The sequence below is a fragment of the Seohaeicola nanhaiensis genome, from assembly GCF_042654245.1.
In the GTDB taxonomy this organism is placed as follows: Bacteria; Pseudomonadota; Alphaproteobacteria; order Rhodobacterales; family Rhodobacteraceae; genus Seohaeicola_A; species Seohaeicola_A nanhaiensis.
Window position 1 is genome coordinate 1 of sequence record NZ_JBHSGI010000028.1, and the last position, 55008, is coordinate 55008.

At 59.7% G+C, this 55008-nt stretch carries 62 protein-coding genes and 3 pseudogenes (1 of these 65 only partly in view); 24 read left to right on the forward strand and 41 right to left on the reverse strand.

The window, feature by feature from the left end; translation table 11 throughout:
* Positions 1–62 precede the first annotated feature (62 nt).
* From ACFO5X_RS18820 to ACFO5X_RS18875, 12 genes are all read right to left on the reverse strand, one after another.
* A complete protein-coding gene (locus ACFO5X_RS18820) occupies positions 63–302 on the reverse strand; it encodes a TniQ family protein (protein ID WP_380719860.1) in 240 nt (79 codons plus the stop codon).
* Complete coding sequence (locus tag ACFO5X_RS18825) at positions 299–1180, reverse strand: TniB family NTP-binding protein (protein ID WP_038147410.1); 882 nt, start codon at positions 1178–1180, stop codon at positions 299–301. Before ACFO5X_RS18825 ends, ACFO5X_RS18820 begins: the two co-directional genes overlap by 4 nt.
* Before the next feature lies 1 nt (position 1181).
* On the reverse strand, positions 1182–2816 hold the full coding sequence (locus ACFO5X_RS18830; protein ID WP_380719863.1) for a Mu transposase C-terminal domain-containing protein: 1635 nt from the start codon (positions 2814–2816) through the stop codon (positions 1182–1184).
* A 136-nt stretch (positions 2817–2952) separates the two neighbouring features.
* A complete protein-coding gene (locus ACFO5X_RS18835; protein ID WP_380719865.1) occupies positions 2953–3837 on the reverse strand; it encodes an exo-alpha-sialidase in 885 nt (294 codons plus the stop codon).
* Between the two features lie 95 nt (positions 3838–3932).
* The gene (locus tag ACFO5X_RS18840) at positions 3933–4391 is read right to left on the reverse strand and encodes a c-type cytochrome (RefSeq protein WP_380719868.1); all 459 of its coding nucleotides are present in this window, start codon (positions 4389–4391) and stop codon (positions 3933–3935) included.
* Complete coding sequence (locus tag ACFO5X_RS18845) at positions 4388–5692, reverse strand: ABC transporter transmembrane domain-containing protein (RefSeq protein ID WP_380719870.1); 1305 nt, start codon at positions 5690–5692, stop codon at positions 4388–4390. Before ACFO5X_RS18845 ends, ACFO5X_RS18840 begins: the two co-directional genes overlap by 4 nt.
* 8 nt (positions 5693–5700) lie before the next feature.
* Positions 5701–6234 (reverse strand): cupredoxin domain-containing protein, encoded by a 534-nt coding sequence (locus ACFO5X_RS18850; RefSeq protein ID WP_380719872.1) that lies wholly within the window; start codon positions 6232–6234, stop codon positions 5701–5703.
* Between the two features lie 106 nt (positions 6235–6340).
* Complete coding sequence (locus ACFO5X_RS18855; RefSeq protein ID WP_380719875.1) at positions 6341–7057, reverse strand: copper-binding protein; 717 nt, start codon at positions 7055–7057, stop codon at positions 6341–6343.
* Positions 7058–7103: 46 nt separating this feature from the next.
* Positions 7104–8462: a multicopper oxidase family protein gene (locus tag ACFO5X_RS18860; RefSeq protein ID WP_156875008.1), complete on the reverse strand. Its 1359-nt coding sequence runs from the start codon at positions 8460–8462 to the stop codon at positions 7104–7106.
* 11 nt (positions 8463–8473) lie between these two features.
* Positions 8474–9937 (reverse strand): TolC family protein, encoded by a 1464-nt coding sequence (locus ACFO5X_RS18865; protein ID WP_380719877.1) that lies wholly within the window; start codon positions 9935–9937, stop codon positions 8474–8476.
* Positions 9937–10158: a putative periplasmic lipoprotein gene (locus tag ACFO5X_RS18870; RefSeq protein ID WP_221227929.1), complete on the reverse strand. Its 222-nt coding sequence runs from the start codon at positions 10156–10158 to the stop codon at positions 9937–9939. The genes ACFO5X_RS18865 and ACFO5X_RS18870 overlap by 1 nt, the downstream gene beginning before the upstream one ends.
* Positions 10159–10852: 694 nt before the next feature.
* On the reverse strand, positions 10853–11053 hold the full coding sequence (locus ACFO5X_RS18875; RefSeq protein ID WP_380719879.1) for a heavy-metal-associated domain-containing protein: 201 nt from the start codon (positions 11051–11053) through the stop codon (positions 10853–10855).
* 139 nt (positions 11054–11192) lie between these two features.
* On the opposite strand from ACFO5X_RS18875, the gene ACFO5X_RS18880 reads away from it, so the two are divergent.
* The 4 genes from ACFO5X_RS18880 (at position 11193) to ACFO5X_RS18895 (ending at position 15930) form a co-directional block, all read left to right on the forward strand.
* The gene (locus tag ACFO5X_RS18880; protein WP_380719881.1) at positions 11193–13700 is read left to right on the forward strand and encodes a heavy metal translocating P-type ATPase; all 2508 of its coding nucleotides are present in this window, start codon (positions 11193–11195) and stop codon (positions 13698–13700) included.
* Between the two features lie 18 nt (positions 13701–13718).
* The gene (cueR, locus tag ACFO5X_RS18885) at positions 13719–14138 is read left to right on the forward strand and encodes a Cu(I)-responsive transcriptional regulator (RefSeq protein ID WP_111734050.1); all 420 of its coding nucleotides are present in this window, start codon (positions 13719–13721) and stop codon (positions 14136–14138) included.
* A 132-nt stretch (positions 14139–14270) separates the two neighbouring features.
* Positions 14271–15143: a DUF305 domain-containing protein gene (locus ACFO5X_RS18890; protein ID WP_380719883.1), complete on the forward strand. Its 873-nt coding sequence runs from the start codon at positions 14271–14273 to the stop codon at positions 15141–15143.
* Between the two features lie 22 nt (positions 15144–15165).
* A complete protein-coding gene (locus ACFO5X_RS18895; protein ID WP_380719885.1) occupies positions 15166–15930 on the forward strand; it encodes a MauE/DoxX family redox-associated membrane protein in 765 nt (254 codons plus the stop codon).
* Positions 15931–16033: 103 nt separating this feature from the next.
* Here the strand turns inward: ACFO5X_RS18895 and ACFO5X_RS18900 are convergent, their stop codons facing one another.
* From ACFO5X_RS18900 to ACFO5X_RS18985, 18 genes and pseudogenes are all read right to left on the reverse strand, one after another.
* On the reverse strand, positions 16034–16771 hold the full coding sequence (locus ACFO5X_RS18900) for a cytochrome c biogenesis CcdA family protein (RefSeq protein WP_380720120.1): 738 nt from the start codon (positions 16769–16771) through the stop codon (positions 16034–16036).
* The gene (locus tag ACFO5X_RS18905; protein WP_380719887.1) at positions 16771–17262 is read right to left on the reverse strand and encodes a hypothetical protein; all 492 of its coding nucleotides are present in this window, start codon (positions 17260–17262) and stop codon (positions 16771–16773) included. Before ACFO5X_RS18905 ends, ACFO5X_RS18900 begins: the two co-directional genes overlap by 1 nt.
* Complete coding sequence (locus ACFO5X_RS18910; RefSeq protein WP_203595585.1) at positions 17259–17954, reverse strand: SCO family protein; 696 nt, start codon at positions 17952–17954, stop codon at positions 17259–17261. The genes ACFO5X_RS18905 and ACFO5X_RS18910 overlap by 4 nt, the downstream gene beginning before the upstream one ends.
* A 60-nt stretch (positions 17955–18014) precedes the next feature.
* The gene (locus ACFO5X_RS18915; RefSeq protein WP_380719891.1) at positions 18015–18287 is read right to left on the reverse strand and encodes a hypothetical protein; all 273 of its coding nucleotides are present in this window, start codon (positions 18285–18287) and stop codon (positions 18015–18017) included.
* 40 nt (positions 18288–18327) lie between these two features.
* Positions 18328–18483, reverse strand: coding sequence for a hypothetical protein (locus ACFO5X_RS18920; protein ID WP_380719893.1), 156 nt, complete (start codon positions 18481–18483; stop codon positions 18328–18330).
* A 208-nt stretch (positions 18484–18691) separates the two neighbouring features.
* Entirely contained in the window at positions 18692–19204 is a 513-nt protein-coding gene (locus ACFO5X_RS18925) for a TlpA family protein disulfide reductase (RefSeq protein ID WP_380719895.1), read from the reverse strand.
* Positions 19201–19794 carry a DsbE family thiol:disulfide interchange protein gene (locus tag ACFO5X_RS18930; protein WP_380719897.1) on the reverse strand — a complete coding sequence of 198 codons (594 nt, stop codon included), beginning with the start codon at positions 19792–19794 and terminating at the stop codon, positions 19201–19203. The genes ACFO5X_RS18925 and ACFO5X_RS18930 overlap by 4 nt, the downstream gene beginning before the upstream one ends.
* The gene (locus ACFO5X_RS18935) at positions 19791–20216 is read right to left on the reverse strand and encodes a c-type cytochrome (RefSeq protein ID WP_380719899.1); all 426 of its coding nucleotides are present in this window, start codon (positions 20214–20216) and stop codon (positions 19791–19793) included. Before ACFO5X_RS18935 ends, ACFO5X_RS18930 begins: the two co-directional genes overlap by 4 nt.
* Positions 20217–20370: 154 nt before the next feature.
* Positions 20371–20505, reverse strand: coding sequence for a hypothetical protein (locus tag ACFO5X_RS18940; RefSeq protein WP_009503829.1), 135 nt, complete (start codon positions 20503–20505; stop codon positions 20371–20373).
* A 66-nt stretch (positions 20506–20571) separates the two neighbouring features.
* A complete protein-coding gene (locus ACFO5X_RS18945; protein WP_380719902.1) occupies positions 20572–21039 on the reverse strand; it encodes a DUF411 domain-containing protein in 468 nt (155 codons plus the stop codon).
* A 25-nt stretch (positions 21040–21064) separates the two neighbouring features.
* On the reverse strand, positions 21065–22411 hold the full coding sequence (locus ACFO5X_RS18950; protein WP_380719904.1) for a multicopper oxidase family protein: 1347 nt from the start codon (positions 22409–22411) through the stop codon (positions 21065–21067).
* A gap of 740 nt (positions 22412–23151) precedes the next feature.
* Positions 23152–24108 (reverse strand): annotated as a pseudogene (locus tag ACFO5X_RS18955) (cation diffusion facilitator family transporter).
* A complete protein-coding gene (locus tag ACFO5X_RS18960) occupies positions 24098–24853 on the reverse strand; it encodes a transglutaminase-like domain-containing protein (protein WP_100161091.1) in 756 nt (251 codons plus the stop codon). Before ACFO5X_RS18960 ends, ACFO5X_RS18955 begins: the two are co-directional and overlap by 11 nt.
* A gap of 51 nt (positions 24854–24904) precedes the next feature.
* Positions 24905–26455, reverse strand: a complete 1551-nt coding sequence (gene tnpC, locus ACFO5X_RS18965; protein ID WP_380720122.1) for an IS66 family transposase — start codon at positions 26453–26455, stop codon at positions 24905–24907.
* A 54-nt stretch (positions 26456–26509) separates the two neighbouring features.
* On the reverse strand, positions 26510–26863 hold the full coding sequence (tnpB, locus tag ACFO5X_RS18970) for an IS66 family insertion sequence element accessory protein TnpB (protein WP_271690354.1): 354 nt from the start codon (positions 26861–26863) through the stop codon (positions 26510–26512).
* 67 nt (positions 26864–26930) lie between these two features.
* Positions 26931–27278 (reverse strand): transposase, encoded by a 348-nt coding sequence (locus ACFO5X_RS18975; protein ID WP_271690353.1) that lies wholly within the window; start codon positions 27276–27278, stop codon positions 26931–26933.
* Between the two features lie 153 nt (positions 27279–27431).
* Positions 27432–28010: a cation efflux transmembrane domain-containing protein gene (locus ACFO5X_RS18980; protein ID WP_380719907.1), complete on the reverse strand. Its 579-nt coding sequence runs from the start codon at positions 28008–28010 to the stop codon at positions 27432–27434.
* Between the two features lie 103 nt (positions 28011–28113).
* Entirely contained in the window at positions 28114–28542 is a 429-nt protein-coding gene (locus tag ACFO5X_RS18985; RefSeq protein ID WP_013959865.1) for a MerR family transcriptional regulator, read from the reverse strand.
* A 207-nt stretch (positions 28543–28749) separates the two neighbouring features.
* On the opposite strand from ACFO5X_RS18985, the gene ACFO5X_RS18990 reads away from it, so the two are divergent.
* The 13 genes from ACFO5X_RS18990 to ACFO5X_RS19050 are packed head-to-tail and all read left to right on the forward strand — an operon-like array spanning position 28750 to position 39326.
* Entirely contained in the window at positions 28750–29316 is a 567-nt protein-coding gene (locus ACFO5X_RS18990; protein ID WP_380720124.1) for an SCO family protein, read from the forward strand.
* 5 nt (positions 29317–29321) lie between these two features.
* On the forward strand, positions 29322–29744 hold the full coding sequence (locus ACFO5X_RS18995; protein WP_380719910.1) for a disulfide bond formation protein B: 423 nt from the start codon (positions 29322–29324) through the stop codon (positions 29742–29744).
* On the forward strand, positions 29741–30394 hold the full coding sequence (locus ACFO5X_RS19000; RefSeq protein WP_088635911.1) for a DsbA family protein: 654 nt from the start codon (positions 29741–29743) through the stop codon (positions 30392–30394). The genes ACFO5X_RS18995 and ACFO5X_RS19000 overlap by 4 nt, the downstream gene beginning before the upstream one ends.
* Before the next feature lie 29 nt (positions 30395–30423).
* Positions 30424–30891, forward strand: coding sequence for a copper chaperone PCu(A)C (locus ACFO5X_RS19005; protein WP_088635912.1), 468 nt, complete (start codon positions 30424–30426; stop codon positions 30889–30891).
* Positions 30891–31517: an SCO family protein gene (locus tag ACFO5X_RS19010; RefSeq protein ID WP_088635913.1), complete on the forward strand. Its 627-nt coding sequence runs from the start codon at positions 30891–30893 to the stop codon at positions 31515–31517. Before ACFO5X_RS19005 ends, ACFO5X_RS19010 begins: the two co-directional genes overlap by 1 nt.
* On the forward strand, positions 31514–32887 hold the full coding sequence (locus ACFO5X_RS19015) for a M23 family metallopeptidase (protein WP_271690352.1): 1374 nt from the start codon (positions 31514–31516) through the stop codon (positions 32885–32887). The genes ACFO5X_RS19010 and ACFO5X_RS19015 overlap by 4 nt, the downstream gene beginning before the upstream one ends.
* Before the next feature lie 3 nt (positions 32888–32890).
* Positions 32891–33346 carry a DUF411 domain-containing protein gene (locus ACFO5X_RS19020; protein ID WP_043772538.1) on the forward strand — a complete coding sequence of 152 codons (456 nt, stop codon included), beginning with the start codon at positions 32891–32893 and terminating at the stop codon, positions 33344–33346.
* A gap of 12 nt (positions 33347–33358) precedes the next feature.
* Positions 33359–34141: a ZIP family metal transporter gene (locus ACFO5X_RS19025; protein WP_380719914.1), complete on the forward strand. Its 783-nt coding sequence runs from the start codon at positions 33359–33361 to the stop codon at positions 34139–34141.
* Positions 34142–34169: 28 nt separating this feature from the next.
* The gene (gene lspA, locus ACFO5X_RS19030; protein WP_088635915.1) at positions 34170–34628 is read left to right on the forward strand and encodes a signal peptidase II; all 459 of its coding nucleotides are present in this window, start codon (positions 34170–34172) and stop codon (positions 34626–34628) included.
* Positions 34595–36208 carry an apolipoprotein N-acyltransferase gene (gene lnt, locus ACFO5X_RS19035; RefSeq protein ID WP_088635916.1) on the forward strand — a complete coding sequence of 538 codons (1614 nt, stop codon included), beginning with the start codon at positions 34595–34597 and terminating at the stop codon, positions 36206–36208. The genes lspA and lnt overlap by 34 nt, the downstream gene beginning before the upstream one ends.
* A complete protein-coding gene (locus ACFO5X_RS19040; RefSeq protein WP_009815492.1) occupies positions 36199–36366 on the forward strand; it encodes a hypothetical protein in 168 nt (55 codons plus the stop codon). The genes lnt and ACFO5X_RS19040 overlap by 10 nt, the downstream gene beginning before the upstream one ends.
* Positions 36367–36390: 24 nt before the next feature.
* Positions 36391–38328 carry a penicillin acylase family protein gene (locus ACFO5X_RS19045; protein WP_088635917.1) on the forward strand — a complete coding sequence of 646 codons (1938 nt, stop codon included), beginning with the start codon at positions 36391–36393 and terminating at the stop codon, positions 38326–38328.
* The gene (locus ACFO5X_RS19050) at positions 38325–39326 is read left to right on the forward strand and encodes a cytochrome c oxidase assembly protein (RefSeq protein WP_088635918.1); all 1002 of its coding nucleotides are present in this window, start codon (positions 38325–38327) and stop codon (positions 39324–39326) included. Before ACFO5X_RS19045 ends, ACFO5X_RS19050 begins: the two co-directional genes overlap by 4 nt.
* Positions 39327–39545: 219 nt before the next feature.
* Here the strand turns inward: ACFO5X_RS19050 and ACFO5X_RS19055 are convergent, their stop codons facing one another.
* The 3 genes from ACFO5X_RS19055 to ACFO5X_RS19065 all read right to left on the reverse strand — a co-directional run bounded on the left by ACFO5X_RS19055 (position 39546) and on the right by ACFO5X_RS19065 (position 42917).
* The gene (locus ACFO5X_RS19055) at positions 39546–40058 is read right to left on the reverse strand and encodes a L,D-transpeptidase family protein (RefSeq protein ID WP_035367119.1); all 513 of its coding nucleotides are present in this window, start codon (positions 40056–40058) and stop codon (positions 39546–39548) included.
* 182 nt (positions 40059–40240) lie between these two features.
* Entirely contained in the window at positions 40241–40528 is a 288-nt protein-coding gene (locus ACFO5X_RS19060) for a TFIIB-type zinc ribbon-containing protein (RefSeq protein ID WP_071974146.1), read from the reverse strand.
* Between the two features lie 34 nt (positions 40529–40562).
* Complete coding sequence (locus ACFO5X_RS19065; RefSeq protein ID WP_271690351.1) at positions 40563–42917, reverse strand: heavy metal translocating P-type ATPase; 2355 nt, start codon at positions 42915–42917, stop codon at positions 40563–40565.
* 182 nt (positions 42918–43099) lie between these two features.
* Here ACFO5X_RS19065 and ACFO5X_RS19070 point away from each other — a divergent pair, with 182 nt between their 5' ends.
* The gene (locus tag ACFO5X_RS19070; RefSeq protein WP_088635920.1) at positions 43100–43384 is read left to right on the forward strand and encodes a hypothetical protein; all 285 of its coding nucleotides are present in this window, start codon (positions 43100–43102) and stop codon (positions 43382–43384) included.
* A 25-nt stretch (positions 43385–43409) separates the two neighbouring features.
* Here ACFO5X_RS19070 and ACFO5X_RS19075 read toward each other — a convergent pair whose 3' ends face one another.
* A complete protein-coding gene (locus ACFO5X_RS19075) occupies positions 43410–44075 on the reverse strand; it encodes a L,D-transpeptidase (RefSeq protein WP_088635921.1) in 666 nt (221 codons plus the stop codon).
* Positions 44076–44323: 248 nt separating this feature from the next.
* Here ACFO5X_RS19075 and ACFO5X_RS19080 point away from each other — a divergent pair.
* A pseudogene (locus ACFO5X_RS19080) lies at positions 44324–44719 on the forward strand (transposase); the annotation flags it as partial.
* Positions 44720–44841: 122 nt separating this feature from the next.
* On the opposite strand, the gene mntR reads toward ACFO5X_RS19080, so the two are convergent.
* The gene (mntR, locus tag ACFO5X_RS19085; RefSeq protein ID WP_009815500.1) at positions 44842–45294 is read right to left on the reverse strand and encodes a manganese-binding transcriptional regulator MntR; all 453 of its coding nucleotides are present in this window, start codon (positions 45292–45294) and stop codon (positions 44842–44844) included.
* Between the two features lie 269 nt (positions 45295–45563).
* Between mntR and ACFO5X_RS19090 the strand changes: the two genes are divergently transcribed.
* A complete protein-coding gene (locus tag ACFO5X_RS19090; RefSeq protein ID WP_465269468.1) occupies positions 45564–46619 on the forward strand; it encodes a multicopper oxidase domain-containing protein in 1056 nt (351 codons plus the stop codon).
* Here ACFO5X_RS19090 and ACFO5X_RS19095 read toward each other — a convergent pair.
* Positions 46523–47269, reverse strand: a complete 747-nt coding sequence (locus ACFO5X_RS19095) for a hypothetical protein (protein ID WP_380719920.1) — start codon at positions 47267–47269, stop codon at positions 46523–46525. The genes ACFO5X_RS19090 and ACFO5X_RS19095 overlap by 97 nt on opposite strands.
* Between ACFO5X_RS19095 and ACFO5X_RS19100 the strand changes: the two genes are divergently transcribed.
* Positions 47268–47798, forward strand: coding sequence for a ZIP family metal transporter (locus ACFO5X_RS19100; RefSeq protein ID WP_380719922.1), 531 nt, complete (start codon positions 47268–47270; stop codon positions 47796–47798). The two genes, ACFO5X_RS19095 and ACFO5X_RS19100, sit on opposite strands and share 2 nt — an antisense overlap.
* A 336-nt stretch (positions 47799–48134) precedes the next feature.
* Here ACFO5X_RS19100 and ACFO5X_RS19105 read toward each other — a convergent pair.
* Positions 48135–48413: pseudogene (locus ACFO5X_RS19105) on the reverse strand (hypothetical protein); the annotation flags it as partial.
* On the opposite strand from ACFO5X_RS19105, the gene ACFO5X_RS26300 reads away from it, so the two are divergent.
* The gene (locus ACFO5X_RS26300) at positions 48381–48800 is read left to right on the forward strand and encodes a hypothetical protein (RefSeq protein WP_465269470.1); all 420 of its coding nucleotides are present in this window, start codon (positions 48381–48383) and stop codon (positions 48798–48800) included. The pseudogene ACFO5X_RS19105 and the gene ACFO5X_RS26300 sit on opposite strands and share 33 nt — an antisense overlap.
* Before the next feature lie 128 nt (positions 48801–48928).
* Here the strand turns inward: ACFO5X_RS26300 and ACFO5X_RS19115 are convergent, their stop codons facing one another.
* From ACFO5X_RS19115 to ACFO5X_RS19130, 4 genes are all read right to left on the reverse strand, one after another.
* Entirely contained in the window at positions 48929–49663 is a 735-nt protein-coding gene (locus ACFO5X_RS19115; RefSeq protein ID WP_380719925.1) for a DsbA family protein, read from the reverse strand.
* Positions 49664–49675: 12 nt separating this feature from the next.
* Complete coding sequence (locus ACFO5X_RS19120; RefSeq protein WP_009815505.1) at positions 49676–50254, reverse strand: L,D-transpeptidase; 579 nt, start codon at positions 50252–50254, stop codon at positions 49676–49678.
* An 83-nt stretch (positions 50255–50337) separates the two neighbouring features.
* A complete protein-coding gene (locus tag ACFO5X_RS19125; protein WP_088635923.1) occupies positions 50338–50928 on the reverse strand; it encodes a L,D-transpeptidase in 591 nt (196 codons plus the stop codon).
* Positions 50929–51143: 215 nt separating this feature from the next.
* Entirely contained in the window at positions 51144–52211 is a 1068-nt protein-coding gene (locus ACFO5X_RS19130; RefSeq protein WP_088635931.1) for a hypothetical protein, read from the reverse strand.
* 301 nt (positions 52212–52512) lie between these two features.
* Between ACFO5X_RS19130 and ACFO5X_RS19135 the strand changes: the two genes are divergently transcribed.
* On the forward strand, positions 52513–52743 hold the full coding sequence (locus tag ACFO5X_RS19135; protein WP_380719928.1) for a hypothetical protein: 231 nt from the start codon (positions 52513–52515) through the stop codon (positions 52741–52743).
* A 1637-nt stretch (positions 52744–54380) separates the two neighbouring features.
* Positions 54381–55008, forward strand: the 5' portion of a protein-coding gene (repA, locus tag ACFO5X_RS19140) for a plasmid partitioning protein RepA (protein WP_380719929.1). It continues 584 nt past the right edge of the window; 628 of the gene's 1212 nt are visible here — the first part of the coding sequence; its start codon is at positions 54381–54383; the stop codon falls past the right edge of the window.

Consider the following 55008-nt stretch of genomic DNA (forward strand, 5'->3'; position numbering starts at 1 on the left):
GTCGGCGATCCAGACATCATCGCACGCGTCAAGGACATGCCACTGCGGTAACTATCGGGCGCTTACGGAAAGGTCAAAGATCGAACAACATCTGGGTTAACCCGTGCGGCGTTGGCAATCTTCGCCGCCGCAGCCGCGTCGACGTTGAAGTCCAAGGCGGTGCCATGCGCGGTATCGATTCTGAGATGAGCCAGTAGTTCCGCATCATCACAGTAGTTGGCCGCCGCCAGCCGAGACAACCAACCTGACAACAACTCGTCTGGCAGCGGCGCGACAGTCTTGGGCAGCGGGTGCGGCTTCACACCCGGGACTTCTGGAGCCGCCGATGGGGGTTCGCATGGCGCGACCAAACCGGCGTCCATTTTGCGATTGCGTCATCGGTGATGCATTCCTCGCCTGTGATAATGGCGTCGATGGAAAGATCCTTGACCAGAGCGAAGATGCGCGAGGTCACCCCACCGGTCAGTGCCAAGACCTGCTTGAGAGATTTGACCTTCAGGTTGGACTTCTTTTCCAGTGGCATGGCAGCAATAAGGGTCTGGATCATGTCCGAGAACTCGGCATCGTCGCGCCAGTTTGGCAGATGATGTTCGTCCAGCCGTCGGGCAAGCTGGATATCACCGCGAATAGCATCGACGGCCTCGCTGACCCCAAGGCAGACCAGCGACACCTCGAGTTCATTGCTGAGATACCGCAGGACATTGAGAAATCGGCGCTGTTCGCGGTGGGTCCCGGCCAAGAGATTGTGGACCTCGTCGATCATGATCATCCGCAGGCCAAGGTCGCGTAAGAGCGCGATGACACGGACTTCGAGGGAAGCCACATTTTGAGCGCGGGCGCTAAGAGCCGTCGCCGGGGCGCCGACGGCGGCCAGGATGTGCAGGTAAAACCGCCGTTCATCAGGTGCGGGCGGCGCTTGCAACAGCAGAAGCGGTGTGCGGGTGATGCCCGACGCCGGATCGTATTCTGGTGCGTACTTGCGCGACAGGTTTCGGGCAATCATCGTCTTTCCGATCCCGGAGGCGCCATGCACAAGAAGCCCAGGCATACGGGTTTGTCGTGGCGCTTCGATCATGCCCTGCAAGCGGTCCAACACCTGTTCCGCCCGAGGAAAGCCGATCCAGATATCCGATTGAATGAGGGCGATCCGGCCGTCTTCTTCAGTTGTCCCTGCCCTCAATTCACCATCTCTCCACCTTGAACAATGGGCGCGCTGTATCACCCGTATCGATCGGGCGCAGCCCTTCGGTTGTCGAGACGGCCGAGTTCGTGCCCTTCAATGTCCCTTTTCTTTCACGGGTTCTGCGTTCGGCCTTCGTCAGGCCCCGGCTTTCAGCTTCGATCTGGCGTTGCTGTCGGATCAGCTCAGCCAGCACCAGCTCATTAGACCCGGACTTGCCAAGGGCACGGGCCTTCCTCATCGCTTCGCGATATTCCCAGAGCGAGACGGGCGGAATTTCCAGGTTTCTGTACCGCGCCTCAACATACCGGCCATCGTCCAGTTCGACCCAGATCATTGAGATATCGCGAGGATCGTAGCGAACGACCACCTTTCCATCCCCGCGCCCAATGTGGCCTGCAAGGGCATCGGACCAGTACCTTATCTGGAACAGATGGATGCCGTCACGCCTGATCTTGCGCAGTTCACTCGGCAGGAAGCTCACCTGAAAGGCTTCCATCTCGAAGGGGAGGTCGCCTGTCATTTGCTCTGAGAGCGCCTCCCATTTGGCAACGGGCGTGCAGCCAAGACTTGAATGAATGCTGTTGTTGTAACGGCAGATTTCCAGAGCAAACCAGCGATCGAATTCGCTCAACGTCATCGTGGCCTTGCTTTCGGCGTCATAGTCGCCCTTTGCCGCGATCGAGGATTGCGTTGTTCCCGGCAACAGGTGAACGGCCCCCATCATGGTGCCGATCAACCGTTCGATGTGACCACCGAAGTGAGGACTTGCTGGCGGTCGATAGACCAGATCGATCCCCCAATCCGCACAGGCCGACCGAAAGGCGCGCGACCGGAAATCGCGACCGTTATCGACGTGGATGCTGTGCGGTTTGCCCTGTGCCGGCCAAGGAACATCGCACGCCAATTCCGCAAGAAGTTCCTCCTTGAGGGCCACCGCCTGTGTCAGGCAAAGCGCCACTGACAGACGCGAAGGTGCCTCGAGAGAGGTGTAATATCCGGTCACCATCCGCGTTGCGACGTCGATCGCCAGCGTGACCCAAGGCCGCCCAATTGGTTTGCGTTCCAAGCCGTCGACAAGAATGATGTCGGCCGGTGTATGATCAATTTGGACGATCTCCAGTGGCATACTGGCCTTGTTCTCACCTGTGACCGGCGCAAATTTCTGGCGGGCCGCCTTTGCGCCCTCTCGTGCCTTCGCAACTTCGCGCGCATCCATCGCATCCAGACGACGCTGAACCGTTCGCCGTGTCGGCGGTTGCAAGCCCTCCTGCCAGCAAGCGCTGCGGATTTCTGTCACGACGCGCGACAAGCTCGAACGCTCCCGGCGCAAGAAATAGCGGCGAAGGTGCCCCTCGATTACCGCTTCGACTTTGCTGGATATTAACATCGTCCCGGTCGGGCGGCCCCGTTTCCGCGGAGCCAGAGCGCTGGTGCGCCCACCCTCTTCCGCCAACCGTTTTATCCAACGCCAGACCGTCGCCCTGCTGACACCAAGCTCCCAAACGGCGTCATTGATGCCACGTTCCAGGCTGCCAGTCCCATTGAGATATGCCTGAACAAGAGGGCGCAGCACCGCGGCCCTGCGCGCCTCTTCAGCACCAACGGCAACGGAGTCTTCGCCATCATCATTCATCGATATTTGCCGCAAATGTCTGTGAACCCTGTCTCAGGTTTAAGGGCAAAAATATCAGAATTAAAGGCAAAATCTCATATTTAAGGGCAAAGCTCAGCCGTTGATTTCGTTGGATTTCCCATCTCACAATTAAGGGCTACGCGACAGCTGCCGTGAACCAGACAACGGAAATCCTGTCGCCCATGGTATCAATGGCCGGGCCATTGACGGGGCATCCGGCGATTTCCCATCCGTCGTTATGGATCGTGGCGGGCTCCGTCCACTCCCCGTCGGCCTGCCGGACAGCCGATATATCGCGAATTTCATCTGCGGTTCGGTCACGATAGACGGCCACTATGTCGCCCGAGCCTGCCCGGGCTGCGGACGTCTGACAACACGTACAGCTGCGCACATCCAACAAGCTTTCTGCATTCAACGTCCCGTCGGAGTTGATCTGCCGCGCGCGCAACTGCATCGCATTCTCGAAGGTCTCGCCTTCTGTCTGACTGTCATACTCGCGGCCATCCAGCCATAAAGCCGTCAATCCGCCGAACTGGTCGGGTACCAACGAAACAAAACCATGCTCACGTTGAGACCTGTCATCGTGAGGGACAATCGGGTCCGTCCAGGTCCTGCCTTCATCTAGGGAAAAGGCGATATTCACGTCGTATTGGTAATCGCCCGGTCCATTCAACTTTAGCCATTGCGCCGCCAGACCACCATCAGCAAGAGCCACTACCGAAGGGAAGTCGGTCCAGTTGATGTAAGTCTCTGACGATTCATGGATTGTCCGAGCGTCCGACCACTCTTTGCCATCGAGGATGGCCATGCGAACTTCCGCTTCGGTTCCGCTTTCTTCAGTCCAGCTCAGCAAAACCCTGCCATCCGGCAAGGGTGCGAGTGATGGTTCGCGAGCATTGATGCCGACCGGTGATCCGCGGTCGGTCAATCTGAATAATCCGGTTTCCTCCGCGTATGATGCGGTGGACGAAGCGAACAATGCACCAAGGATCAGAGTCGATGCAGCAGAACATTTACTCATGAAAAGAATTTTCCCACCGGTTGTTGCTTTTCTGTGGCAAACCGAATGCTAATTGACCGTGAGGCAACTCCCATTCTTTCGTCCGACGAATGTGCTTAGTTGATTCCGTTGGCCCGCTGCAAAGCTCGAATGTATGCTACGATAGCAAGGATATCTGATCGCGTCACGCCTTCAACAGCTGGCATGTTGCCAAATTTCCAGTGGTGCGCCCGAACTCCATTCTGCGCTGCGCGGACAAACGCCATGTCGCCGTGGTGGCTGGGTTCATAGATCTTGTGAACAAGCGGAGGAGCGACGCCATCTTGGCCCTGCGCGTTTCGGCCATGGCAAGCGGAACAGACCGCATCATAAGCGCTTGCGCCGATTTGCTCCTGCTCTGTGAAACTGTTTGGTAGCTTGACAGTAGCGAGAGCACCCGCGGGAAGCGCGATGCTGTCCTGCCTCTGGGCGCCCGTCCGAGTGTGGCTCGGTTGCACAATGAACCATACTGCTGCAGCGACGGCGACCAGAGCAAAAAATATCGATGCCCATTTCATACTATCAAACTCTTTCATGATGTTGCGATGGCCCCCTGCCTTTTTAGAGACGAAGCCGGGCATCTCAGTGGGGCTTGCTCGAATTGACTGACCTCCTGCGGCATGGTGTTGTCTGCTTGAACAATTGCGGATTGCTGGATCGATTTGTTGAAAAAGGTCGTGATTTCGAGGTACCGGATCCGCGTGTCTTCCAGCGTCTGATAGTAATTGAAGAGTTCTTTAAGCGGTGCCGAGAAGTCTTTGTGTGCGGCTAGGACGGCCACCAGGGCACCGAGTGTAATACGCCCTTCGATGACGAAATATCCTCCCAATGAGTAGAACAGGAATGGGGTCAGCGCGGTTAGAAAATTGTTGAGGGCCTTGATGAAGAACTTCAGGTGGAAAATTTTCCTGCGGACGTGCTCAAGCTCTCTAAAACTCGCTCCGGCCGGTAGCAGTCCGGTCGAATTGACCTGCCGTTCATGCAACTGTTCGCTGAGCTGTCTGCCCAGCTGTCGGACTTCCTTGATCCTTGTACGTGAAAGGGCGTTTACACGCCGCTGTAGCTTGGGCAGCAGCACGAGCTGAACTGGCAGCACGGTCAGTGCGGCGGCACCCAACACAGGGTCCTGAACGAACATGAAAAACAGAATCGTCAACAGTGTACCGCCTTGTAGGATTGGCAGCGTGAGGACATCTGCCGCGAAGCCACCTATGGGCTCAACCTCCTGTGCGAGAATAGGGACGATTTCGCTCTGGTTTCGGGAGTCGGGATCGCTGCGCCATTGCCGATAGACCAGCAAGCGGAAGCGCCGCAGAAAACGCTCAGCTACATACCCCTTGAACACGTTGAGGCCGTATTTATTTAGCCCATTCAAGATGATCGCCAGAAGGTAGAGACCACAGAGAAGCATTAGGAAAACGACCTGATCGACGTCTCGTCCCAAAATGGCAACGGGGAAACGATCAGAATCCAAAGCGTTGTTTACGATCTGCTTTGGCAGTTCGAGGGTCAGATATAGAATAGGCATCGCGATGAGGCTGACCACAATCATCAATGCCTGCTGCCTTCTGGAGTAGCGCAGGACCGTGCTGAAAAGACTGCCTTCAAGCCCCCGTATGGGTTCGGGGTGGAACGTAGAGGTGTGACGGCGCTTCCAAAGCTTGAAAATGCCGCGAATAGCAAGATATGAGCCGACAGTGATCAGCAGCGCGGGTGCCAAGACCAGTATCAGATGAATGAACGGGTGAACCCAGTCTGGCGTCGCATCGCTGTAGTCGTACCCAAACGCGGCAGATACGTTGTGTACAAGCACGTGATACCTGTCCAGGAGTGACATCAAAAACTCTAACCCTTGGATTTCGGCGCAAGGTGATCGTGCACGATGATGACGCCCCACATGCCCGCTTCCCGGTGGCCGGGTATCAAGCATACGAACTCCAGGTTCGTCAAATCGGAGAACTCCCAGATCAGCTCGGCATTTAGTCCACTTGGGATCAAAACCGAGTTGGCGCGATCATGTTGCATATCGGGGTGTTCGCGCATCCACTGCTGATGTTTCGCAATTTCGTCAAAGGAGCCGAGAAAGAACTCATGATCCAGAGCGCCTGTATTTCCGATCAAGAACCGAACGACCGATCCCTTTTCAATCTGGATCGCGTCCGGCTCGAAAAGCATGTAGCCGCTTTCTGTCTCCCTGATGGATATTTCGATCGACCTGTCGAAAGTGGAGCCATCGCCGGGTTTCCCGATCGGATCATGGCCAGGCACTTCGAAGGCCCGCGCATGAGGCTGCTGACCCTTGCCACTGGAAGCGTCCACTGACAAAGCCGGAAAGATGAGTGCAAGGGCGGTGGTGCAGGTTTTCAGGAAATTCATCATGCTCGGCTACCTTCGTTGCGCTTGATTTTACGGGGTATTCTTGCTTGCAGAGTAACGCCTCAAAAAGTTGGGGCCGGGGTGATTGCCCCGGCCCCACTAACTGTCATCACTTCATCTGTGTGACGGTCAGTTTTCCCTTCACGCGGTCTGCGACGAATTCGATGTCCTGACCTTCGGACATCTTGGCAATCATTGCCTCGTCGGCGCGGAACACCATGGTCATCGCGGGCATGTCGAGGTTGACCAGCGGGCCGTGGATGATCGTGACCTTGCCGGCCTTGGCGTCAATCTTTTTGACCTTGCCAGTCGTGTATTCCACATCCGCCTGTGCCATCTGATCGCCAACTGCGACCTCGCGGTGCATGCCGGACTCGTAATGACCCGGAATCAGACACGCGGCTTCGAACGTACCGGCATTTGCAAACGTCCAGACGACCTCGCCCGAGGCACCGGGATCAAGACGGATTCGGTTCGGGTCGTCGTGCTCCATATCCATCTTGGCCATTTCGATCTTGTGCTCGGCGTTGCGCTCGACCGTATCGAGGACGAATTCATGCTCTAGCTCACCCTTGTTTGTGATGTTGAAGCGGATCGTTTCACCCTCCTTGATGGTCAACTCTTCGCTCTCGATCAGCATTTCGCCTTCGTCGTTTTCGAGCAGGGTGACATCAATTGTGCGGTCCACATTGGCGGATTCACCCGGCATGCCGATCATCATTTCGGCTGGCTTGGTCTCACCGTGCCCGCCATCATGTGTGCCTGCGGCAAATGCTGGTGCCGAAAGCACCAACGCGAAGCTTGTCGTCAAAAGAAGATTTCTCATTTCATTGTCCTGTAAGTTGGTTTGGTTGGAGTTGACGAAGGGCCGTTCAGCCCTTCGAGTTTGGTTTTGGTGTGAGAATGGTCTTGGGACTGTTGTTCGAGGCGAATTCGGGCAATTCGCCGGTCCATTCGTAGGCCATCTCGCCCGGAGGATTTTCGTACCAGCCGGGATCGGAGTAATCGTCCGCGTCGATGCCGTCCCGCACCTTTACGACCGAAAACATGCCGCCCATCTCGATGGGGCCGTAGGGGCCCCAACCCGTCATCATCGGGATGGTATTATCGGGCAGCGGCATTTCCATTTTCGCCATGTCCCCCATGCCGGACATGCCCATAGGCATGTATTCCGGCTGGAACTGACGAATCTTCTGGGTCAGCGGTTTCTTGTTGACACCGATGAACGTCGGCACATCGTGACCCATGGCATTCATCGTGTGGTGCGACTTGTGACAGTGGATCGCCCAGTCACCCAGATGGTCCGCGACGAACTCATAGGCGCGCATCGCGCCCACGGGGATGTCGATGCTGACCTCGGGCCATTGCGCGGCTTCCGGCACCCAGCCACCATCCGTGCAGGTGACCTTGAAGTCATAGCCGTGCATGTGGATCGGGTGGTTTGTCATCGTGAGGTTGCCGACGCGTACTCGCACCTTGTCGCCCTTGTTCACGACCAGCGGATCAATGTCGGGGAAGATCCGACTGTTCCACGTCCACAGGTTGAAGTCCGTCATCGTCATGATGCGGGGCACGTATGTGCCGGGATCGATGTCAAAGGCATTCAGCATGATCAGAAAATCGCGATCCACCGGCATGAAGGTGGGATCCTTGGGATGGACCACGAACATGCCCATCATCCCCATCGCCATCTGCGCCATTTCGTCGCCATGGGGGTGGTACATGAACGTGCCGGACTTCACCAAGTCGAATTCGTAGACAAACGTTTTCCCTGGCGGGATGCTGGGATGACTCAACCCGGAGACCCCATCCATGCCCGAGGGCAGGATGAGCCCGTGCCAATGTACCGTGGTGCCTTCCGGCAGCTTGTTGGTGACGTAGATGCGGACCCGGTCACCTTCGACCGCTTCGATCGTTGGACCGGTGGACTGGCCGTTGTAACCCCACAAATGCGCAATCATGCCGTCTGCAAGTTCGCGCTCTACCGGTTCGGCGACGAGGTGAAATTCCTTGACCCCGTTGTTCATCCGGTGCGGCAGGGTCCACCCGTTCAGCGTAACCACAGGTGTGTAGTCCGGCCCTGACGACGGACGCGCCGTAATCGCCGTTGCCGCACTGTCCATCTGCGCGGCTTCGGGGAGGCCCATGTTCAGGGTTTGACCCCAGGCTTTTGAAGAGACCAGCGTTGCACCTGCGGCGCCGGCTCCGAGTAATTGACGTCTGTTCAACATGTCAGTTCCTTTCAGTGTCCTGCGCCGCCACCGGCGGCAAGCGTTGCGCCTTCTCCACCAGCACCACCGCCGCCTTCGCCGCCGCCATAGATCGCGGCGGTCAGATCGGCCTGTGCCATGTAGAATTCGCGTTTTGCATTTGCCGCTTCCAGGGATGCGCCAAGTTTCTCGCGCACATCAGTCAGCAGCTCGAAAGTGTTGGTGATCATGCCATTGTAGGACAGCAAACCCTCTTCTTCGACGGTCGTGCGTAGCGGCACCAGAACGTCGCGGTAGTGGCGCGCGATTTTATAGGCGGCATGATAGGAAGCCTCTGCACCCCGCGCTTCGGACCGGACGTTCACGGCCTTCTCTGCGAGCACGTTGGCCGCTTGTAAGTAAGACAACTCCGCCTTGCGCATCCGGGCTTTGCCGGTGTCGTAGATCGGGATCGCGAACTCCACTTCCACCTGAGGGGTGGTCACGGTTTCCGTTTCTCCGTCCTCAATTTCCCGCTCCGCCTCGAACCCGGCAATGAACTCAAGATCGCTGACAATGCGGGTCTGATCGGTCAGCCCAAACGCCTTGGCCTGCGCTTCCAGGCCAAGTTTGGCAACACGCAGATCCACCCGGTTTCGGAGCGCCTTGGCCTCGATGTCGGTCACACGGCCGACAGAACGCGGCAGTGCAGGAAGGGCATCTGGCACATAGTAATCGACTTCGGTGCCCCAGAGACCCATCAACCTGGTCAAAGCCTCCTTGGACCGAGTGGCGTTCAATCGTGCCTGTGCAAGTTGCCCCGCCAGTTCGGCATTGAATGCCTGTTCGCGGGCCTGCCCAGCTTTGTTGAGTGCGCCGGTCTCGCCCAACCTCATCGCCAGTTCAGAGCCGGCGTCAGAGGTCGCTTTCGCGCGCCGCAGATAACTCACTGCCTCGAAGGCGGCGACTGCATCGACCCATGCCTTTCGCGTCTGATTTGCCAGTGCGAGTGTGTCGTTCACGGCATTGAGCTGAGCCTGCCGGAAGCTTGCATCAGCAATGGCCATACGCTGTTTACGCGTGGTGGCATCGAGGACGTTCGACCGGATCAGCCCTTCGATCGCCCTGTAGGCACCGAGTTCAGGCGCACCGATTCCCAAGACACCAATTGAGACGATCGGGTTTGCCGGCGTCGATTGCTGCCAAGCCTCAGCGGCCGAGAGGCCAACATTGGCGTAAGACGCTTGCAGACCCTTATTGTTCAGCAGCGCAACCTGAACCGCCGTATCGGCCGAGATCGTCTTCCGATGCACCATGCTGTGCACCTGTTTCTTGAGAGCTTCGTTTTCGGCCTGGGTTTCGGCGAAGGCCGTCCGTTTGCCGATGGCCGGTGTGACCTGGCTGGAAATGTTGGCGAAGCCGGCTTTCGGTTCCGTGTAGATACCCGGTACTGCGGTAGCGCAGGCACCCAAAATTAGGGGAAAGCCAAGAACCAGCGGAATCTTAGATACCCGCATCAGTTGCCCTCCGTCTGCTCTTGATTGACGGAACGCCAATCACGGGGGCCGGTCGGACCACGATAGGTGTAGCCAGCCAATGGATCTTGATAGCTGATCGGAGACGAAACGGTCGCGTTGACGACAGCCTGTTGTGTCGCAACGGAGGGCAAAGGGGTAGGCTCATAGGCGCATGCGCCGAGCCCGAGGGCCGAAGCCCCCATAAGTAGATGAATTTTCATGAAGGTATCCTGATTGATGACCGATGTCTCACGCAGAGTTTGCGCAAGGCTCACACCCGGATTGGGCGCCGTTTCAGATCAGGAATCGAGGGGGCCGCAGAAACCCTGATGTTTCGACGGAATGCGTCTGACCGCTCAGGATCATATATTCTTTCGCAGCAATAGGATCCGGGAATACCAAGTCTGCGTCTGGAATGACGACAGAAATGCATATTCCGTTACAACACTGAGTTGATTGATGCTCTGTTTCACCCATGTCGGAGGATATGTCATCCACGTCAACTGTCGCCGGGTGTTTCATGTGGACGGCGTGGATATCAGTTCCCTGACCAACTGTCCGTTTGCTGAGAAGGGAGCTGATCGATCCAGAATGCTGACCATCATGCATTCCCGAGGCCGCGTGTGCCGCAGAAGGTGGAGACAGAACCAGCGCCAACGCAAAAGCGAAGCAAGTGAGGACTCTCACCCATGTTGAAATGGCGACACGCATTCTCATGGATGGCAAATTGGACATTTTGACAAATTAGTCAACGCTTACAGCGCGGGAAGGTTTGGCACATTCTAGCGAGGCAGGCGAATTCTCGCTGCAAGCGCTCAAAACTGTTGCGCAATAGGTACATAGCAACGTTCACCAGTCAGACAAAAGACGCGAAAATGGCAGGGAATATTTCAATAATGACTGGAAGTGCCGGGACTAAGTCAGTCGCTCCGAGCCGTAGCCTGCATCGTGAATCGCTGCCTTCAGCGCGCTTTCATCCAATGCGTTATCTACCTCGACGGAACGCGCAGTCAGGTCACAGGTGACCGTCGCGTGTGGGTCTATCGTCACAATGGCCTTCTCTATCGACGCGGTGCAATGTCCGCAGTTCATGTCCGGGACGCTGAACCTGATCATCACGATCTCCTTCTTACCGCTCCTATCTAGGGCGTTCCCCTGTGGGAAGGTCAATGCCCGAAAAATTCCTCGATGCACCTGTTGACCTTCCAGTGAATGGAATCCTTATGTGAGGGAGGATCAGAATCAGGAGATTTCCATGTCCGGTCCGCACAACGTCCGAATTTCCCTTCAAAACATGTCCTGCGCCTCTTGCGTCGGGCGGGTGGAGCGTGGGCTTTCCGGCCTGCCGGGTGTCAGCGACGTTCGCGTCAACCTCGCCAGCGAGACGGCCCAGGCGCAGATCGACGGGCCGGAGCGCATCTCGGACATCGTCGAGAAGCTGGAAGAGATTGGCTATCCGGCCCGTAAGCAGAGCACTCGCCTGAACGTGGCCTCCATGTCTTGTGCGTCCTGCGTTGGGCGGGTGGACAAGGCGCTGGCGGCGGTGCCGGGCGTGCTGGACGTGAACGTCAATCTGGCATCGGAAACTGCGACGGTAAAGTATCTCGAAGGCTCGGTTGCGGTTGCGGACCTGCTGAAGGCGGCGGGTGACGCAGGCTATCCCGCGACCTTGCCGCCGGACAGCGCGCCGGAAGACACGAGTGCCCGCAAGGATGAAGAGGCGCGGACGCTGGCTCGCAGGACCGCGCTGGCGGCGGCCCTCGCCCTGCCTGTGTTTCTGCTGGAAATGGGCGCGCACCTGATCCCCGGCATGCATGGTCTGATCGGCGACACGATCGGCCATCGGGCAAGCTGGCTGATCCAGTTCGTCCTGACCACGGTGGTTCTGCTCTGGCCGGGGCGCAGCTTCTACACGCGCGGGTTTCCAGCCCTGCTCAAGCGTGCGCCGGACATGAACAGCCTTGTCGCGGTCGGCACTTCTGCCGCCTATCTCTATTCTCTCGTGGCGCTATTCGCGCCCGCGCTGCTGCCCGAAGGGTCGCGTGCCGTCTATTTCGAGGCGGCGGCAGTCATCGTCGTGCTAATCCTGCTGGGCCGGTGGCTGGAGGCGCGCGCCAAGGGCCGCACCGGCGCAGCGATTCAGAAGCTGCTGGGCCTTCAGGCCAAGACCGCCCGCGTGCTGGTGGACGGAGAGCCTGAGGACGTGGCCATCGAGCGCATCGCCGCGGGCGACATCCTGCTCGTGCGCCCCGGAGAGCGGATTGCCGTGGACGGTGAAGTGACCGAAGGCAGCGCCCGCGTCGATGAGAGCATGATCACCGGCGAGCCGGTACCTGTGGCCAAGTCGTTGGGCGATCCCGTCACCGGCGGGACCGTCAACGGTTCCGGTGCCTTCCAGTTCCGTGCGACACGCGTGGGAGCGGATACGACGCTGGCGCAAATCATCCGTATGGTCGAAGAGGCGCAGGGTGCCAAGTTGCCGATCCAGGGTCTGGTGGATCGGATCACCCTGTGGTTTGTGCCCGCTGTCATGGCGCTGGCGCTGCTGACGGTGATGATCTGGCTGCTGGTCGGACCGTCGCCCGCCTTGTCCTTTGCGCTGGTCGCCGGAGTATCGGTGTTGATCATCGCCTGCCCCTGCGCGATGGGGCTGGCCACGCCGACGTCGATCATGGTCGGCACCGGCCGTGCCGCCGAAATGGGTGTGCTGTTCCGCAAGGGCGACGCCCTGCAACAGCTTTCGACCGTCGATGTGGTCGCGCTGGACAAGACCGGCACGGTGACCGAAGGACGCCCCGAACTGACCGATCTGGTGCTGGCCGACGGCTTTGAACGGGCCGAGGTGCTGGCTCTGGTCGCGGCGGTCGAGGCGCGGTCGGAACATCCCATCGCCGAGGCCATCCTGCGGGCGGCGAAGGCCGAGGGCGTTGCCCGGCACGACGCGCAGAAATTCAAGTCCATCACTGGCCACGGTGTCCGGGCAGAAGTCGCGGGCCGGGACGTACTGGTGGGCGCCGACCGTTTGATGGCTCGCGAAAGGCTGGACATCGGCGCGTTGGTCGACGAAGAGCGCCGCCTGGCCGAGCGGGGCCGCACCGCGCTTTACGCCGCCATCGACGGACGCGTTGCCGCCGTCATCGCCGTGGCAGATCCGGTGAAGCCATCCAGCGCGGCCGCCATCCGGGCGCTGCACGATCTGGGCCTGAAAGTCACCATGATCACCGGCGACAAGCGCGAGACGGCAGAAGCCATCGCGCGCGAGACCGGCATCGACCATGTGATCGCGGGTGTGCTGCCGGATGGCAAGGTCGCGGCATTGGACGATCTGCGCGGCACGGGCCAGCAAATCGCCTTTGTCGGCGACGGCATCAACGATGCGCCCGCGCTTGCCCATGCGGACGTGGGCATCGCCATCGGCACCGGCACCGACGTCGCCATCGAATCGGCCGACGTGGTGCTGATATCGGGCGATTTGCGCGGCGTGGTCAACGCGCTGGAAGTGTCGCGGCGTACGATGCGCAACATCCGCCAGAACCTGTTCTGGGCCTTCGGCTATAACGTAGCCCTCATTCCGGTGGCGGCGGGGCTGCTCTACCCGGTGTCGGGCCTGCTGCTGTCGCCGGTGCTGGCGGCTGGGGCAATGGCGCTCAGCTCGGTCTTCGTACTGACGAACGCGCTGCGCCTGCGCCGTGTCCGCCCGGCGATGGACGACGCGGCGAAGGCCGCGACTGCCCCCCGCATGTCCCCCCTCCCGGCGGAATGAAACAAGGAGAAAACGATCATGAATATCGGAGACGTGGCCGATCTGTCCGGCCTTCCTGCGAAGACCATCCGCTACTACGAGGACATCGGGCTGGTCGAGCCGCTGCGCAGCGCGAACGGTTATCGCAGCTTTCGGCAGAGCGACGTCCACAAGCTGGCGTTTCTTGGGCGAGCGCGTGCGCTTGGCTTCACCATCGAGGACTGCCGGAGCCTGCTGAAACTCTATGCCGATACCGACCGCGCCAGCGCGGAGGTCAAGCAGATCGCCGAGGAACACCTCGACCGGATCGACCGGAAAATCGCAGAACTGACCGAGATGCGCGCGACGTTGTCGCACCTTGTCGATGCCTGCGCTGGCGATCACAGGCCTGATTGCCCGATTCTCGCAGATCTGGCGATGGAAGAGGGTAAGACCCGGACCGCAAGGGCAGCGGATTAAGCGGGCTTCGATCTGTCCCCCAGCGGGCCGCGCCACCCATAAGGTGCGACTGGCTGCAGCTATTTCGGAACATTCCAGCTCGGGAAAGTTGTTCCACCTCTAGACTTCACGATTTCGAGAGAGGACAACTTCATGTCATATGGCCGCTTTTTCGCGATGATCGCCACATCTACCGTCGTCATGTTCGGTCTGATGTATCTCAATACCTACCTCTGGACGCATGTGTTTTGGTCGGAAACGCGGGCCTACATGGCTCTCCTGATGGGTGCCACCATGGCGATTATCATGCTGGGCTTCATGCTGTCGATGTATTCCAGCAAGATGGCTAACGCCGCCATCTTCATCGGTGCCGCTGTGGTCTTTGCCGCCTCGCTTTGGCTGGTCCGCAGCCAAGTGACGGTGGGCGACACCAGCTACATGCGGGCAATGATCCCGCACCACTCGATCGCGATCATGACCTCCAGCCGCGCCGATATCTCGGACCCGCGCGTGCGCAAGCTGGCGGATGAGATCATCTATGCGCAGGACAAGGAAATCGCCGAGATGCGTTATCTGGTGAACGATATCGACGCCAACGGTGACAGTCCGGCACAGTCAGAAAGCGGACCGGCGCAGATCGTGAGCCTCGACGAGGCGCTATCAACCCCGGAAGTCGCCATTCTCGACCTCGAATTTCTTACTTCGGAGGACATTGCGCAGATGTTTCCCGGCGGCGCCGCGTGCACGTTCACCTACACCACCACTATCAGGCCTGCGCTGGCGGTGGGCCGCATCGACGGTGGGAGTGTAGCTCTCGCCAAGATCAGCGGCGATCTGGTGCGGCTGGAGGCTGGCGACGCCGGAAGCACTTGGGGCACGGAAGGCATGACAGTGGCGTTGAGCGCGCCGAGCGGACCCGGCACATTGGACGCAAATAGTGGCGAAATGCAGGACGCCGATCTCGTTCTCGAACTTGGGTCCGGTCTGCGTGCAGGGTATCGCGGATATTACGGTTGCGGTGCCTGAATCAGAAACTGGAGGAAACACCATGCCGAAAGACGCATCGAAATCAGCCCAACTCTACCGGATGGTCATGCAGGATCATCTTTGCCCTTATGGTCTCAAGTCCAAAGACCTGCTTGAACGGGAAGGGTACGAGGTCGAGGATCATCACCTGACGACACGTGAGGAAACTGATGCCTTCATGGAAAAGCACGGGGTCGAGACCACGCCGCAGACCTGGATCGGCGACAAGCGGATTGGCGGCTACGACGATCTGCGGGTCCATTTCGGCCTCGACGCGCCGGAAAGCGAGCGCTCGGACACCTCCTATCAGCCGGTGATCGCGATCTTTGCCGTCGCGTTTCTGATGGCGCTCGGCCTGTCATGGTACAGCTTTGGAACCATCCTCAGCCTGCGCGCGCTGGAATGGTTCGTCTCGATCTCGATGTGCTTGCTTGCAGTGCAGAAGCTTCAGGATGTCGAGAGCTTTTCGACCATGTTCCTGAATTACGACCTGCTGGCGCGCCGCTGGGTGCGCTACGGCTATCTCTATCCCTTCGGAGAGGCCTTCGCCGGTATCCTCATGGTCGCCGGGGCGCTCACCTGGCTGTCGGCACCCGTGGCCTTGTTCATCGGCACCGTCGGCGCGGTTTCGGTCTTCAAGGCCGTGTACATCGAAAGGCGCGAGTTGAAATGCGCCTGCGTCGGGGGAGACAGCAACGTGCCACTAGGGTTCGTCTCGCTCACCGAGAACCTGATGATGATGGTCATGGGTATCTGGATGCCGATCCGGGTCTACCTGATCGGTTGACGGCCCCGCGACCTCTACAGAGGCGCGGCGTGTACGACCTTTTTGACTGGTGGAGATGATCGCCACTTACCAGCCATCGCGCCAAGAACTGGTTCGAAGTTCGTCAGCCGATTGTCGCGAGAAAGGGAAACGTCCCCAGCAGCCAATATGCAAACCGGGACAATTGCCCGGTCATGATGGCAACTCCCATGATGATCATGGCAACACCCGCGCCCTTGTAGAGCCAGCGACCGGCCTTGCCGATCTGCCTTACCCGCGCGGCGATGGCGTCGGTGAACAGCGCAGCCAGCAGGAAAGGCACCCCCAGACCAGCGGAATAGATCGACAGCAGCCAGATGCCGTCCGACATGCCGCCGGAGGTCGAACTGAGTGTCAGGATCGCGCCGAGGATCGGTCCGATGCAAGGTGTCCAGCCAAAGGCGAAGGCCAGTCCCAGCACGTAGGCCCCAAACGGGCGACCGCCGGCAATGTCGAGATTGAAGCGGGTATCGCGCGAGAACGCATCCAGACGAAAGATACCCACCATGAACAGTCCGAACAGAATGATGATCGCGCCGCCCAAATAATTCAGCTCGGTGCGCCATGTCAGCAGCAGCGATCCGAGCGCGCTGGCCCCGGCTCCAAGTGCGACGAAGACCGTCGAAAAGCCCAAGACAAAGCAGGCACTCAACCCGAGCGCCCCGGCGCGCGCCCGCAAGCCGACCGACCGCGTCATGCGCAAATCCGGCTGCCCTGCGATGTACGAGACATAGCCCGGCACAAGCGGCAGGACGCAAGGCGACAGGAACGAAATGGCCCCCGCCAGGAAGGCCGCGAAGATGCCGATGCCGGAGATGTCCATCACGCGTCACGCTCGGTGCTGAAGGGCCACACGGCCCACCAGAACGCGACCAGCGGGACCACGATCCATTGCAACACAGGTGACAGGCCCGCATCGAGGACCGGAATGATTGGCATCAGGTCCGAATAGGCCCAGGCGGCGCGGATCACGATGTTGAGCCATTCGCTGAACAGCGTGTATCCGAGCCCGAACGCCACCGTCAGGACGGTCACAGACCGCCGCGTCGAGGCGACCAGGGGCCAGCCCCGGCCCGACAGCATGAGGGCAAGCATCAGCGCGCTCATGGCGATCAGGATATCGCCACCCGTGCAATGGACGGCTGCGAAGACAATCTCACCCCAGGTGCCCTCGTCCCATATCGTGTAGAGCGGCATATGCGCGAACTCCCAGATCAAGTTGGCCGGGATGATCACCGCAAAATACCGACGCAGAGCTGTCAGGGAAATTCCGTCTGTCGAGGACAGCCTGACGCCAGTCGCGACGACACTCATTGAAACACACCTGTCAGCCGGTCCCACCAGCTGGGCTCCCGGCGTCGATGCTGGGCGTTGTTGATCAACTCGCTGACATAGAGGATCAGGTTCACGTTCTTGAAGTCCATGCCATGGAATTTTGCAGCGAACCGCCCGCCGATGTCCACAACATGGGTGACCGCTCCGTGCATCATCATGTCGCTGTCGGCGGTCATCGTGAACTCCAGCCCATAGTCCCGCGCCAGAACGCGCGTTGCATTTTCAGTCTGATCGGGACGTTTGGTTAGAATAACCCAATTGCTTGGATCGAGCCCATGCCGGTCCGAGTAATCGCGCAACACGTCTGGCGTGTCGTTCACAGGATCGGTCGTGATCGAGATGAACTGCACTAGCTCCTTCATCGGCCCGTCGTTGATCGAAGCCTGGACCGCCGCGATCTTTTCCGCATGGAGCGGGCAGATATCCGGGCAGTTGGCATAGATGAAATGAAGGATGACCACCTTGTCGCTGAAATCCGACAGGCGCACGGGATTCCCCTCGGAATCCTGCAGCTCGAAACCCGGAGCCTGCGCTGCATCGATGGCTTGGAAGTAGGGCTCCATCTCGAACATGCGCGCATCCAGGTTTTCCCCCGGATGATTGGCGAAGGCCGGAGACGAAATCGTGGCCGCGAGTATCGCTAAAGCGGCGCGCCGTGTCAGTGCTGTCAATTCTTGTATCCTTACAATAAATGCCTGCCGATCCGTTGACCGACAGGCATTTGGGCAAATCTAGCCGTCAGACTTTTCCGACGGCATCATGCCGCCGTCCATATTCTCGGTCATGGACGCCATCATCTCGGTGCAGGCTTCCATCATGGGTTTCATTTCGGCCATCATCTTCATCATGCCCATCATGTCGCCGTCCATCATGCCGCCTTGCATGGCCCCCTCATTCTGCATAATTTCGCCCGTTTCCGGCGTGGTCTGTTCCTGGGCGCTGACGGCAAATGCACTTGCGGTAAGGGCCGTCGCAACGACGAAAGTTGTAAGTGTTTTTCTCATGGTTTTCTCCTTGGGTTGATCGTGTGGTTATCGAAAGAACTCAGTCGGAAGACGCCCCCTCTGGCGATTTGGAGCAGCCCTTTCCGGACCCGCCCTTCATGCACAGACCCAGGCCGCACATCGCGGCACAGGGGGCCAGCGAGACCAGAACATGCGCGAGCCCGATCGCGGTGAGCCATCCCCAGTTCAGGGCCATGCCGCCCCCCATCACGGTTGCCGCACCGACGAACAGCAATCGTCTGCGCGTCAACCACCTGGGCCAATTCCCTGCGCTTTCGATGTTGGCGGCACCCGCAATGTTGGAAGGTGATATTTCGGTCATCCAGAGAGTCCTTTCGATGATTAAAAGCTAGTCATTCCAGTAACTGGAAGGTCAAGGGTGAGCAGTGGACTTTTGCTGGGATTCATTCAATAAAGCTTCGCAAAAAGGACACCATCTCGGGATCATCCCATTCGGCCGGGCCGACCAGTCGCCCGAGCTCCCGCCCCTGCGCGTCGATCAGGATCGTCGTCGGCAGGCCAACGGTGCGCAGCGCGGTCATCGAAAGCATGGTCTGGTCGACATACATATTGAGATTGGTGACACCGATCTCGTCGTAGAAACGCCGAACGATTTGTGATCCGGCCCGGTCGATGGAAAGGGCAACCACTTCGAAGTCGTCGCCGCCAAGTTCCGCCTGAAGCGCATCGAGCCTCGGCATCTCTTCGCGGCAGGGGACGCACCAGGTTGCCCAGACATTCACGAGGATCACTTTGCCGCGAAAATCTTCCATGTCTCCGCGGCTGCCGTCATCTTTCTCGTAGCGCACATTGGCGACAGGCTGCGGGGTGTCGTGAAGTGCAAACCCTTGCGGTGTCGCGAAAGCCGCGCCGACGGACAGTGCCCAGGCGATCAGCGCCGGTTTCAGATTTTTCATGGCGTTGTCTCCTTGGCGGATTGGGTTTTGAGGTCACGGACGATCGGCAGCAACGTATCCTGCAGGATCGCTCGCGTGATCGGACCGACATGGCGGTAGGCGACCGTGCCATCGGCGATGACGTAGGTTTCGGGCACGCCATAGACGCCCCATTCGATACCGGCGCGTCCGTTGATATCGGCCCCGATGCGCGCGTAGGGATCACCCAACTCGTCGAGCCAGGCGCGCGCCTGATCGGGCGGGTCCTTGTAGTTGATTCCGTAAAGCGGCACCTCACCGGTTGCGCTCAACTCCATGAACAGCGGATGTTCGGCACGGCAGGGCACACACCACGAGGCAAAGACGTTCACCAGTGACACGTGTCCGATCAGGTCCTGCGTCGAAAGACCTTCTTCTTGGCCGAGCACCGGGGGCAGCGCGAAGTCGGGCACGGGTTTGCCGAGAAGTGCCGACGGCAAGTCGTCGCCACCTCTGAAAAGCCCCCAACCGAACAGGACCATGAGGGCAAAAGCTATCAGCGGCACCAGCACGAACCCGGAGATACCGCGTCGCGACACAGGGTCGGCATTTCCCTCGACCTCTTCCGTCATGGCTGCGCCTGCTCATCGGCAACGGATCGGTTTTCCTGCGACGCGCGGATCCGGTCGGACCATGTGCTTTTGATGTAGTCGAGGATCGCCGTGATCTCATCGTCTGTCAGCACATCCTCATATCCGGGCATGTCGCTTTCGTACCCGTTCCCGACAATCGCCGCCGGTCCGCGTTTCACGATGTCGAGCAATACGCGGTCGGGGTGATGCCAGGTATGGCCGGAGGCATCGTGCGGCGGGGCAGGCAACCTGCCGTTCGGCAATCGTGTGCGCCAATCTGGTTGCCCCTCCAGGTTTGCCCCATGGCAACTGGCACAATTCTCTTGATAAAGGCGCTCGCCCATGAGCACGTCGCTCTGCGCTGCTACTGGCAAAACCGTTGTGGCGAGCAGGACGGCAGCGAGCCTAATGGTGTTTTTCACGGCACTTCCACCTTCTTGTTGCGAACCACATACAGAGAATGAAAAGTGCCGCGAGCAGCGACAGGACAAGCAGGACGCAAAGCGCCCAGACCAATCCCATCGACAACAGGCTGTCGCCGCTGCTGGCACCCTCAATCCGCATTCTGGCACATTTCTATTTTCCGCTGTCCGAGCGGATGTATTTGACCAAGGCGATCGCCGCGAGCACCAGCACACCCACGATCAGCAACCAGACGAGGCCCATCGCAATCATCATGCCGCCGCCCATCATTCCACCGTCCATCATCATGCATTCCATCCATTGTTTTCCCTTGAAGCCGGTCTGACACGGGTTCGCACCAGACCGCGCGATTGATCATTCGACAGCATAGACGGTCGGGCTCACACCTTCTTCGACGGTGTAAATCTTGAAGGGCTCCTGTTTCGCGCCGCCCATACCCGGCGACCCCAATGGCATGCCGGGAAGAGTCACACCGGCAATTTCCGGGCGCTCTTCCAGCAGCCTGTTGACGACATCAATCGGCACGTGGCCGCTGACGACGTAATCGTCCAAAAAGGCTGTATGGCAGCCTTGGAAGTCATCCCGGATGCCCGCATCGCGGCTGATCTGCGCCAGGTCGTGGGTCGGCTTCACCTCCACCGTGAAACCGTTCTCGCGCAGATAGTCCGCGTAGCTCTCGCAACATCCGCATTGTGGGTTCTTGTAGAGCGTGATCTCCTGCGCCGCGGCAGGCGCCGCATTCAGGCTCATCGCAAGGACGGCGACGGCACCTGCCGTGCCGAGGCTGGCAAATCCAAGTATCTTCTTTATCGGTTCATTCATTTTCATGGTCCTAAGTGTGTGAGTTTCAGGTTTTGGTCGTGCCAGGTTCGACACGGATGACGCCCATCATGCCCGCCGCCTGGTGTTCCAGAATGTGGCAATGGAACATCCAGTCACCGGGATTGTCCGCGGCGAAGGCGATCTCGACCCGTTCTTCGGGGGCCATCAGGACGGTGTCCTGCCATTCGCGATACCGAGTCGGTTGTCCGTTGCGGGCGATCACACGGAACGAATGCCCGTGAAAATGGATCGGATGGTGCCAGGCGGTGCGATTATCCATCTCGAACACGTGCGACGTGCCCTGCGGTAGGACCAGCAAGGGGTCCATCATATGACCCGTCGCGGCTTCTCCGTTGATGAACCACATGTTGCCCTCGCGCATCTGGTCCATCATCGACCCCATACCGCTGCCCATCATCATCTGCCCCATCATTCCGCCGTTGAAGACGATCTGGTGCCGCGCGGCCGACGCCATGTCCGGTTCGGCCAGCGGGTTGGGCGGCAGGTCCATCGACCAATCCGGCACACTGTCCCGCAGCCTGTCAGGCCCGTAGACGAGATCGACCAGACGGTATTCGAGGCCTTCGTAGAAGACATCGGTGACCGTGACGGCCTCTCCGGGTTTGCCGGTCATGTCGATTACCAGATCGACACGCATCGCCGGGCCGATCACTACGACCCCGCCGTCAGGGGCATGGGGCGTCACGGGTTGACCGTCCAGCGCGACCACGACTGGTTCAAAATCTCCAAAATCCAGCCCGAATATCCGCGCGTTCGCCGCGTTGATTAGCCGCAAGCGGATGCGCTCACCGGATTGCACCGAGATCCGTTCGGGGATCTCACCGTTGATGGTCACGAAATTGCCAATACGACCGCCGTGCATCGCGTCATGGCGGTTGCCGAAGTCATCCGACAACTGCCCCGCCCGCGTCATGCGCCAGTCGTCCAGCATCCAGGTCAGGTCACGATCCACGCGGATCGGGTCCACCTCCTCGACGATCAGCGGCCCGTAGAGTCCACGTCCGACCTGTTCCGAACTGCGCTGGTGCGGGTGATACCAGAACGTGCCCGCATCCAGCGCATCGAATTCGTACAGGAAATCGCCAGCGGCCGGGATCGGGTCCTGCGTGAGGAACGGCACCCCGTCCATCGCATTGGGCGTGCGGATGCCGTGCCAGTGGATCGTGGTCCCTTCATTCAGCCCATTCTGCGCCAGAACCCGGATACGGTCGCCCTGCCGGACCCTGATTTCAGGGCCGGGGACGGACCCGTTATAGCTCCAGACATTAGTCGGGCCGTATGGTGACGGGCGCAGGGCGGCCTGTCCGGATGCCGCGCGTAGCACGAAGGGGTCCCCTGTTGGATCGGCCATCGCCATTCGTGCAGGTGACAGAGCGGATAGAGCTGTGAAGGCGGCACCGGTGTGCAGCACGTGCCTTCGTGAAATCGGTCTGTGGAGGATCATCGCAACTGCCTTGATCTGAAAGGGTCGCACTCAGCCAGCTTCGGCCAAGGCAACAATCAGGCCTCGCAGCAGGCGAGGCCGGTTTCAGGTTCAGACAGGCAGTTTGGGAGGGAATGGATCAAGCGACGGATTCGTGCCGAGTGAGATCAGAGGTTCGGCACCCCGGACGGCAGTACCAAAAGGCCTCGTGAGCCGCGCTGACGGCATCTTGGCAAGGAGGCCAGAAGTACCGCTGGAGCCGCAAGGAACAGGACACCCACCTTCACAGGCAGTGCCCTCAGCAAATCCGGTGGGATCGCACCCGCCGCAACGGCCATCCGCGCTTTCGGTGGGTTCCATCTGCGCCATAGCCGTGATTGACATACTGGCCGACGACATATCCGGCGCAGTCACTGCACCGAAGGTCAGCATGAGAATCAAAACAAAGCGAAAAACGCAGGTCATACAGTTACTGCTACAACCTTCCAGCAAGGGGAGGTCAAGTGACATTCTGTAACTTGGACGTGATACCCCTGTAGTGTATCCGCCTCAGACCTTCCCTACTGCCCTTCGCAGCCAGTTGCTCATGCAAAGGTTCATCAGTCCACTTGACGTTGGTCGACGTCAACTTGCCGTCGCAAATGAGGAAATGATATCCTCATGCTCGGTCAGCTTTTTTCGTGAGTATGAGTTTCCTCCCCATCTCTCGAATTACCGTGACCATAGAGATCGGCGTTCTGATGAGCGCGATCCTCGTGCTCGAATTCGAGGCTGGAATGGCTGATGCCGAATTCTCCCTTCAGCCGCTTCTTGATCGCGCTCTTGATCTCTTCAATCTTCGACCACCCCTCGGCTGCCACGACGACATGGCAGTCGAGCGCAGCCTCGTGCTCTTGCATTTGCCAGAGATGGACGTGGTGGACGTCGGCGACGCCTTCGACTTTCCGCATCGCTTCGACGACGGCCTCGTTGTCGATGTCCGGCGGGCTCCCGAGCATCAGGGTTCGGATTGGGCCGCCTATTTCAGTGAAAGACAGATACAGGATGTAGATGGCGATGCCGATGGTGATGGCAGGATCGACCCAACGCATGTCGTAAAGGATGATCAGCGACCCAGCGACGATAACCGCGACCGAAGCAAGCGCGTCCGACAGGTTATGCAGGAAAAGCGCGCGGATGTTCACGCTGCCCTTCTGCATCGAATAGGTCAGCATTGCGGTCAGCGTGTCGACCACAAGCGCAATTCCACCGAGAATGACGACGGTCCAACCCATGACTTCGGGTGGATCAATCATGCGCATGCCACCTTCGTAGATCAGTTAGAAGCCGATCAAAATCAGGGTGGTGTAGTTAACCAGGGCTGCGACGATTTCGACCCGACCATAGCCGAAGGTCATGCGCTCATCGGCTGGGCGGCGCGCGATCTTGCGTGCGGCGAAGGCAATGACAAGCGAAGCCATATCGGAAAAGTTGTGCAGCGCATCGGCGATCAGTGCCAGGCTGCCCGACAATATGCCCCCGACGATTTGCGCAACGGTAAGAAGCCCGTTCGCCCAGATCGCGATGGCAACCCGCCGATCGCCAGAATCCGGATCGATATGCGCGTGCCCGTGGTCATGTAGCATTGGCAGGCTCCTCATGCGCGTGTGTCGCGCGTCGGTCAGTCTTGAGGCGGTCGCTGCGGAAACCACGAACGCGCGCATTCATCCAGTGGCGTATGATATGACGGTAAAGGGCACCACGCAGCCATCCAAAGGATTGCTCATGGGAAAAATAGAAGGCGTCCGGCGTATCAAACACGCCGAAATCCTGCACGATGCCGGTTTTCTGAATGTAGGTATCTTCTCCGTTCCAGGCGACGGGAGGCGCGCCAAGGCAATCCGTGCCCGCGCCATAACCGCAGAGACTGTCCGTGTCCGAGAAAGACGTTTGCAGGACTTTGAGGAAAGCGTCATCCAGGATGAAGCCTTCAAGGTTGATCCAGGCACCTTGAAATTCGATCTCGACCCATGAGTGGAGAATTTCCTGCGGAGCAAGCGGATACACCAGCTCAGGTACAACACCGCGCTGCAAGCCTTTATGGATCGTAAACCCATGCAACCGGCAACGAATGCCGACACCACGCAGCAGCGCCATCAAGAGCGTGCCTTTGGTATTGCACTGCCCGTAGCCGTCGGAAAGCACTTCCGATGCGGGGATGTCGTCAGCTCGATTGTATCCGAACGCGATTTCATTCCGAACGAAATCATAGGCAGCTCCGATCCGATCGTATTCGGATAAGCCGCGCCAGCTGCGGTTCTCAATTAGATGCGCAAGAGGCGCGGCATCAAAATCCAGTAGTTTGGTGGGTACAAGTAGGGGGTCGGTCATATGCAACGGGTCGCTCCTCGAATGTAAGCGCTGTCTGCGCCCCACGCGGGATCAGCTTGACGTGGTGAAGTTCCAGGGCATCAGCTCGTCGATCCTGCTGGCGGGGTGACCGGCGGTGATCGCTTCGAGGGTCGCCTCGAGGTAGGCGAAGGGCTCCACGCCGTTGATCTTCGCGGTGGCGATCAGGGAGGCGATGCGGGCCCAGGTGCGGCCGCCCTCGTCGTGGCCGGCGAAGAGTGCGTTCTTTCTTGTCAGGGCGATCGGGCGGATCAGGTTTTCGACGGCGTTGGAGTCCATCTCGACGCGGCCGTCGTGGAGGAAGGTCTGCAGGCCGCCCCACTGGCGGTGGATGTAGGTCAGTTTCTCGCCGAGGCGCGACTTAACCGAGATACGCAGACGCTGTGCCTGCAGCCAATCACCGAACTCGGCCACGAGGGGCGCGCTGCGGGCCTGACGGGCCGACAGACGTTGGCCCGGGCCCATGCCCCGGATCTCGAGCTCTATGCGGTAGAGCTCAGCGATCCGGCGCAGGCCCTCGGCGGCGATTTCCGAGCCGTCGCGGTCGAAGACCTCCTTCAGCTTGCGCCGCGGATGCGCCCAGCAGTGGGCCACCGTGATCGGCGCGCCGCCCTTGCGGGAGGGGCGCGTCAGTCGATCGTAACCGGTATAGCCATCCAGTTGCAGGATGCCGTCGAAGCCCTGCAGGATCTGCTCGGCATGGGCGCCAGCACGGCTTGGACGATAGGTGAAGACCACGCCGGGCGGGTCATCGCCGCCCCATCCACGATCATCCCGGGCAAGCGCCCAGAGGTAGCCGGTCTTGGTTCGGCCACGGCCCGGATCCAACACCGGGGCGGTCGTCTCGTCCATGAACAACTTGCCGGAGGACTTGAGATGCTCGGTTAGCCTGTCGACCACGGGGCCGAGGTGGAAGGCCGCTGTGCCAGCCCAGTCCGCCAAGGTGCTGCGATCGATCTGGATGCCGGAGCGGGCAAGGATCTGGCTCTGTCTGTAAAACGGCAGGTGGTCCGCGAACTTGGACACCAGGACATGTGCGATGGACCCTTCGGTCGGCAGCCCGCCTTCGATCAGCCGGGGTGCGGCGACAGCCTGAATGACCCCATCCGAGCAGATGCCGCAGGCATACTTCGGCCGGATGTCGACCAGCACCCGAAGCTGCGCGGGCACGATGTCCAGCCGCTCGGTCCGATCCTCGCCGATCCGGTGCATGCGGCCGCACCCACACGGGCACTCAAGGCTCGCCGGTTCGATGACACGTTCGATGCGCGGCAGATCAGCGGGCAGATGGCCGAGATTGCGCTGCCGTCTCCGGCGCGGCGTCGTGGTGGATGGCGCGGCCTGCTCCTTGCGGGCCTCGACCTCCGTGACGGCGGTTTCCAGGTCTTCGAAGGCCAGCTGCCGGTCGTCTTCGCTCAGCTTCTCGGACCGTTTGCCATGCACGACATGGTTCAACTCGGCGACGAGATGCTCGAGGCGCCGGTTTGCGTCCTTCAGCGCACCATTCTCCTGCAGCAGCGCCAGAACGGCGGCGCGCTGGCTCTCGGGGATCGCGGACAGGTCGATGGGCGGGGCGTTGGACATGCGCAGATTATACCGCGCCAAATGCGTCGATGCCCTATCATTCCCTGGGGCGAGTCACTCTGCCACAGCTGGTCTGCGCACCTCCAGCGATCGCACACGGCGCCAGTCCAGGCCGGCAAACAGGGCCTCGAACTGTGCCCGGTTCAGCGTCATGGCCCCATCCCTGATCGCAGGCCAGGTGAAAGTGCTTTCTTCCAGCCGCTTGTAGGCCATCACGAGCCCGCTGCCGTCCCAGAATAGGATCTTCATTCGGTCGGCGCGCTTCGAGCGGAAGACGAAGACCGTTCCGGTAAACGGATCTTCCGCCAGAGTAGACTGGACCAGGGCCGCGAGGCCGTCATGGCTTTTGCGGAAGTCGACCGGCTTCGTCGCCACCAGAATCCGCACACCCTGCGAGGGCATCAGCATGGATGCGCCTCGAGCGCGTGGACGATCTCAGCGACCCGGGCGACGGGCATGTCATGCGCCAGTTCGATCACAACAGCCCCCGAATGATCCTGATCGGGGCCGCCTGCGATGTTACCTCCGGACGCGCTTCCTCCTCGGCGACCTCGCAGACGACGAGCGGCGCAAAGACAGGTTCCTCGACTTCGGCTGCAGGCAGCACCAGCTTGCCCTGTTTGGCCTCTCGTCGCCACGCCGAAAGTTGATTGGGCAGAATGCCAAACCGCTCCGCTACGGCATTTACAGTCGCTCCAGCTTCCAGGGTCATCGAGACGGCCAAGGCCTTTGCTTCATCCGGCCACCGACGATGACCCGACGCGTAGATCTCGACGCCCAGCGATTTGAGAAACGAATTTGTAGCGCACATTGCGAAACGCACTCCCCATCATGAGATGGAGATCACTTCGCAGCCGAAGCCATCAGCAGCAACGTGGGGTCGAGACGACGCTTACCCTCGAATCGTCTTGGAACAAAACTAATTGCTATAGTCACTGTAGCTTCAATCCTTTCTTTCAGAAAGAATCTCCCGCAACTATTTGTCCGTGTGAACCGCTTTGTGGTGTTCGCCGTGTGCGTCGCGCAGAATGTCGATACCTCCCCAGGCCGCGATCTCGGCGACAATCACGCCGACGACGAGGTCCGGCCAGTTGGTTCCTAGCCAGGCGACGAGGCCACCGGCCACGACGATCCCAAGGTTCGCGGCGAAATCGTTGAAACTGAAGGTGTTGGCCGCGCGGATGTTGACGTCCGGATTTTTGAGCTTAGCGAGCAGCCAGACGCAGACCGCGTTGATGGCTGCTGCGATCAGGGCCATGGCGATCATGATCGTCCCGAGCGGATCTGACCCACCGATGTAGCGGCGCCACGCATCGTAGAGGATGCCTGCAGCGAACAGGATCAGCAGCCCGCCGGAAACGTTCGCCGCCCCGCGTTTCCATTTGGCGGATCGGGACAAAGCGAAAAGGCTGATCGCGTAGACGAAGCTGTCGGAGAGGTTATCGAGCCCGTTGGCGATCAGGGCACTTGAGTCGCCGAAGGCGCCTGTTGCGAAAAAGGCCACGGCCAAACCGATATTGAGCGCCAGAACGATCCAAAGCGTCCGTCTCTCCATTGAATCTTGTCTAGCGGCCATTTTGTGGTTCCAGCTTGTGTTGTACGACACATTAACTTCTGCGGCTGATCTGCGTTCCAGCCGGATTGTTGGCTGAATTCCTTCAGGCCCCGATTTCCTCGTGTTCGGTCAAGCATTCCGAATGGTCCCGCAACACCTCAAGCACCTTGCAATCTCCCGTCCGCCCGCCGCTGCATTCGTGAACCATGCGTTTCAGTTCCGTGCGCAGCGCCTTCAGGCGGGCCATGCGCTGCTCCACCTGTTTGAGCTGGCGACGCGCGATGGCATCAGCCTCATCACAGGGCCGGTTGGGATGGTCGCTGAGGTCGAGCAGCTCGCGGATCGCATCGAGCGAGAAACCGAGTTGTCGCGAGTGGCGGATGAAGGACAGTCGATCAAGCTGTGCATTGTCGTAGCGCCTCTGTCCGCCTTCGGTCCTGCCAGGTTCGGGCATGAGTCCGATCTGTTCGTAGTACCGGATGGTCTGCACTTTTGTGCCAGTCTTCTTTGACAGAGTACCGATCGTGAGCATTTTCGCCTCCATGAAAAAGATACAGTTTGTGTAGGTTTTGCCGTCGGAATAAACAAGTGTCGGATTCACAGACGCGTGAGTTCAAGCTATACCATGATTTCGTGCTTGAACCTCTAGCGGCTAGAGGATGTATCCGCACAGGCAATAAGGATCAAAATCAGGCGAACAGGATTGTCCCTTACATCGGCACAGAAGTTTCTTTGGGTTTTGGCAGGCGTGGCAGCGCTTGCCTTCGTGTGGCTTCTGCTCTGGTCCGACTATCGTTCCGATAGCGCCCGAACCGACGCCGAACCGCCTTTTTTCGCTGAGTTCGAACTGACGGACCACCAGGGTATGGTTCGAACCGAGGAGGACTTTGCGGGGCGCTGGATGCTGGTTTTTTTCGGCTTTACCAACTGCCCCGACGTCTGCCCGACGACCCTATCCGAGGTCGCGGCGGTGATGGACGGTCTGGGCGACGATGCCGCCAAGGTCCAGCCGATTTTCATAACAATCGACCCTGAACGAGACACGCCCGCAGCACTCGCCGGATACGTCCCGCTGTTCGATGCGGGCATCATCGGGCTGACCGGCATGCCGGAACAGATCGCCGCCACATCCGAGACCTTTCCGATCTTCTTCGAACGCGTCGAAGAGGCTGCGGCGCCGGATGGTTACACGATGGGCCACACGTCGCATCTGTTCCTCTTCGATCCCGACGCGGGCTTCGCCGACTCGTGGCCCTACGGCACCTCCGCCGAAGAGATCCTCGCCGACCTGGAAGAGAGGATCTGACCGACATGAACCGTATGTCCGGAGAAACAGCCCTCGGGCTGGCGTGGATCATCGCGCTCGTCGCCTCGCTTGCCGTGCTTTTCATCGGCGAGGTGCTGGGGCAGACGCCCTGTGTGCTGTGCTGGTTCCAGCGCGCCTTCATGTTCCCCTTGGCCATTATCCTCGGGCTGGGCCTTTGGTGGCGGGACGGCCGCGTGGGGCGCTATGGCATCGCATTGGCGCTTGGCGGCGGCGCAGTCGCCCTGTGGCACATTGGACTGTACGTCGGTCTTGTTCCCGAACGCATCCAGCCCTGCACGGCGACCGGCCCCTCTTGCACCGATGACAACCAACTGGTCTTAGGCATCCCTATCCCGCTGATGGCGCTCGCCGCCTTCGCGCTGATCGGGGCGCTTTCGGCCCTTTCATTGAAGGACACACGAACATGAACCGACGCGGCCTGATCCTGTCCGTTCTCGCCCTCGGCGTCGCCGGTTTCGGCGGAGCCACCTGGTTTGCAACCCGCCCCGGCCCGGTGGCCGAAGCGGAGCCTGTTGCGCCGGAACTCGCGGACGCGATGATCCGCCCCTACTCGCCCATCCTCGGGCCTGCGGAAGCGCCCGTCACGATCGTCGAATTCTTCGATCCGGCCTGCGAGGCCTGTCGCGCCTTTCATCCCATCGTGAAGGACATCATGGCCGAGCATGGGGATGCTGTCCGCGTCGTGATCCGCTACACGCCCTTCCACGGCGCGGCATCCGAGGAAGCGATCCGCGTGCTCGAGGCTGCGCGCATGCAGGACATTTACGTGCCGGTGCTCGAGGCCGTTTTGCGGGAACAGCCGAGATGGGCGTCGCACGGTGCCCCGGAGCCTGGTCTGATCCTTCAAATCGCCGCCACGGCCGGACTCGATGCCGAGGCCGCGCGCACGCAAATGCTGGCACCCGATGTCGTGGCGATCCTGAACCAGGATCGTGCTGACGTCGAGACCGTGGGAATTCGCCAGACGCCCACATTCTTCGTGAACGGCAAGCCGCTCGATCCGTTCGGGGAGGCAGAACTGCGGCGATTGGTGGCTGCCGAAGTCGCTGCCGCGTAAAGCTGAATGGAAAGGGCAGGATCAGAACGATGAAAAAGTATATTTTGACCGGCACACTGGCCGTGCTTTTGACCTTTGGAGGGCTCTCAGTGCCCGCGCTGGCCGGACCAGAGGATGTTGTCGTCGAGAACGCGTGGTCCCGCGCCTCCATCGGGATGAACCGCCCCGGGGCCGCCTACATGGCGATCCGCAACACTGGCGACGAACCGGTGACGCTGATCGGCCTTACAACACCGCTCGCGATGATGCCCGAAATTCACGAGACGAAGACCAATGCCGAAGGTGTGAGTTCCATGAGCCCGGCGGGGGAGATCGCGATCGCCCCTGGCGAAAGCGTCGCGCTCGAGCCGGGCGGCCTGCACGCGATGCTGATGCGGCTGAAAGAACCGATGACGGAAGGGGACACCTTTCCGCTGACCCTGCTTTTCGACGACGGAGGCGAAGTGACGGTCCATGTGCCGATCCTCGGCATCGCCGCGCGAGGGCCGGAGGACTGATGCGGCGACGGGCGATCCTGGGGTACGGCGCGGCTGGTGTCGGGGCGGTCGCCCTGATGCTCTTCGTCGGTTGGTGGCAGGTCGATGGACCCGGTGGACCCGAACCTGTCGGGCAGCGGCCTATGGCCCTGACCGAGATGGATTTCCGTCTGACGGATCATGAGGGCAACGCGGTCGGGCCGGAAACCCTGATCGGTCGCCCGACGATGGTGTTCTTCGGCTTCACCTACTGTCCCGATGTCTGCCCGACCACGCTCTCGGACATTTCGGGATGGCTCGACGATCTGGGAGACGAGGCCGACGAGATGAACGTGGTCTTCATTACGGTCGACCCCGAGCGCGATACCGTCGAGGCGATGGCGGAATATGTCGGCTACTTCCATCCTGGGATACGTGGCTGGACGGGACCGGAAGAGCAGATAGCGCGCGTCGCGGACGGCTTCCGCGCCACCTACGAGCGAGTACCGGCGGAGAGCGGCGATTACACGATGAACCACACCGCGAGCGTCTTCCTGTTCGCAGCCTCTGGGCGATTCGTCACCATGATCGACTATCACGAGCCCAAAGAATTCGCGGTGCCGAAGATCCGCCGCGCGCTGGAAGAAGAAATGGAGGGGGCGACATGAGGCTCAGATCTTTGGCGGCTTGTGTCGCAATTGCGGGGACGGTTTCGGGAGCGGCTATCGCCATCTCTGATTCCATGTCGAAAGAACCCGTGCCGCCGGAACTTGCCCAGGCAGGTAGCTGGATGCCCCAAGGTCCTGAAGCCCCCCAGAACGTTGACATCCCCGTGACGCTGCCCGCGGCGGCATGGGCAGACGATGCACCCGACCTCAGCCCGCTGCCCCTTCTGCAGGCCGCGTTTGCCGACAGGCCGGTGCAAGCGATCGAGCCACCCCTGTCGACGTGGTCGCGCGACATTGCTCCGGGCGAAACGCTCGATTTCTTGCTGTCAGAGGCCGGTCTTGCGGCACCTGACAGAGCCGAAGTTGCCCTCGCGCTTGGTGCGGAATACGATCTGCGACGGCTGCGGCCGGGGCACTCGGTCACTGTCGCTTCGACCGTGGACGGCAGCCCCCGCACCGTCTCACTCGCCGTCGAGGACGGGGTTCGGATCGAGGTGGTTTTCGGCGAGCAGTTGTCCACACAGGTCGTGGCTCCGGATCCGGAGATCGTAACCCTTGCCGGCGAAGCCGTGATCGACAGCTCGATCTTCGCGGCACTCGACGAAGCCGGCATACCCGCCCGTTTTTCCGTGGACCTTGCGCAGATGCTGGGTGGGACCGTGGATTTCCGCCGCGAGATGGCCGGTGGCGAAACACTAAGGCTTCTCTGGCGTGAGGCGCGGGTCGGAGAGGACAGGATCGGACAGCCCGAACTCGCCTTCGCCGCACTGGAGGTCGGCGGTTCGCTTTACGAGATCGTATGGCCGGACGACGGCAGCGGTCAGGCGACGATCTACGTCGATGGCGAGGTGCTGCGCGTCTTCGCACAGCCGGTCGAGGGTGCGCGCCTCAGCTCGGTGTTCGGACGCCGCACGCATCCGGTCTTTGGCAACGTCCGGATGCACACCGGCGTCGATTTCGCAGCGGCACGTGGGACACCGGTTCAATCGACGGCACCGGGGCGGGTTAGTTTCATTGGCTGGCGCGGTGGCTATGGCCGTGTGGTCGAAATCTCGCACGGCTCCGACACCATGACGCGCTACGCGCATCTGAGCGCCGTGCCGGAAGACCTGGCACAAGGCCAACGCGTTGCGGCGGGAGATGTGATCGGCCGCGTCGGCGCGACTGGCACGGCGACAGGTCCGAACCTGCACTACGAAGTCCTCGTGGATGGGCGCCCGACTGACCCCCTCACTGACGACCGGCTCGCCGAAGCAGCCGAGAGCGAAGCGGATGATACCGCCGCGCTCTCGCGTCTGGCCGAGGCGCGCGCGCTTCTGAATGAAAACCTCGGCAGCGAGATTGCCAAAACGACAACCGAAAGGCTCTGACCCATGAAACGCATGACCCAAGCTCTCGCCATCACGCTCGCCCTGTTCCCAGCGGCCCAGGCCCTCGCAGAGGCAACGGCGATCGACGTCCGCAAGACCAACGGATGCGGCTGCTGCCTCTCGTGGATGAAACATCTCGAAGAGAACGGGTTTGTGCCGACCGGCCAGGACATGTTCGGCGGGCTTCTCGTGCGCTTCAAGCTAGACAACGGCGTGCCGCAGCGCATGGTCTCCTGCCACACCGCGCTCATTGACGGCTACGTGATCGAGGGCCATGTACCGGCCGCTGACATCCGCCGCCTTCTCGAGGAGCGCCCGGACGCCGTCGGCCTCGCTGTTCCGGGGATGCCCTATGGCTCGCCCGGCATGGGGCCAGAAGACGACCGTGAAGCCTATGATGTCTTCCTCATCCGCAAGGACGGGTCGACGGAAGTCTTTTCGAGCTACGCCGAAGGATAATCTGGCCCGCCCATGGGAAATCTGTCTCCGATAATGCTCGGCTTTCTCGGAAGTCTTGCCGCCGGATCGCTCACAGCAGTCGGAGCGGTTCCCGTGCTGTTCGGGCGCATCCCGTCTCGGGCCACACGCGATCTGTCGCTCGGCTTCGCTGCCGGTGTGATGCTCGCCGCTTCTTTCTTTTCGCTGATCATCCCGGCATTGGATGCGGCGGAGCCGATGTTCGAAAACGGCGCGATGCCTGCGGCCATCGTATGCGTTTCGATTCTTCTGGGCATGGGGGCTGTCGCCCTGATGAACGAAAAGCTGCCGCACGAGCACTTCAAGATGGGACGCGAAGGGCCCGAAGCGGCGTCTTTGCGGCGGGTCTGGTTGTTCATCATTGCGATCACGATCCACAACTTCCCCGAAGGCCTTGCCGTGGGGGTCGGCTTCGGATCCGGAGGTATGGAGGGCGGTTTGCCGCTTGCTGTCGGCATCGGGCTTCAGAATGCGCCCGAAGGATTGGCCGTCGCTGTATCTCTGCTGGGCGAGGGATATCCGAAGCTGCGCGCCTGGGGCATCGCGGCGCTGACGGGCATGGTCGAGCCGATTGGCGGCCTGCTCGGGGCCGGGATCATCACACTGTCGGAACCGCTGCTGCCATGGGGACTGGCCTTTGCCGCGGGCGCAATGCTCTACGTCATCAGCCACGAAATTATCCCCGAAACCCATCGCAGCGGCCATCAGAACAGGGCGACGCTCGGTCTCGCAGTCGGGCTCGTTCTGATGCTGTTTCTCGATGTCTGGTTGGGATGAGACAATGTCACTAAACAAGGTATCTCCGGTGATCGGCGTCTTCGCGGCGCTTGCTGCGTTCGCGATTGATCAGATCACCAAAGCCATTGTTGTTGCGGATGCCGCCACTTTAAGCGCCGGGATTTCCGTGTTTCCGGGATTCAACCTCGTCTTTTATCGTAATGACGGCGTGACTTTCGGGATGCTGGGCGGCGCTCCGTGGTGGAGCCTAATCGCTCTCGCTCTTGCCATCTGTGTTTGGCTAGGGGTTATGCTGTTTCGCGCCGACAATGCGGTGGAAATGCTTGCCTACGGTGCGATCATTGGCGGAGCCCTGGGCAATGTCATCGATCGTGTGCGGTATCGGGCTGTAACAGACTTTCTCGATTTCTACATTGGCACAACACATTGGCCTGCCTTCAACTTGGCCGATGTATTTGTCGTCAGTGGCGTGGGGCTCTTGCTCGCCGCGCCATGGATCAGCGCGCGGCGTTCGATCAAGTCGTGAAGCCGGAAATTCTGAACCGCATCGCTCTGCGCCACCGTTTTCTTTCGCGGATGACGCTTGGTTTCGCCGCCGGGGCGATGACCGTTCTGACTTTCCCGCCTCTTTCGATTCTCCTGCTTGTTCCCGTTGCCTATTCCGCGTTGTTTGTCGGGCTTCGCGATCTCTCCTTCGGGCGTGCTTTCCTCGTCGGCTGGGCGTTTGGTCTCGGCCAGTTCGGTTTCGGGATTTGGTGGATCGCGGAAAGTTTCTACGTCGAGGCCGAGCGGTTTGGGACGATGGCGATTCCGGCGGTCGCGGGATTGTCCGCAGGTCTCGCGATTTTCCCAGCCATTGCCGCTGCGCTTTTTGCCGAAATCGCGCGGCGCGGAGCCATGGGCAGTCTCTTGGCCTGCCTCCTGTTCGCGACCTCCTGGACCGTGGCCGAGTGGTTGCGTGGTCACGTTCTGACAGGGTTTCCCTGGAATCTGGCCGGTTACGCACTTGTAGACTACGCCGCCCTTCGCCAGACCGCCGCCTGGGTCGGAAGCTATGGGCTAAGCTTTCTCACCGTGTTCGTCGCGGTACTCCCTGGCGCGGCTGCTATGGCGTCCGGGCGGCAACGATTGACCGTTTCGCTCATGGCGCTGGCCGGAATCGCGACGATGTGGGCTGTCGGCACGCTGCGCCTCCAGTCGGATGCACAACAGCCACCCGGTGTCGACCTGCGCATCGTCCAGGGCAACATTCCACAAGAGGAGAAATGGGCGCCCGAGAACCGCGAGGCGACATTCGCGCGCTATCTTGAGCTTTCAACCCGGCGCGGCGATTTCGACGTGCTTCTCTGGCCGGAAACCGCCTTTCCGGGTTTCCTCGACGAGGATACGGAGGCGCAGGCCCGCATTGCCGCTGCGCTCACAGAGGGCAGGGTGCTGCTCACCGGTGTGCCGGACCGTGTACCGAGCGAGGATGGCACCCGATATTTCAACACGGTCCAGGCTTTTGGCGCGACCGGCAGAATCCTGACCGGATACGCGAAACACCATCTCGTACCCTTCGGCGAATATGTGCCATTCCGTGGCTGGTTGCCCATCGAGCGGCTCACGGCGGGTCTGGGCGACTTTACGCCCGGACCGGGCCCGCGAACGCTTGCGCTTCCGGGTGTGCCGCTGGTCGCCGTGGCGATCTGCTATGAGATCATCTTCCCAAGCCATGTGGTCGACGATCTGTTCCGGCCGGACTGGATTTTCAATGCGACCAACGATGCTTGGTTCGGAACCAGCATTGGACCGGAGCAGCACCTCGCGTCCGCACGCATGCGCGCTGTCGAGGAAGGGCTTCCCATCGTCCGGGCCGCAAACACAGGGATCTCCGCGATCATCGACGCAAACGGTGACCTCGTCGCGCGGCTCGGCAACGGAGAAACCGGTGTCATAGATGCGGCTCTGCCCTCTGCTCATCCGTCAACGCTCTATGCGCGCTTCGGTGACTGGGCGCTGCTGGCTCTCATCTTCACTACTTGGGCCGTCGGACTGGCTGCAGGTCTGGTCGGCACACACCGGTGCAACAAGAGAACAAGAACGGAGAAAAAGTCATGCTGGTAATCGCGGGCATTGTCGCGGGTGCGATCTGGGGTGGATATCTGGCGCGACGCCGAAAAGGAAACCGGCTGGATATCCTCCAGTATGCGGCGAGTTCGGCGATCGCCTTCGGTCTTCTCACCTATTTCATATCGGTGGTCCTCTTGCGCATCTTTTTTTAAGAAGGGTTTCGAAACAGCACCGACATGAGACGGCTTTTCAACATATTGCTGTACGGGTTTCTGGCAATCTGCATCACGGTATCGGTTGGTTCCGGGTTGGTCTATTTTCTGCTGAGCGCATCCGTTCCCGACTACGACGAGGACTTCACGGTCGCAGGCTTAGGCGGACCGGTCGACATTCTGCGAGATTCTTCGGCAGTCCCGCACATCTCCGCGACTTCCGCTGCAGATGTCTACTTCGCGATCGGCTTCGTTCACGCCCAAGACAGGCTCGGTCAACTGTTAAGGGCAAGGCGAAAAGCGGAAGCTTCGTGGCCAGCCGATGGGACATTGTCCGTTGCGCCAGCGGTCTCAGACGCGCTCGCGTCCTATGCCGCGGGCGTCAATGCGTGGCTCGAGCTTGTGTCGGAAGGCGGGCGTGGCAGAGGCTCTCCGGAGCTGCTGATCGCAGACGAACGGTCGATCGCGGCCTGGACACCCGGCGATAGCCTGAGGATTGCCCGGTCTTTCCTGAATGGCCTGCGACCGGGAAGCGCACGGGAAGGAATGCCGAGTATATCAGGTGCCATTATACCGACGGATCGCCCGAGAGCGCCCGAACTACTTGCGACTGATCCGCAGCAGCGCCTCAATGCGTGGGCGATGGACGGTGACCGAACCGCTACCGGGACGCCAATTCTCGCCGCCGAAATCAGCGGTTCCCTGTCGCTTCCCTCGGAATGGTATCTCGCTGATCTTCAATTTTCGACGGGGCCGGCCATAGGGGCCACAATGCCGGGCGTACCTTTCGTTATTGTTGGTCGCAACGCGCGCGTCGCCTGGGCCTTCCGGTCACTTCCCGTGCCAGACGAGGAGGCGCCAGGGGGGCCATCACCCATGCAGACGGCAGGTTTCCTGACGATGCTGGAGCTGTTTGCGCGTTCAGCCGACGCGAACGATGCCACTAGAGTTGCCGCAGACATGTTGCCGAAGGGCATGGAGGCATTGGTAATTGATCGAGAGACCGTTGACCGTTGGCCAAAAGAGGAAGCCGTACGGGCGTCGTCATTTCGCGACATTCGACTGGCGGAGCTTGAAACGCGGCAATCGATCTTCTCGACAGAAGGCGTCATGGGTGTTCAAAGGGACACCGTAAGTTCCGTGGCGCGAACCCTCCTGCCCCTAATGGCGAAAGAGCTTTGGTTCGTGCAGTCCAGAGACAGCATCGAAGGCACCGATACGGACGACCTTCGTCGTGAGCTACTGGACAGGCTTGCGTCGTGGAATGGCGAAATGGATCGATATGCGCCGGAACCTCTGCTGTTTTGGACCTGGGTCTGGGCTTTGCAGCAGCGCATTTTGAAAGACGAGTTTCCGACAGCGAAGCAACTCTGGACCCGTCCGAACCCGGACTTTCTTTATGCGGTACTCAGTGATCGTCGCGGCAGCGCGATCTGGTGCGACATCCGTCCATCGTCACCTCGAGAGACATGTGAGGAGCAGGTTCGCGTGGCCTTGGATGATGCCCTTGGCTGGCTGGTCGATCGATATGGGCGCGATCTTTCGACCTGGACCTGGGGGGAGGAGCATACATTGGACATGCAGTGGTCGCCGATCAGTTCACGTGGGTTGCTGACCGACCTGCTGTCCCTTCAAGCGCCGATCTCAGGCGATCCCTTTACGCAATTCTTGACGTCATTTGGTGTTGAAGAAGACCGTCCATTCCTTGTGAGTGCCGGAAGCAATTTTCAGGCGGTCATGTCGATATCGGGAGCAGCGGGATCATACTACATCTCGCCCGCCGGACAGTCGGGACATCCGCTATCTCGATTCTACGACAATCTTTTTCCCTCGTGGATACAAGGCGAATACCTCGCCATGTCGACCGATCTGTCACTAGCCCGTGGCGGCGCTTCCGGGATATCGCGGCTCACACCGGCTACCTCCGACAACCCTCGGATGAGCGAGGGCCAGAGCGAATGATCACGAACTTCTTCTTCCTTTACGACCCTTTCGGCTATGTGCTGTCACCGGTGTCGCTCATTGTTGTCGGTCTTACAGCATGGCTGTTTTTGCGTGGGCTCAAAATACACGCTCGCTGTCTCGGAAGGGTTTCTGGCTGGCGTCGAGCCGTCTTCTTTGTCGGCCTCGCGGCCGTCCTCGTCGCGACGAATGGGCCGCTCCCGCCATTGGGGCACAGTCTGTTTTCGGTACACCAGGCCGAGCATCTTCTTCTGCGACTGGCAGGACCCATTCTCATTGCGGTTTCTCAACCCTGGCTTGTCCTTCAAGCCGGATTGAAAAGGGAATGGCGCCGACGCCTTGCCGCGATTGGGCGTGCGCGCATCCCGCGATTCTTGGCGCTTCCTGCATCTGCCACCTCCTTGTTGATTGGTGCGCTTTTCGTCTGGCAGATCCCGATGATCTACGCCCTTACACAACGTATTGCGGCGATGGAAGCGCTAGCACATCTGTCTATGGTGCTGGCTGGGCTTTGGTACTTTGCTATGCTGTTCGATCTGCGTGATCCGCCTGAAGGAGCGCGGCGCGGTGCTCGGCTGATGTCAGGGTTCGTGGTGATCGTTTCCAACATCTTTCTGGGCTCCCTGACAACGCTCAAAGAGGTGCCTCTCTATGGATCAGAAATCATCGCAGCGAGCGGTGGCCGACTTCGCGCCCTGGCTGACGAGACAATCGGTGGCTACGTAATCTGGGTCCCGTCGTCGATGGTTCTCATCGCGGCAATCATTCTGGTGCTGAACGGCTGGAACGCGGCGGAGGAACGGCGCTGGACGTCCCGCTACGACCTGATGCGCCAATCGAATGCGGCGGCGCTCGAGTTTCCGGAAACCGCGGAGGAACTGCGTCTGAAAGTAGGGAAGCCGAACCGAGACATGGGCCGTACGCTCGCCCTTGGCGCATTCTCCATGTTCATGGTTGTCATGGTTACCGTCGTGACCATCGTCTATGCCCTCGGATAGATTGAATTCGACATGAGACCAGACGTATTCTTCTCCGCTAGGGCCCGCCTGTCTCGCCACTGCCACGGCTGGACACATATTGTAGTGTCCTTACGCGTACCGGGTGCTTGCGCTGGCCCACGGCGGCAAGTGTCACTTTGGCCGTGATCGCCATCGAAGCGATCAACGTGGCCCTGTGCCGACGATTTGCCTGATCTGACGGAAGATCATCTCCTCCCATCAGGCGTAGATGTCGATCGGTGTTCCGTCTTTCACCATTGCATAGATGTCCTCGATCTGCCGATCTGTGACCGCGATGCAGCCAGCTGTCCAGTCGCGGACGTCCGTTGGGTCGATGCCTGGGCGTGGACCACCATGGATGAAGATGTCGCCGCCGGGGGAAAGGCCCTGCGCTTCAGCAAAGGCGATGTCGGCCTCATTCGGATAGGAGATGCCAACCGAAAGATGATACGTACTGTCGGGGTTGCGCTTATCGACTACGTAAGCGCCCTCAGGGGTCCGGCCGTCTCCCTCGAATTGCTTGTGACCCTCAGGAGCGAAACCCAGCCCGACCGGATAGGTTTGCAATACGCGATCGGCTCCGTCCAGAACAAGCAAACGCTGCCCCTTGTAAAGCCGAACACGGGTCACTTCGGGTCCGCCATAGCTGCGGAACTTGCTGGCACAGCCAGACAAAAACGCTGCCAATCCGCCCAACAGGACGGCGCGGCGGGGAAATCGGATGGTTTTCACTGCTCGATGCCTCTTTCGTGAGGTCTGATATGGACATTACGTTACCTTGCAAATGCTGCGTGATCAATGTCCGTGGGCAAGCGCGGCCTTTGCCATCTCTGGACCAACCTGCTCACCGCTGAATGCCTTGCGGGCCTACCGCAGCGCCTTGAGGGCGACCGGCAGGGAGACCACGGCAAGCCTTAATCGAACAACTCGTGAAGCCAGGATTTGCGTCGATAGCCGTGCTTGCGGTCGCCGCCGCCGTGCTTTCCGCGCCGGTAGCCGCGATCATCGTCGTAGCCGCGCGGCTCAGGCACCCGCTGAGGCGCCACATCGGGTGCCGAACGCTCGATGATCTTGTCCAGTTCACCCCGGTCGAGCCAGACACCCCGGCAATCGGGACAGAAGTCGATCTCGATCCCCTGGCGGTCGGTCATGCTCAAGGGCACCTCGCAAACCGGACACATCATCCTGCCCTTCACGCTCATGTCTCGTCTCGGCTCCTTTCCGGGTTCTCCCAGTTCAATGACCATGTGCCAGCGCTCCTTTGGCCAAGCCTTCGCCAACCTGTTCACCGCCAGACGGCGGCGCCTTGGCCTCTTGGCTGTTCAGCAGGCGCAGGGCGTTGGCCACCACCAGCAATGACACTCCTACATCGGCTGCAATAGCGCCCCACATCGATGCCACTCCGAAAGCGGTAGCGACAACGAAAACGCCCTTGGTCGCCAAGGAAATACCGATGTTCTGATGGATAATCGACATTGTCCGGCGCGAATGACCGATCAGCCAAGGCACCTTCCCGAGGTCGTCTGTCATCAGGGCAATATCCGCCGTCTCGATTGCCGCGTCCGAACCAACGGCACCCATTGCGATGGCGTAATGCGCGCGCGCCATGGCCGGGGCGTCGTTGACCCCGTCGCCGATCATGGCCACCATGTCATGCGTTTCGACCAGTTCTTCGATAGCTGTCACCTTGTCTTCGGGCAGAAGCTCGGCACGGACCTCGTCGATGCCGACCTCGGCTGCAACAGCGCGCGCTGTCCGCTCGTTGTCGCCCGTCAGCATGACGATGGTCTTCACGCCCTGCGCGTGGAGCTGTGCCACGATGCCCTTGGCATCGGGGCGGATACGGTCGCGCAATTCCAGGATGCCGGTGACGCCGGTGTCGTCGCCCACGGCAACAAGGGTGCTGCCGGCCCCTTCGATGCGGTCGCGCAGATCCTTCGGAATGGCGTCGCCGAAACCCTTCTCCTCGGCAAACCGGTCGGACCCTAGCCAGATCGACCGGCCGTCTGTGCGTCCTTCAAGTCCCCTACCTGGAACGGTTCGGGTATCTTGCGCGGCGGACACATTGATGCCTTCGGCTTCTGCCCGCGCGAGAATGGCGCGCGCCAAGGGATGCGAGGAACGTGCCTCCAGCCCAGCGGCGAGGGTCATCAGATCTTGCGCCGATGCTTTGCCCAGCGGATGCACCGCCGCCACCTCCGGCTCGCCCATGGTGATCGTGCCGGTCTTGTCCATGGCCAGTGCAGTGGTCTTGCCCGGTGCCTCAACATATGCACCGCCCTTGATCAGCACCCCAGCCCGCGCTGAGGCGGTGAGTGCGGCGACGATGGAGACCGGTGTCGAGATGACCAGAGCACACGGGCAGGCGATCACCAGCAGCACGAGTGCATTGTAGAACCAATAATCCCAGGCCCCACCGAAAATGAGCGGCGGCAGCAGGGCAATTGCAATGGCGAGAGCCATGACGATAGGCGTGTAGATGCGGGCGAACTTCGCCACCCACTGCTCCACCGGCGCACGGCGGGCATGGGCGTCGCCGACCATGCGGATAATCTTGGCCAACACGGTGTCCGAGGCGGCCTTCGTGGCGCGCACCGTCAGTGTGCCTTCGCCGTTGATCGTACCGGCATAGACTTCGTCGCCCCGTTCCTTTGGGACCAGCGCACTCTCTCCGGTGATTGGCGCCTGATCGACGGCCCCTGCCCCATCGACAACCTCACCATCCAATGGGATGCGATCTCCGCCGCGCACGACGAAACGTGCGTTGATAGCAACCGCGGAAGCCGGTACGTCCGCTTCCGAACCGTCATCATAAAGAATTCTTGCCGTCGGCGGCGCCAGGTCCAGCAGAGCTGAAACCGCATTCCTCGCACGCCCGACGCTCCAGCTTTCGAGGAAAAGCGAGAGCGAGAAGAAGAACGCAACCGTCGCCGCCTCGAAAAATTCGCCGAGGCCAATTGCACCCGCGACTGCGACGACCATGAGCAGGTTCATGTCGGGCGACAGCCGCCGTGCGGACGACCATGCCTTGGGCGCCACGAGCCAAACACCGAACAGGATCGCGACCGCGAATAGCCCTGCCTCGACCAGTGGCATCGGCGCTTCGCCGTGCCCTGCGAAGAGGCCAAGTGCCCCCCCCATGCCGGTCTCGATGATGTGCCACAGAAATCCCGCGGCCCAGAAGCCACCACTGAGCGCCGTAAACAGCCGCTGGCGTGCAAGATGGGCCGCCTGGTCGACCGACGCGTTTTCGGCATCCCAGGGCTTGGCGGTCATGCCGGTGCTTGCGACCAGTTCTGCAATTTCGCCGTCCGATACACTCTTGGCGCTGTCGAGGATAGTCATCCGTCCATTGATCACGTCGAACGCAAGATGTTCGGCCCCGCCGATCTTCGGGCCGACCACCTTGTTCAGGATTGCTACCTCCTCGGCGCAATCGAGGCCGGACACCTGAAAACTGCGCCCGCCCGCTGGCGCGGGGGTCGCCGGAACGATGTCGCCGCACGTTCCGGCGCTCCCGCAGCAGCTGCCGCCGCTTGTCTGGGCATCTTCGGCGTGATCGTGGTCGTGACGATGGGTGTCGGACGGCATGAATGGACCTCTGGATTCGGGTGCTTTACCATGACATAGCCCCTACAGTGGCTAGAGCTTCAAGAGCAAAATACGGTGGTATTTCAGATTGTTTTATTGCTAGAGGATGCGGTGACTGGCTCTATCACGCCTTGAGGCATGAACAGCCGCTGCAAAGAAAAACAGTCACGAAAGGAAACTTAATGCGGGTTTTGATTCTGAAGCAAAAAATGATGGTTGCAGTGGCGCTGTCGCTCACGGCCGGGTGCGCAGTCCAGCCGACTGGACCGGGCGACGTGGCAAAACAGGGGGGCAACGTTCCCGAAGCCGTGATTGCAATGGCTGCCCCGGATCAGGATGTTGCAACTGCGCGCTTGGTACCGGAAGACGGGTGCTACTGGTACAAACACAGCGGCCCCGTAGAAACAACCTTGCTGCCGCTGCGCACGGCGAACGGCAATCGTATCTGCACCCCTCGCGAAACTTAATTGCGTTTGCCGTCCGCTGCTTGGCTTAGCTGCGGGCAGTCACGCTGTCCTCCGCCGAGTAAAGATAGGCCGTAGAGCCGGTCTCGACGTTCGGGTAAAGATCATTGATATGAGCCATGACCATCCGTACGCAGCCCGAACTTGCGCGGCCACCGATACTCCGTGGGCTCGGAGTGCCATGGATGCGCAAAAGGGTATCGCGATCCCCGACGTAGAGATACAGCGCCCTCGATCCAAGCGCGTTTTCCGGTCCCGGTTCCATGCCATCGGCAATGTCAGCATAAAGTTCGGGGTCGCGATTGATCATGCTCTGTGTCGGTTGCCAGTGCGGCCACCTGACCTTGCGCTTGATGGTATAGACACCCGGCTCGTAGAGGTTCCCCCGCGCGATGGCCACGCCGTAGCGCATCGCGGTTCCACCCTCTTCAATGTGGTAAAGATATCGTGCGACCGCGTCGACATGGATATCTCCCGGCACGAGACCGGCCTTCGCAAGGACTCGTTGCGGCAGGAACCGCGGGTGCAAATCCCAGGGATTGGAGGTTTCGGGGACATAATTTGGAGGCGTCACCTGTGCGTCCCATTCAGCCTTCTGCGCCTCGGTGGGCCAGCTATCGGCAAACGTCACGCCGGGAACGGTCGCAGAAAATAGCGCCGTTGTTGTTTGAATGAAGTGTCGTCTTGTCAGCATGTCGTACCCTTTCGGTTCCCACCGGCGATTGATGGCAAGAACGGTATGTGTTCTCCTTGAACAGATAGGACTTCTAGTGGCTAGAGGATCAAGGGCAAATTTTCGTGAGTAAACATGCGATCCTTGCAGTTTCCAGTTTGCTTGGGAGGAGAAAACTGCTCGCACGATACCTGGTCCGAAGTTGCGCAGCGACAATTCGTTAAGTCGCAGATTGTCTGGAAATTTAGGCACAGCGGCTTCGATATCGCGACCATGAGATCGGGAACGTCACGGCACAGGGAACTTACGCCACTCGCAAATGCTACGATGCCATCTCTGGCTCCGGCTCTCATTCCGTTATTTCGCCCGTTAGAACGCAAAGCTTGGATGGAGATCATAGCTGTAGCGGCGGCTCGTAATTAGGCCATACGGGCATCGCAGTATCTGGGCTGCGCGCTCTGGCGACAATGGAGCGGATATCCCCGCCGAAGCCGCGCCGAGACGAGACGAGACGAGACGAGACGAAGATGCAATGTGTGAAACTGCTTGGCCAGCCGCTCATCGCGTCGGACTTTGGCCGCCATGGTGCGAAGCTTCAGTTCCGCTTAGCAGTCGTCAACAGCTACACCGCCCTTGGCATCCCCGTCACAGAAGCTTTGGAATAAGTCCGTCCGGAGAATGGTTAACACCGCCTATCAGCCTATTTGTAGAACATTGCCTCGAGGACCCCTCGATTGGTAGGTTAAAGTCTAAGGTCAACCCGCTTACTTCAACGGCAACCACCCGACTATGACCGCTGGGAAAACGCCGCGAACAGCGCAAGCGTCCGTTCGCTGACATGGTGCTCGATGCCTTCGGCATCGCGTTCAGCCGTCTCGGGGTCGAGCCCGAGGCTCAGGAGAAACCGCAAGACGATCTCGTGGCGATGTCTGCATTCCTTGGCGAGCGCCCGGCCTTCCTCGGTCAGGAAGACCGAGCGGTATTTCGCGCGAGTGATCAGGCCGTCCCGCGCCAGACGGCCAAGCGTCTTGGCGACTGTTGGCGCGGTCACGCCCATGCGTGTCGCAATATCGACCGGCCGGGCCTCGCCGTTCTCGTGGATGAGTTCGGCGATCAGTTCGACATAATCTTCCGCCACTTCGCTGCGCCGCGCTTCGCGCACACCGATGAAGGCCTCGGCGCGGGATTCGACCGCACGTGCCTCTGCCTCGGTTGAATCAAGGTTCTCATCATCCGTCATGTCGTCACCCTCGCACGATCGGGATTGACTCGTAAAGCCTAAGCGATGATTATTAGCCGAAGCTAACTTTTTGCGCCGGGACTTTGGCCTGCGTGTCATCTGAGGGGACATCGTCCATGCCTGTCGATACCAGCAAACGAGGGCGCGATGTGTCGTCCGCCGTGGAGACATCTCGGCCCACAGCGCCACCTGCGATGGTCACGGAGCCAGTATCGGCGTCGCGACGCGCGTTGTTGGTCGGCGGTCTGGTGGCTGCCGGCGGAGCGGCCGTGGCCGCGAGCCGCGCGCAATCCCAGGCAACGCCCGACCCGATGGCGGGGCATGCTATGCCCGGCGAGGCGGTCGATCCGTATTCGGCCCATGACAGTGGCATGGCGCATGGCAACATGACGATGGTCGGCCAGGTCGACCACGCCCGGAACGGGTTCGACCCGACGGCCATGCTGACCGACTGGGAGACCGGTCGCACCGAAGTCCTGCCGGATGGGCGCACGTTGCGAACGTTCGAGGTGGACGCCATCGACGTGGAGATCGAGATCGCTCCCGGCGTTTTCTTTCCCGCCTGGACGTTCAACGGCCGCGTGCCAGGCCCCGCCCTGCGAGCGAAGGAGGGCGAACGACTGAGGATCGTCTTTCGCAACCTCGGGTCACACCCGCATTCCATGCATTTTCACGGCATTCACTCGGCGCGGATGGACGGCGTTCAAGGCGCCGGGCTGATCGATCCGGGCGAGGAGTTCGTTTACGAATTCGATGCCAAGCCCTTCGGCTGCCACCTCTACCATTGCCATGCCCTGCCACTGAAACGGCACATGCACAAGGGCATGTACGGCCTTTTCGTGGTCGATCCGGATCCGGCGCGCCACCCCGAATTTGCGGCCGTTGCGGCGTCGCGTGTGCTGGGCAGCCCGGAAAACGCCGAATGGCAGGAACTGGCGATGGTGATGAACGGCTTTGACACCAATTTCGATGGTGAGAACGAGGTCTATGCCGTAAACACGGTCGGCCAAGCTTACATGAACGCGCCGATCTGGATCGACAAGTCGCGCCCGGTACGTATCTACCTCATGAATGCGACCGAGTTCGATCCGATCAACTCGTTCCACCTGCATGGGAATTTCTTCGACTATTACGACACCGGCACCCAGCTCACGCCGACCCTGCGCACGGTCGATGTGATCATGCAGTGTCAGGCGCAGCGCGGCATCCTCGAGTTCAGCTTCGCCGATCACGAGGACGGGATGTATATGTTCCATGCGCACCAGGCCGAGTTCACCGAACTTGGCTGGATGGGCTTTTTCGACGTGCGGGAGGCCGGAGCATGACCGATCATATCCAACGCAGCCGCCCGCCAATGACCCGTCTGCTTCTCGCCCTCGTGCCGCTGGCCGTCATGCTGGGCGCCTTTGTCTGGATCGCCTCGCTCGATCCCTTGCGCGGCTTCAACAACGGCGCCCCCCCGGTCGAAGCGCTGACCGTCGAACGGACGATCCTCGATGGGTCGGGGATATCGCTCAGGGCGCGCGCCGGCGGATCGGAGCCGATGGTGGTCGCGCAGGTCGCAGTCGACGATGCCTACTGGACCTTCACGCAGGAACCGGCGGGGCCGATTGCCCGAGGCGACGCGGTCTGGCTGCGTATTCCCTATCCGTGGGTTATTGGCGAGGCCCACCATGTCAACCTGCTGACCAACACGGGCGCGACCTTCGGGCATGAGATAGTGGTGGCGGTTCCGACTCCAAAGGCGTCCGCGTCGCAGTTGCGTCTTCAGGCAGTGATCGGGGCGATCGTCGGCCTTTTGCCGGTGGCGCTTGGCCTGATGTTCTACCCGGCGATGAAGGGCGTCGGGCGAAGCGGGATGAACTTTCTGCTTGCGCTGACGGTCGGGTTGCTGGCCTTCTTGCTGATCGACACGATCTCCGAGGCGCTGGAGTTGTCCAACCGGGCAGCCGCGATATTCCAGGGTTTCCGCCATGGTCTGGTTGGCAGCGCTGGCAAGTTTTTTGTTGCTGATGGCGATCGGGCGCTGGCGCGGCAATCCGGAAGGTATTGCGCTGGCGTTCTACATCGCGCTTGGCATCGGGCTGCACAACTTCGGCGAAGGGCTGGCAATCGGCGGCGCATTCGCTGCCGGGTCGGCCGGGCTTGGCACTTTCCTCGTCCTAGGCTTTGCCTTGCACAATGTCACCGAGGGCATCGGCATCGCCGCCCCGATGCTTCGTGCCCGGCCAACGCTTTGGACGTTTGCCGCCCTTACCCTGCTCGCCGGTGGCCCGGCCATCCTCGGAATGTGGGCGGGCAGCCTTGCCTATGCGCCGCAATGGTCGGCACTGGCACTCGCCGTCGGAGCGGGTGCGATCCTGCAAGTCATGGTCGAGGTCAGCGCCTACCTCGTACGTCAAAACGCCGACAGGCAGGCGGCGCTGATGGCACCAGCCGTACTGGTCGGGTTTCTGGGCGGCATCGCCTTCATGTACGCGACGGCGGCATTGATCAAGATCTGAGCGATGATCGGCTGTTTCGGCCTTATGGGGCGGTCGCCCAGCTCTATAAACTGACCCCGTCTGTCCACGGGGAGATCGCAATTTCCGTGCCCCAGTTTGTGCGCCCAAGAGACTTATTCTTTCGTGATTTCGAAATGAAGAATTTGAGGCTAGAGGGACTAGAGGATCCACCTAGATATCACAGATAGGTGAAAACACTGCAAATCCATCTGACCACTATTGCTGAGCCGCCGTCGAAATCGACTGTCTGATATTTTTGTTCTGTCACGATTCTGGGCCTCCGTTGAACTATCAACAGATGCTACACACCAAAACGAGTGCTTCTTTAGAGGTGTTTCATGGCATCGCCCGCCACATGCGGAAACATTCCTTTCCGGTCACCTCGCAGATTAGACCTTGTGCTTCCATCCAAGCAAGGTTGCGCTGGACGGCGCCCCGGCTGGCACCGGTCAGGGTCTCGGCCATTGGAGCGGAGACGACGGGCCATTCGGTCAGCACCGCGCGCAATGCTGGTGGTGTCTTGCCAGAAAGCGGGGCCATCATGGTTTCCGCCTGCGCTGACCATGCCTGGATATCGTCGAGGTGCCGCATCGCGGTCAGGCATGCTATTTCCATATCGGCGTTGCGACGTCAATCGCCAGCGTGACCCAAGGCCGCCCAATTGGTGCCAGTTCTTTTGAGATATACCTGAACAAGCGGACGCAAAACGGCCGCCCCGCGCGCTTCCTCATCACCATCGGCAACAGAGTCGTCGCCATCATTCTCCATCGATATCTGCCGCACAAGTCTGTGAACTCTGTCTCAGGATTAAGGGCAAGAATATCGGAGCAAAAAGCAAAATCTCATATTCAGGGGCAAAGGACAGCCGTTGATCTTGTTGGATTTCTCATCTCACAGTTAGTGCTACGCGACACCAGATTTACGTGCGTCTCAGAGGCACCCAATACCGCGCTCAAAGCCTTTTCCACACGGCCAACACAAGATGAACAACTCATCTTTTGAGTGCCGTACGTGAATGATTTTTCGTTTTCGATATTGAGACCTCTTGCTCCGGGCAACTTCAGAGATAGAGGGTCCAGCAGGCGGAAGGTCAAGGACTTTAAGGTCCGATTTCACAATCGTCGTCCGTTTCACTCGGGGACGAGGGCTGCAATCTTTTCAAGAAAGGTGCCGCGCTCGATCACACCGGGGATTATTTCATCACCCAATACGAACGTCGGCGTTCCAGTTATACCCAAAGCTTCTGCCAGACGCAGAGAGCCAGCAATGTGATCGTTCACTAGGTCTGATTGCATGTCTGTTTTCAAAACTTCGAGATCGAGCCCCACATCGCCTGCAACTTTCATAACGCTTGCTTCAACGGCTTGCCCGTTCAATGTCATCATTGCCTCGTGAAACTGCTGATATTTACCTTGGTTTCTCGCGGCAAGTGACGCGCGCGCCGCAATTTCGGAACCGGGCCCTAGGATCGGAAATTCACGATAAATAATGCGGACATCCTTGCTTGTCTCCAGCACGGCTTTGACTTCAGGTGCTGCGCGGCGGCAATATCCACAGTTATAGTCAAAAAATTCGACTAGCGTGACGCTACCATCCAGATTTCCGAAGATGGGAGCGTTCTGTTCGAAGTCGTCGCGCAATTCAGTTAAAGCTGTAGACTGCGCTTCAGCACGTGCTGCATTTTCACGTTCTTGTAGGATTGAGAGCGCTTCGATCAAAATTTCGGGTTTTTCCAAGATCGCTTCAAGCGCCAGACGCTTAATATCTGCCTCATTGAGTTCTTGTGCGGCCACAGTAGTGAAAGAAAATGCAGTGAAGACTGTTGCAAGAACAATTTTTGAAAGGTCGCGTCGCGCTGATAACATCTTAAATACTTCCTAGAAAGTTGCGGGGTACAGGATCACACGCGTGTCCAGCGGAACCATATCATACAACTGGACAATCTGATCGTTAACCAATCTGGCGCATCCGTTTGAAACGGCACTGCCAATAGTGCTTGGGTCATTTGTGCCATGCACACGTAAAAAGGTATCCCCGCGTCCCGGTTGAAAAAGGTAGAGGGCCCGCGCACCTAGAGGGTTGCTCAGACCGCCAGGCATTCCATTCCGAAACGGTCCATACTTTTTCGGTTCACGACGCAACATGCCCGGGGTCGGTGTCCAGCTGGGCCACTCCTTCTTTGCCCCCACATAGAATTCGCCTGCCTCGTAAAGGCCCGGGCGACCGATCCCGACAGCGTAGCGAATTGCAGTGTTATCGGGTTGGGTCCAGAACAGGGCAAACTGGCTTGGAACAACATGGATTTCGTATGGAGCGGAGCCCTCTGGAATGCTCACTACTTGAGGTAAATACTCCGGCGGTAAATCATACTTTGGCAGCACTACATGGGCTGAAACTGGCTGACTGGCCAAAGTGCCAACAGCCCCGGCGGCAAGGAGGAATTTTCTTCGATTCATGAAGCTGTGGCTTTCGAACGGTGAACGTTGAATGAACGCCGGTACACGAAAAAAGACTTTAACAAGTCATGCTAGGTGCGCGATCAGAACAATTTCACTTGTGTTCCTACCTCAGCCAAAGCGAACAGTTCTTTGATATGTTCGTTGTAAAGGCCGATGCATCCGTTCGACGATTGGCGGCCGATTTTCCGCGTGTCGCCCGTTCCGTGGACGCGGTAATATTGCCATGAAAGGTAGAGGGCGTGTGTACCCAAGGGGTTGTCTGGACCGGGTGGAAAATAGTCTGGCCAATCCGGATTGCGGATCTTCATCGAAGGCGTGGGGCGCCAGCTTGGTCCTTCCACTTTCTTGATAACGCTAGTGTATCCGCGTTTTGTCAGTTCTTCGGATTCCGGAACGCTCGACGGATACAGCTTATAAACACTTTCATCCTCTGACCAATATTGCACCGCTCGGGAATCAATGTCGCACAGGATTGCACCGTGGTTTAGATTATCGAAGTGATCCCGCCAGTTTGAGGTGCTGAAGGATGAAATATTGCGGCGCACTGGTGGCGTAGCAAGTGGTGCTGTGGTTTGCGCTGTTGCAACGCCTGCTCCTAGGAACACGCCACTTGCGGCCGCACCGAGCAGCGCTCCGCGACGTGAGATAAATGAGTCTTTAATTAGCTTCATGATCAATCCTTCGGTCGTGCCTCTTTCGCCTGGTTACAACCTTCACCCACTGGAGCTTCAAGCGATCAATTGTCACAAAAACGTGAGACGAATGGCTAACGAACGCTTTGGGCTGGAAAAGCCTTGTCGCATTCGAACGGAAAGTGGCTTAAACGATCATCTGGGGCGGCACTAAAGCGTGCCAGGTCAAGCCGGTGTCAGCCTCGACAAATGACCTATATTAGGTCAGCTTTCCACATGCGATACCTCCCGTGCCCCGTCACCTCGCGGATCAAACCGCTTGCCTCCATCCATGCGAGATTGCGCTGAACGGCGGCGCGGCTGGCTCCGGTCATGGCCTCAGCCATCGGGGCGGAGACCAAGGGCCATTCCGTGAAAACCTTTCGCAAGGCAACCGGCGTGCGGCCAGATAATTGCGCCATGACGTTTTCTGCCCGCCCGATCCACACTTCAATATCATCAAGTGTTCGCATCGCCGTTAGAATTGCGCTGTTCATCCCATCCAACCAGCGGGCCAAACGCTCGGGTGGCAAGCCCGAAACGCGCAGCCCCCCGGCCCCGGCCATAGCGAGCGGCGCGAAGATGGCACCGCTTCCATCGCTGGTCGCGATCCTGGACGCGGTGACGGCAGCTTCGATCTGGTCGCCGTGGCGTCCGAGGCCCGCCAAGCTCCACAGGTGATACCCCATGCACGCCCGCGTGATCGGGTGGAGACCCTTTGCGGCTGCCATGACGTCCAGCCACCCACCCGCGCGATCCTCGAAACGCTCAGCGCTGTCTTCAATGTTCTCGGGATCGCGGCGATCCAGGAAGGCGGCCAAGTCAGCTTTCGGTCCAGGACCGCCTGTTAGGCGCCGAACAGCCCATCCAACTCTTGCCAGTGCATTTGGGTCATCCTGTGCACCTGACAGCCGCATCGATATCCAGAGCGCCAGACGATCAGAACTCACCCGATCCCCTGCGAACCAGCTGAGATCCGCTGCCTCGATAAGAGCGAGGCGATGCCGCCAGCCTTCCGGGCCACGCAGCAGCCGGTCATCCAGAGCTCCCAGGCGTCCAGCCACTCTTGCCAGTCGCGCAGCGTGAACGCCTTCTGCTTTTGCCCAGTCTTCGACGACAGCAGTGTCGGGCGGTTCCGCCCGTGGCCCTGGAGGCAAATCATCCGGTTCTTCTTCAAGTGACCTAGGTAGAAACCAGAGATCGTCTTCGTGAGCCTCTTCATCCTCCTCGATGGTGATAAGGAGGTCGCCGTAATCATCAGTCAAAGAAGAGGCTTGCGTCATCTTGTGTGCAAAATACTGATTTTTTGCACATTGCCCAGGCGTTTTCGTGGCCGCTGCCTGCGCCATTTATATAGTACGCGCGCGCGACTGCAGGTGAAACCTCTCAGATCGCTTTCAGCGCAAGGAAACCAAAGGTTTTTGGACGAGCACGACGAGAGAGCACCTACTTGCATTTGGTTACAAACGGTCAATTGACGACGTGATCCGCCGTTGCAGAGAGCTAGTCAAAGCGACGCCCAAGTGCTGGGCTTGAATGGACCGAGACAGTGTCTGATGTGTCCGGCCCTCAAGGTCCCTGACCATGGCCAAGACCACAAACCAATCGAAATCCACTACTGCGAAGAAGAGCGAAACCGCCAGATCGGTCGCGCCTGACGGCGCTGCCGGCATCCGGATGATCCCGCTCGACCAGCTAGAGACGAGCCAGTTGAAAGTCCGTAAAGTGGCCGTGAACGCCAAGGACGAAGCCGAGCTTTTCGCCGGCAATCGTGAGACTGGCCTCAAGCAGGGCCCGGTGGTCCATGCGTTATAGAAGACGCATCTTGTTGTCGATGCCGGCGGAAGTCAGCTCAAGACTTTGAAACAGTTCCCAAAGAACGACGTGCTTCCGGCAGATGTGCGACGGTCAGCTAGGGGACCTGATCGACATGTTGCATGAACGGCTTGGGTCGGTCACGTTAAAGGACGCCCTCACAATGGCTCAGTCCGTTTTCGGCGACGCCCCCTGCCCTACCGCACCTCGCGAATCCCGCTGGTCCGTTCTTCCGAACGCGGCATACTTGAAGGCATCGTGCGGGCGCGGACGCTCGTCGCCGCGGGCAAACCGGTGCTTGGCAGTTTGCCTACCACCAATTGCAATGGCGCGGGATCACGTGGCTTGGTTCGGCTACTTCGCTATCACATGTGGGTTTTTCTGCAGCACAGCGAGGACGATCCTGATCCGCCGCAATGGGCCCCTGCCCCGCTGGCGATGATCACCGACAATCGTGGCCAGGTGGCTGGATGCGCGCACCTTTCTAGACCCGTCCACCGGCAGTTTGGCCGCGATCAAGATCCCCAAACGGATCCTCGGGCAGGCTCACGGACATGCTATCTGTTTCTAGTCCGGCAAACTGCGTCCCGATCCCATCTTAGGCGAAGGTCTCAAGAGCGCCCCCTCGATCGGGAAAGCTCTGTCGGAGTTTGCGCTCGCCTCCTGTCTGACCGCCAGTGAACTTCGCCCCTGCCCCTGCCCCTGCCCCTGCCCCGGCCCGCCGAAGTCGAACTCGCACGGCGGCGTATTCGAGACCACCATCGGCCTCCTCACGGGCAGTTAGCTGTAGGCGATCTCATGAGATGCTCTGGTCCTTGATTACTAACTGTATCAAAATTACGAGCGCTGACTTCGAGAGCTCCAAGGGGAAAGGCTTCATCTCGACCCTGACCTTCGGCCCCGACATCACAGATGATCCCGTCGCGAGTTCGAACCCGATGGCCCCCACGTACCGCGGCCTCGGCCGCTCAGCGCGCGGCATTCTGATCGCATGCGGCAGCATGTTGAAGATGTAGAACAAGGAGACCGGCGCCGACTAATATACGCTCACCATCCGCGACCAGGGCTTCAACGCCATCCTCGGCAAGGCCGCAAACCAGGAAGATCTATCCTGGGAGCCTGTTATCCCCTGGGGCCCCAAAGACGACGTGTGACGCAAAGAATCGGTTGGGGTAACCCGGCCAATTCCCACTGTCTTCCTTCGCATTGCCTGCATGTTGGAGTGCAGTTATGGGTGCGTTTGGTGGAAGCAACTGATCGCTGATTGGGCGCAAGGCGACGCTGGCGCAATCCGTTGTAGGGTAGACATGCTCGTGGCCCTCCTAGCGCTCTGAGGCTTCGATCCTCTTGCACTTTGACAGCCGTGCAGTCGAGAAAAATAAAATAATAACAGAAGGTTGCGCTGGAAGTGACGTGAGGCGCACGTTGACTGCGCATCTGAGAATTTGACAGCTTTCCCCAGATATTGGGTGACGACCTTCCACGATCGCTACAACTTGCCGAGACATCTAGGCTTGCTGGCGGATTGAGTAGGATCGAACCGCCTGTTGAAAATCGTTGTTAAGACTCGTTTTTCCGTGTAGATGACACTTTAATGAGCGAAATCGCTGAAAAAGCGATATTTAGAGGACAGGCGGATGCGAGAACGGTCTTTTGTGGCTGATACGAAGGATCAACCCTTCGACGAGATCATCCTACAGCAGGGAGAGTTGATTTCCGACCGCCTCAATATGTTGCGGCAGGAACAGTATCCTCCGGACGCCCAAAAAGGTCTACGCCAGTTTTCATTGGCTGAGGTTGCCTACTATCTCGGCGTGACCCAGTCGACCATCAAGAAGCTTCATCTCGAAGGCAAAGGTCCTGAACCTGAAACATCGTCTTCTGGGAGGCGCAGCTACTCGGCCGAGCAGATGCTCGAACTGAGAGCTTACCTCGACAAGCATGGTCGTCCCGGAAAGCGCCGTTATGTCCCCTATCGACAGCCTGGCGAAGAATTGCACGTTGTGTCTGTCGTGAACTTCAAAGGGGGCTCGGGGAAGACCACTACCGCCGCCCATCTCGCGCAGCACTTGGCGTTGAAAGGGCATCGCGTTCTTGCGATCGACTTGGACCCTCAAGCCTCGCTCACAGCTTTGCACGGAATTCAGCCTGAACTCGATGACGTGCCTTCGCTCTACGAGACTCTTCGGTATGACGAGGAACGCAAGCCGATCTCTGAAGTGATCCGGCCAACAAACTTCCCAAACCTAGATATCGTTCCGGCAA

Bases quoted from the DNA above. Each gene is read 5' to 3' on its own strand.
- ACFO5X_RS18830 (WP_380719863.1), bottom strand. From the start codon at position 2,816: ATGAATGATGATGGCGAAGACTCCGTTGCCGTTGGTGCTGAAGAGGCG.
- ACFO5X_RS18835 (WP_380719865.1), bottom strand. From the start codon at position 3,837: ATGAGTAAATGTTCTGCTGCATCGACTCTGATCCTTGGTGCATTGTTC.
- ACFO5X_RS18840 (WP_380719868.1), bottom strand. From the start codon at position 4,391: ATGAAAGAGTTTGATAGTATGAAATGGGCATCGATATTTTTTGCTCTG.
- ACFO5X_RS18845 (WP_380719870.1), bottom strand. From the start codon at position 5,692: ATGTCACTCCTGGACAGGTATCACGTGCTTGTACACAACGTATCTGCC.
- ACFO5X_RS18850 (WP_380719872.1), bottom strand. From the start codon at position 6,234: ATGATGAATTTCCTGAAAACCTGCACCACCGCCCTTGCACTCATCTTT.
- ACFO5X_RS18855 (WP_380719875.1), bottom strand. From the start codon at position 7,057: ATGAGAAATCTTCTTTTGACGACAAGCTTCGCGTTGGTGCTTTCGGCA.
- ACFO5X_RS18860 (WP_156875008.1), bottom strand. From the start codon at position 8,462: ATGTTGAACAGACGTCAATTACTCGGAGCCGGCGCCGCAGGTGCAACG.
- ACFO5X_RS18865 (WP_380719877.1), bottom strand. From the start codon at position 9,937: ATGCGGGTATCTAAGATTCCGCTGGTTCTTGGCTTTCCCCTAATTTTG.
- ACFO5X_RS18870 (WP_221227929.1), bottom strand. From the start codon at position 10,158: ATGAAAATTCATCTACTTATGGGGGCTTCGGCCCTCGGGCTCGGCGCA.
- ACFO5X_RS18875 (WP_380719879.1), bottom strand. From the start codon at position 11,053: ATGATCAGGTTCAGCGTCCCGGACATGAACTGCGGACATTGCACCGCG.
- ACFO5X_RS18880 (WP_380719881.1), top strand. From the start codon at position 11,193: ATGTCCGGTCCGCACAACGTCCGAATTTCCCTTCAAAACATGTCCTGC.
- cueR (WP_111734050.1), top strand. From the start codon at position 13,719: ATGAATATCGGAGACGTGGCCGATCTGTCCGGCCTTCCTGCGAAGACC.
- ACFO5X_RS18890 (WP_380719883.1), top strand. From the start codon at position 14,271: ATGTCATATGGCCGCTTTTTCGCGATGATCGCCACATCTACCGTCGTC.
- ACFO5X_RS18895 (WP_380719885.1), top strand. From the start codon at position 15,166: ATGCCGAAAGACGCATCGAAATCAGCCCAACTCTACCGGATGGTCATG.
- ACFO5X_RS18900 (WP_380720120.1), bottom strand. From the start codon at position 16,771: ATGGACATCTCCGGCATCGGCATCTTCGCGGCCTTCCTGGCGGGGGCC.
- ACFO5X_RS18905 (WP_380719887.1), bottom strand. From the start codon at position 17,262: ATGAGTGTCGTCGCGACTGGCGTCAGGCTGTCCTCGACAGACGGAATT.
- ACFO5X_RS18915 (WP_380719891.1), bottom strand. From the start codon at position 18,287: ATGAGAAAAACACTTACAACTTTCGTCGTTGCGACGGCCCTTACCGCA.
- ACFO5X_RS18920 (WP_380719893.1), bottom strand. From the start codon at position 18,483: ATGGCCCTGAACTGGGGATGGCTCACCGCGATCGGGCTCGCGCATGTT.
- ACFO5X_RS18925 (WP_380719895.1), bottom strand. From the start codon at position 19,204: ATGAAAAATCTGAAACCGGCGCTGATCGCCTGGGCACTGTCCGTCGGC.
- ACFO5X_RS18930 (WP_380719897.1), bottom strand. From the start codon at position 19,794: ATGACGGAAGAGGTCGAGGGAAATGCCGACCCTGTGTCGCGACGCGGT.
- ACFO5X_RS18940 (WP_009503829.1), bottom strand. From the start codon at position 20,505: ATGATGATGGACGGTGGAATGATGGGCGGCGGCATGATGATTGCGATG.
- ACFO5X_RS18945 (WP_380719902.1), bottom strand. From the start codon at position 21,039: ATGAATGAACCGATAAAGAAGATACTTGGATTTGCCAGCCTCGGCACG.
- ACFO5X_RS18950 (WP_380719904.1), bottom strand. From the start codon at position 22,411: ATGGCCGATCCAACAGGGGACCCCTTCGTGCTACGCGCGGCATCCGGA.
- ACFO5X_RS18960 (WP_100161091.1), bottom strand. From the start codon at position 24,853: ATGACCGACCCCCTACTTGTACCCACCAAACTACTGGATTTTGATGCC.
- tnpC (WP_380720122.1), bottom strand. From the start codon at position 26,455: ATGTCCAACGCCCCGCCCATCGACCTGTCCGCGATCCCCGAGAGCCAG.
- tnpB (WP_271690354.1), bottom strand. From the start codon at position 26,863: ATGCTGATGCCCTCGCAGGGTGTGCGGATTCTGGTGGCGACGAAGCCG.
- ACFO5X_RS18980 (WP_380719907.1), bottom strand. From the start codon at position 28,010: ATGGAGAGACGGACGCTTTGGATCGTTCTGGCGCTCAATATCGGTTTG.
- ACFO5X_RS18985 (WP_013959865.1), bottom strand. From the start codon at position 28,542: ATGCTCACGATCGGTACTCTGTCAAAGAAGACTGGCACAAAAGTGCAG.
- ACFO5X_RS18995 (WP_380719910.1), top strand. From the start codon at position 29,322: ATGAACCGTATGTCCGGAGAAACAGCCCTCGGGCTGGCGTGGATCATC.
- ACFO5X_RS19000 (WP_088635911.1), top strand. From the start codon at position 29,741: ATGAACCGACGCGGCCTGATCCTGTCCGTTCTCGCCCTCGGCGTCGCC.
- ACFO5X_RS19005 (WP_088635912.1), top strand. From the start codon at position 30,424: ATGAAAAAGTATATTTTGACCGGCACACTGGCCGTGCTTTTGACCTTT.
- ACFO5X_RS19010 (WP_088635913.1), top strand. From the start codon at position 30,891: ATGCGGCGACGGGCGATCCTGGGGTACGGCGCGGCTGGTGTCGGGGCG.
- ACFO5X_RS19015 (WP_271690352.1), top strand. From the start codon at position 31,514: ATGAGGCTCAGATCTTTGGCGGCTTGTGTCGCAATTGCGGGGACGGTT.
- ACFO5X_RS19020 (WP_043772538.1), top strand. From the start codon at position 32,891: ATGAAACGCATGACCCAAGCTCTCGCCATCACGCTCGCCCTGTTCCCA.
- ACFO5X_RS19025 (WP_380719914.1), top strand. From the start codon at position 33,359: ATGGGAAATCTGTCTCCGATAATGCTCGGCTTTCTCGGAAGTCTTGCC.
- lnt (WP_088635916.1), top strand. From the start codon at position 34,595: ATGGATCAGCGCGCGGCGTTCGATCAAGTCGTGAAGCCGGAAATTCTG.
- ACFO5X_RS19040 (WP_009815492.1), top strand. From the start codon at position 36,199: ATGCTGGTAATCGCGGGCATTGTCGCGGGTGCGATCTGGGGTGGATAT.
- ACFO5X_RS19045 (WP_088635917.1), top strand. From the start codon at position 36,391: ATGAGACGGCTTTTCAACATATTGCTGTACGGGTTTCTGGCAATCTGC.
- ACFO5X_RS19050 (WP_088635918.1), top strand. From the start codon at position 38,325: ATGATCACGAACTTCTTCTTCCTTTACGACCCTTTCGGCTATGTGCTG.
- ACFO5X_RS19060 (WP_071974146.1), bottom strand. From the start codon at position 40,528: ATGAGCGTGAAGGGCAGGATGATGTGTCCGGTTTGCGAGGTGCCCTTG.
- ACFO5X_RS19065 (WP_271690351.1), bottom strand. From the start codon at position 42,917: ATGCCGTCCGACACCCATCGTCACGACCACGATCACGCCGAAGATGCC.
- ACFO5X_RS19070 (WP_088635920.1), top strand. From the start codon at position 43,100: ATGCGGGTTTTGATTCTGAAGCAAAAAATGATGGTTGCAGTGGCGCTG.
- ACFO5X_RS19075 (WP_088635921.1), bottom strand. From the start codon at position 44,075: ATGCTGACAAGACGACACTTCATTCAAACAACAACGGCGCTATTTTCT.
- mntR (WP_009815500.1), bottom strand. From the start codon at position 45,294: ATGACGGATGATGAGAACCTTGATTCAACCGAGGCAGAGGCACGTGCG.
- ACFO5X_RS19100 (WP_380719922.1), top strand. From the start codon at position 47,268: ATGGTCTGGTTGGCAGCGCTGGCAAGTTTTTTGTTGCTGATGGCGATC.
- ACFO5X_RS19095 (WP_380719920.1), bottom strand. From the start codon at position 47,269: ATGGCGGAAACCCTGGAATATCGCGGCTGCCCGGTTGGACAACTCCAG.
- ACFO5X_RS19115 (WP_380719925.1), bottom strand. From the start codon at position 49,663: ATGTTATCAGCGCGACGCGACCTTTCAAAAATTGTTCTTGCAACAGTC.
- ACFO5X_RS19120 (WP_009815505.1), bottom strand. From the start codon at position 50,254: ATGAATCGAAGAAAATTCCTCCTTGCCGCCGGGGCTGTTGGCACTTTG.
- ACFO5X_RS19125 (WP_088635923.1), bottom strand. From the start codon at position 50,928: ATGAAGCTAATTAAAGACTCATTTATCTCACGTCGCGGAGCGCTGCTC.
- ACFO5X_RS19130 (WP_088635931.1), bottom strand. From the start codon at position 52,211: ATGACGCAAGCCTCTTCTTTGACTGATGATTACGGCGACCTCCTTATC.
- ACFO5X_RS19135 (WP_380719928.1), top strand. From the start codon at position 52,513: ATGGCCAAGACCACAAACCAATCGAAATCCACTACTGCGAAGAAGAGC.